The 55,730-nt window shown below is 61.7% G+C and carries 61 protein-coding genes (2 of these 61 cut by a window edge); 48 read left to right on the forward strand and 13 right to left on the reverse strand.

From position 1 onward, the window contains the following. The 4 genes from RIN56_04810 to RIN56_04825 form a co-directional block, all read left to right on the forward strand. Positions 1-653, forward strand: the 3' portion of a protein-coding gene (locus RIN56_04810) for a DUF3794 domain-containing protein (GenBank protein MDR7866116.1). Its footprint begins 25 nt before the window's first position; only the last 653 of its 678 coding nucleotides appear in the window; the start codon falls outside the window, past its left edge; its stop codon occupies positions 651-653. A 35-nt stretch (positions 654-688) separates the two neighbouring features. Beyond that, positions 689-1,609, forward strand: a complete 921-nt coding sequence (locus RIN56_04815; GenBank protein MDR7866117.1) for a DUF3794 domain-containing protein — start codon at positions 689-691, stop codon at positions 1,607-1,609. A 99-nt stretch (positions 1,610-1,708) separates the two neighbouring features. Next, positions 1,709-2,554 (forward strand): ATP-dependent Clp protease proteolytic subunit, encoded by an 846-nt coding sequence (locus tag RIN56_04820; GenBank protein MDR7866118.1) that lies wholly within the window; start codon positions 1,709-1,711, stop codon positions 2,552-2,554. 111 nt (positions 2,555-2,665) lie between these two features. Beyond that, positions 2,666-3,466, forward strand: coding sequence for a hypothetical protein (locus tag RIN56_04825; protein MDR7866119.1), 801 nt, complete (start codon positions 2,666-2,668; stop codon positions 3,464-3,466). Here RIN56_04825 and RIN56_04830 read toward each other — a convergent pair. Next, positions 3,419-4,054, reverse strand: a complete 636-nt coding sequence (locus tag RIN56_04830; protein MDR7866120.1) for a L,D-transpeptidase family protein — start codon at positions 4,052-4,054, stop codon at positions 3,419-3,421. The genes RIN56_04825 and RIN56_04830 overlap by 48 nt on opposite strands. Before the next feature lie 161 nt (positions 4,055-4,215). On the opposite strand from RIN56_04830, the gene RIN56_04835 reads away from it, so the two are divergent. The 23 genes from RIN56_04835 (at position 4,216) to RIN56_04945 (ending at position 26,029) form a co-directional block, all read left to right on the forward strand. Continuing rightward, positions 4,216-5,025: a cyanophycinase gene (locus RIN56_04835; GenBank protein MDR7866121.1), complete on the forward strand. Its 810-nt coding sequence runs from the start codon at positions 4,216-4,218 to the stop codon at positions 5,023-5,025. A gap of 73 nt (positions 5,026-5,098) precedes the next feature. Beyond that, complete coding sequence (cphA, locus tag RIN56_04840; protein MDR7866122.1) at positions 5,099-7,753, forward strand: cyanophycin synthetase; 2,655 nt, start codon at positions 5,099-5,101, stop codon at positions 7,751-7,753. Between the two features lie 97 nt (positions 7,754-7,850). Further along, complete coding sequence (locus tag RIN56_04845; GenBank protein ID MDR7866123.1) at positions 7,851-8,321, forward strand: chemotaxis protein CheW; 471 nt, start codon at positions 7,851-7,853, stop codon at positions 8,319-8,321. Further along, on the forward strand, positions 8,321-9,226 hold the full coding sequence (gene ispE, locus RIN56_04850) for a 4-(cytidine 5'-diphospho)-2-C-methyl-D-erythritol kinase (GenBank protein MDR7866124.1): 906 nt from the start codon (positions 8,321-8,323) through the stop codon (positions 9,224-9,226). Before RIN56_04845 ends, ispE begins: the two co-directional genes overlap by 1 nt. Further along, a complete protein-coding gene (locus tag RIN56_04855; GenBank protein ID MDR7866125.1) occupies positions 9,195-9,881 on the forward strand; it encodes a GntR family transcriptional regulator in 687 nt (228 codons plus the stop codon). The genes ispE and RIN56_04855 overlap by 32 nt, the downstream gene beginning before the upstream one ends. A gap of 25 nt (positions 9,882-9,906) precedes the next feature. Then, positions 9,907-10,665, forward strand: a complete 759-nt coding sequence (locus tag RIN56_04860) for a nucleotidyltransferase family protein (protein ID MDR7866126.1) — start codon at positions 9,907-9,909, stop codon at positions 10,663-10,665. A gap of 155 nt (positions 10,666-10,820) precedes the next feature. Beyond that, on the forward strand, positions 10,821-11,630 hold the full coding sequence (gene purR / locus RIN56_04865) for a pur operon repressor (protein MDR7866127.1): 810 nt from the start codon (positions 10,821-10,823) through the stop codon (positions 11,628-11,630). A 26-nt stretch (positions 11,631-11,656) separates the two neighbouring features. After that, positions 11,657-12,874, forward strand: coding sequence for a threonine ammonia-lyase (gene ilvA / locus RIN56_04870; GenBank protein ID MDR7866128.1), 1,218 nt, complete (start codon positions 11,657-11,659; stop codon positions 12,872-12,874). Between the two features lie 57 nt (positions 12,875-12,931). Then, positions 12,932-14,299 carry a bifunctional UDP-N-acetylglucosamine diphosphorylase/glucosamine-1-phosphate N-acetyltransferase GlmU gene (gene glmU / locus RIN56_04875; protein MDR7866129.1) on the forward strand — a complete coding sequence of 456 codons (1,368 nt, stop codon included), beginning with the start codon at positions 12,932-12,934 and terminating at the stop codon, positions 14,297-14,299. A gap of 15 nt (positions 14,300-14,314) precedes the next feature. After that, entirely contained in the window at positions 14,315-15,268 is a 954-nt protein-coding gene (locus tag RIN56_04880; protein ID MDR7866130.1) for a ribose-phosphate pyrophosphokinase, read from the forward strand. Between the two features lie 6 nt (positions 15,269-15,274). Continuing rightward, positions 15,275-15,919: a GNAT family N-acetyltransferase gene (locus RIN56_04885; GenBank protein MDR7866131.1), complete on the forward strand. Its 645-nt coding sequence runs from the start codon at positions 15,275-15,277 to the stop codon at positions 15,917-15,919. Beyond that, positions 15,912-16,727, forward strand: coding sequence for a polysaccharide deacetylase family protein (locus RIN56_04890; GenBank protein ID MDR7866132.1), 816 nt, complete (start codon positions 15,912-15,914; stop codon positions 16,725-16,727). The genes RIN56_04885 and RIN56_04890 overlap by 8 nt, the downstream gene beginning before the upstream one ends. 1 nt (position 16,728) lies before the next feature. After that, positions 16,729-17,286, forward strand: a complete 558-nt coding sequence (pth, locus tag RIN56_04895) for an aminoacyl-tRNA hydrolase (GenBank protein MDR7866133.1) — start codon at positions 16,729-16,731, stop codon at positions 17,284-17,286. 24 nt (positions 17,287-17,310) lie between these two features. Further along, positions 17,311-18,555: a radical SAM protein gene (locus RIN56_04900; GenBank protein MDR7866134.1), complete on the forward strand. Its 1,245-nt coding sequence runs from the start codon at positions 17,311-17,313 to the stop codon at positions 18,553-18,555. Positions 18,556-18,681: 126 nt separating this feature from the next. Further along, the gene (rpmE, locus tag RIN56_04905) at positions 18,682-18,885 is read left to right on the forward strand and encodes a 50S ribosomal protein L31 (protein ID MDR7866135.1); all 204 of its coding nucleotides are present in this window, start codon (positions 18,682-18,684) and stop codon (positions 18,883-18,885) included. Between the two features lie 269 nt (positions 18,886-19,154). Beyond that, positions 19,155-20,033, forward strand: a complete 879-nt coding sequence (locus RIN56_04910; protein MDR7866136.1) for a DUF1385 domain-containing protein — start codon at positions 19,155-19,157, stop codon at positions 20,031-20,033. Beyond that, the gene (prfA, locus tag RIN56_04915) at positions 20,026-21,093 is read left to right on the forward strand and encodes a peptide chain release factor 1 (protein ID MDR7866137.1); all 1,068 of its coding nucleotides are present in this window, start codon (positions 20,026-20,028) and stop codon (positions 21,091-21,093) included. The genes RIN56_04910 and prfA overlap by 8 nt, the downstream gene beginning before the upstream one ends. A 3-nt stretch (positions 21,094-21,096) precedes the next feature. Then, the gene (gene prmC / locus RIN56_04920; protein MDR7866138.1) at positions 21,097-21,960 is read left to right on the forward strand and encodes a peptide chain release factor N(5)-glutamine methyltransferase; all 864 of its coding nucleotides are present in this window, start codon (positions 21,097-21,099) and stop codon (positions 21,958-21,960) included. Further along, entirely contained in the window at positions 21,960-23,006 is a 1,047-nt protein-coding gene (locus tag RIN56_04925) for an L-threonylcarbamoyladenylate synthase (GenBank protein ID MDR7866139.1), read from the forward strand. Before prmC ends, RIN56_04925 begins: the two co-directional genes overlap by 1 nt. Before the next feature lie 212 nt (positions 23,007-23,218). After that, on the forward strand, positions 23,219-24,022 hold the full coding sequence (locus tag RIN56_04930) for an AraC family transcriptional regulator (GenBank protein MDR7866140.1): 804 nt from the start codon (positions 23,219-23,221) through the stop codon (positions 24,020-24,022). Between the two features lie 73 nt (positions 24,023-24,095). Further along, positions 24,096-24,503 carry a DUF2000 domain-containing protein gene (locus tag RIN56_04935; GenBank protein ID MDR7866141.1) on the forward strand — a complete coding sequence of 136 codons (408 nt, stop codon included), beginning with the start codon at positions 24,096-24,098 and terminating at the stop codon, positions 24,501-24,503. Positions 24,504-24,536: 33 nt separating this feature from the next. Continuing rightward, positions 24,537-25,382 (forward strand): PHP domain-containing protein, encoded by an 846-nt coding sequence (locus RIN56_04940; GenBank protein ID MDR7866142.1) that lies wholly within the window; start codon positions 24,537-24,539, stop codon positions 25,380-25,382. After that, complete coding sequence (locus tag RIN56_04945; GenBank protein MDR7866143.1) at positions 25,379-26,029, forward strand: dienelactone hydrolase family protein; 651 nt, start codon at positions 25,379-25,381, stop codon at positions 26,027-26,029. The genes RIN56_04940 and RIN56_04945 overlap by 4 nt, the downstream gene beginning before the upstream one ends. A gap of 77 nt (positions 26,030-26,106) precedes the next feature. Here RIN56_04945 and RIN56_04950 read toward each other — a convergent pair whose 3' ends face one another. From RIN56_04950 to RIN56_04980, 7 genes are all read right to left on the reverse strand, one after another. Then, on the reverse strand, positions 26,107-27,225 hold the full coding sequence (locus RIN56_04950; protein MDR7866144.1) for a GGDEF domain-containing protein: 1,119 nt from the start codon (positions 27,223-27,225) through the stop codon (positions 26,107-26,109). A gap of 155 nt (positions 27,226-27,380) precedes the next feature. Further along, a complete protein-coding gene (locus RIN56_04955) occupies positions 27,381-28,484 on the reverse strand; it encodes an amidohydrolase (GenBank protein ID MDR7866145.1) in 1,104 nt (367 codons plus the stop codon). Between the two features lie 29 nt (positions 28,485-28,513). Continuing rightward, complete coding sequence (locus RIN56_04960) at positions 28,514-28,966, reverse strand: YjiG family protein (protein ID MDR7866146.1); 453 nt, start codon at positions 28,964-28,966, stop codon at positions 28,514-28,516. Then, the gene (locus tag RIN56_04965) at positions 28,959-29,630 is read right to left on the reverse strand and encodes a nucleoside recognition domain-containing protein (GenBank protein ID MDR7866147.1); all 672 of its coding nucleotides are present in this window, start codon (positions 29,628-29,630) and stop codon (positions 28,959-28,961) included. Before RIN56_04965 ends, RIN56_04960 begins: the two co-directional genes overlap by 8 nt. A 59-nt stretch (positions 29,631-29,689) precedes the next feature. Beyond that, positions 29,690-30,340, reverse strand: coding sequence for a helix-turn-helix domain-containing protein (locus tag RIN56_04970; GenBank protein MDR7866148.1), 651 nt, complete (start codon positions 30,338-30,340; stop codon positions 29,690-29,692). A gap of 206 nt (positions 30,341-30,546) precedes the next feature. After that, the gene (locus tag RIN56_04975) at positions 30,547-32,541 is read right to left on the reverse strand and encodes a TRAP transporter permease (protein ID MDR7866149.1); all 1,995 of its coding nucleotides are present in this window, start codon (positions 32,539-32,541) and stop codon (positions 30,547-30,549) included. A 98-nt stretch (positions 32,542-32,639) separates the two neighbouring features. After that, positions 32,640-33,680 (reverse strand): TAXI family TRAP transporter solute-binding subunit, encoded by a 1,041-nt coding sequence (locus RIN56_04980; GenBank protein ID MDR7866150.1) that lies wholly within the window; start codon positions 33,678-33,680, stop codon positions 32,640-32,642. A gap of 218 nt (positions 33,681-33,898) precedes the next feature. Here RIN56_04980 and RIN56_04985 point away from each other — a divergent pair, with 218 nt between their 5' ends. From RIN56_04985 to RIN56_05015, 7 genes are all read left to right on the forward strand, one after another. Further along, on the forward strand, positions 33,899-34,249 hold the full coding sequence (locus tag RIN56_04985; GenBank protein ID MDR7866151.1) for an arsenate reductase family protein: 351 nt from the start codon (positions 33,899-33,901) through the stop codon (positions 34,247-34,249). Beyond that, positions 34,246-34,443, forward strand: a complete 198-nt coding sequence (locus RIN56_04990) for a YwbE family protein (GenBank protein ID MDR7866152.1) — start codon at positions 34,246-34,248, stop codon at positions 34,441-34,443. Before RIN56_04985 ends, RIN56_04990 begins: the two co-directional genes overlap by 4 nt. 25 nt (positions 34,444-34,468) lie before the next feature. Next, on the forward strand, positions 34,469-34,834 hold the full coding sequence (locus RIN56_04995; GenBank protein ID MDR7866153.1) for a cupin domain-containing protein: 366 nt from the start codon (positions 34,469-34,471) through the stop codon (positions 34,832-34,834). A gap of 102 nt (positions 34,835-34,936) precedes the next feature. After that, positions 34,937-35,866: a hypothetical protein gene (locus RIN56_05000; protein MDR7866154.1), complete on the forward strand. Its 930-nt coding sequence runs from the start codon at positions 34,937-34,939 to the stop codon at positions 35,864-35,866. 41 nt (positions 35,867-35,907) lie between these two features. Then, entirely contained in the window at positions 35,908-36,099 is a 192-nt protein-coding gene (locus RIN56_05005; GenBank protein MDR7866155.1) for a hypothetical protein, read from the forward strand. 143 nt (positions 36,100-36,242) lie between these two features. Next, positions 36,243-37,562: a lipase family protein gene (locus tag RIN56_05010; GenBank protein MDR7866156.1), complete on the forward strand. Its 1,320-nt coding sequence runs from the start codon at positions 36,243-36,245 to the stop codon at positions 37,560-37,562. Positions 37,563-37,627: 65 nt separating this feature from the next. Next, positions 37,628-38,227, forward strand: a complete 600-nt coding sequence (locus tag RIN56_05015; GenBank protein MDR7866157.1) for a manganese efflux pump — start codon at positions 37,628-37,630, stop codon at positions 38,225-38,227. A 42-nt stretch (positions 38,228-38,269) separates the two neighbouring features. Here RIN56_05015 and RIN56_05020 read toward each other — a convergent pair whose 3' ends face one another. Both RIN56_05020 and RIN56_05025 read right to left on the reverse strand, forming a co-directional pair. Beyond that, on the reverse strand, positions 38,270-38,416 hold the full coding sequence (locus tag RIN56_05020) for a hypothetical protein (GenBank protein MDR7866158.1): 147 nt from the start codon (positions 38,414-38,416) through the stop codon (positions 38,270-38,272). 170 nt (positions 38,417-38,586) lie between these two features. Beyond that, a complete protein-coding gene (locus RIN56_05025; protein ID MDR7866159.1) occupies positions 38,587-38,904 on the reverse strand; it encodes a cupin domain-containing protein in 318 nt (105 codons plus the stop codon). Positions 38,905-39,083: 179 nt separating this feature from the next. Between RIN56_05025 and RIN56_05030 the strand changes: the two genes are divergently transcribed. The 5 genes from RIN56_05030 (at position 39,084) to upp (ending at position 42,798) form a co-directional block, all read left to right on the forward strand. Continuing rightward, positions 39,084-39,554 (forward strand): low molecular weight protein arginine phosphatase, encoded by a 471-nt coding sequence (locus tag RIN56_05030; protein MDR7866160.1) that lies wholly within the window; start codon positions 39,084-39,086, stop codon positions 39,552-39,554. 37 nt (positions 39,555-39,591) lie between these two features. Next, positions 39,592-40,029 carry a ribose 5-phosphate isomerase B gene (gene rpiB / locus RIN56_05035; GenBank protein MDR7866161.1) on the forward strand — a complete coding sequence of 146 codons (438 nt, stop codon included), beginning with the start codon at positions 39,592-39,594 and terminating at the stop codon, positions 40,027-40,029. A gap of 239 nt (positions 40,030-40,268) precedes the next feature. Continuing rightward, entirely contained in the window at positions 40,269-40,832 is a 564-nt protein-coding gene (locus RIN56_05040; GenBank protein MDR7866162.1) for a TIGR01440 family protein, read from the forward strand. A gap of 51 nt (positions 40,833-40,883) precedes the next feature. Further along, a complete protein-coding gene (gene glyA, locus RIN56_05045; protein MDR7866163.1) occupies positions 40,884-42,128 on the forward strand; it encodes a serine hydroxymethyltransferase in 1,245 nt (414 codons plus the stop codon). A 43-nt stretch (positions 42,129-42,171) separates the two neighbouring features. Beyond that, positions 42,172-42,798, forward strand: a complete 627-nt coding sequence (gene upp, locus RIN56_05050; GenBank protein MDR7866164.1) for a uracil phosphoribosyltransferase — start codon at positions 42,172-42,174, stop codon at positions 42,796-42,798. Positions 42,799-42,851: 53 nt separating this feature from the next. Here upp and RIN56_05055 read toward each other — a convergent pair whose 3' ends face one another. Then, positions 42,852-44,030, reverse strand: a complete 1,179-nt coding sequence (locus RIN56_05055; protein MDR7866165.1) for an aminotransferase class I/II-fold pyridoxal phosphate-dependent enzyme — start codon at positions 44,028-44,030, stop codon at positions 42,852-42,854. A 225-nt stretch (positions 44,031-44,255) separates the two neighbouring features. On the opposite strand from RIN56_05055, the gene RIN56_05060 reads away from it, so the two are divergent. The 3 genes from RIN56_05060 (at position 44,256) to RIN56_05070 (ending at position 46,114) form a co-directional block, all read left to right on the forward strand. Beyond that, the gene (locus RIN56_05060; GenBank protein ID MDR7866166.1) at positions 44,256-44,729 is read left to right on the forward strand and encodes a YhcH/YjgK/YiaL family protein; all 474 of its coding nucleotides are present in this window, start codon (positions 44,256-44,258) and stop codon (positions 44,727-44,729) included. Between the two features lie 111 nt (positions 44,730-44,840). Continuing rightward, a complete protein-coding gene (locus RIN56_05065; GenBank protein ID MDR7866167.1) occupies positions 44,841-45,617 on the forward strand; it encodes an NAD-dependent deacylase in 777 nt (258 codons plus the stop codon). Positions 45,618-45,661: 44 nt separating this feature from the next. After that, positions 45,662-46,114, forward strand: a complete 453-nt coding sequence (locus tag RIN56_05070) for a cytidine/deoxycytidylate deaminase family protein (GenBank protein ID MDR7866168.1) — start codon at positions 45,662-45,664, stop codon at positions 46,112-46,114. 43 nt (positions 46,115-46,157) lie between these two features. Here the strand turns inward: RIN56_05070 and RIN56_05075 are convergent, their stop codons facing one another. Together RIN56_05075 and RIN56_05080 are read right to left on the reverse strand one after the other, a co-directional pair. Beyond that, entirely contained in the window at positions 46,158-46,919 is a 762-nt protein-coding gene (locus tag RIN56_05075; protein ID MDR7866169.1) for a serine hydrolase, read from the reverse strand. 86 nt (positions 46,920-47,005) lie between these two features. Next, positions 47,006-48,868 carry a sigma 54-interacting transcriptional regulator gene (locus RIN56_05080; GenBank protein ID MDR7866170.1) on the reverse strand — a complete coding sequence of 621 codons (1,863 nt, stop codon included), beginning with the start codon at positions 48,866-48,868 and terminating at the stop codon, positions 47,006-47,008. Positions 48,869-49,044: 176 nt separating this feature from the next. Between RIN56_05080 and RIN56_05085 the strand changes: the two genes are divergently transcribed. From RIN56_05085 to wecB, 6 genes are all read left to right on the forward strand, one after another. Continuing rightward, entirely contained in the window at positions 49,045-50,448 is a 1,404-nt protein-coding gene (locus RIN56_05085; protein ID MDR7866171.1) for an anion permease, read from the forward strand. A gap of 31 nt (positions 50,449-50,479) precedes the next feature. Further along, positions 50,480-51,742 carry a nickel-dependent lactate racemase gene (gene larA / locus RIN56_05090; protein MDR7866172.1) on the forward strand — a complete coding sequence of 421 codons (1,263 nt, stop codon included), beginning with the start codon at positions 50,480-50,482 and terminating at the stop codon, positions 51,740-51,742. A gap of 14 nt (positions 51,743-51,756) precedes the next feature. Beyond that, complete coding sequence (locus RIN56_05095) at positions 51,757-53,010, forward strand: 3-isopropylmalate dehydratase large subunit (protein MDR7866173.1); 1,254 nt, start codon at positions 51,757-51,759, stop codon at positions 53,008-53,010. Positions 53,011-53,021: 11 nt separating this feature from the next. Beyond that, a complete protein-coding gene (locus tag RIN56_05100) occupies positions 53,022-53,522 on the forward strand; it encodes a 3-isopropylmalate dehydratase small subunit (GenBank protein MDR7866174.1) in 501 nt (166 codons plus the stop codon). Between the two features lie 455 nt (positions 53,523-53,977). Next, on the forward strand, positions 53,978-55,006 hold the full coding sequence (locus tag RIN56_05105; protein MDR7866175.1) for an MraY family glycosyltransferase: 1,029 nt from the start codon (positions 53,978-53,980) through the stop codon (positions 55,004-55,006). Between the two features lie 90 nt (positions 55,007-55,096). Further along, a protein-coding gene (gene wecB, locus RIN56_05110; protein MDR7866176.1) for a UDP-N-acetylglucosamine 2-epimerase (non-hydrolyzing) crosses the window boundary here: on the forward strand, positions 55,097-55,730 show its 5' portion. Its footprint extends 527 nt past the window's final position; 634 of the gene's 1,161 nt are visible here — the first part of the coding sequence; it begins with the start codon at positions 55,097-55,099; its stop codon lies beyond the right edge, outside the window.

Raw genomic sequence — 55,730 nt, forward strand, 5'->3', positions numbered from 1 at the left:
CGGTTAGTGCCTCGTCCGTAGGTACGACCATGGCGGTACCGGCTGGCAAGTGCACGCTGGGCGTTCAGGCGGGACCGATAATTGTGCGGCAGGTTATCGGCGAGGTTGAAAAGCAGAAGGTTCTCGATATCAATGTGGTAGTTCCGCCCGAAAAACCGGCCATCGAGCAGATAATCGACGTTTTCGTGAAAGATGTGGATGTCAACAGCGTCGACGTTATTACCGACAAGGTCATCGTTCGCGGCGATCTTGAGGTCAAGGCCATCTATGTAGCCGATCAGCCCGATCAGGCGGTGCATGCTGTCGAGATCAAGCACATCAAGTGGACACAGGATATTGAGATTGTCGGCGCCCGCAAGGGGATGGACGCCGAGGCCAGTGTCGTGGTGGAATTCGTCGATTACGATGTCGAAGAACACTCCCACGCCCACCGCGCGAAGTACGGCAATATGAAGAAGTGGCATGACGACGATGAGTGCGACGACGATGACGATCACGACAACGACAATTGCGACGACGAGTGCGATCACCACCACCACTGTCGCGATCTGCGCGACTTCGACGTGTCTGTGGTGCTGAAGATTACCGCCAAGGTGCTTACCGACCGCGAGGTGCAGATCGGAGCGGCGATGCCGACGACACCCAAGGGCTAAAAGGGTTCCATACTCCAGGAGAAGGGGGGAAGACAATGGCTGACAAGAAAAGACAGAGCTCCAACTCGACCTCCGCGACGTCGGAAACCGTCATGGTGACTACTGGCAACACGACGGTGGAAAGCGCCGAGCTGGTGTGCGGCTGCCCTGAGCCCGGTCCGGCAACGATCCAGGTGGAACAGGTTTTGGGCGCCAATATGGAGCAACGGGTCGTGGAATTCGATATGGTCGTTCCAGATCCGAAACCCAGTATCGAGCAGGTAATAGACGTATTCGTCAAGGATGTCTGCATCAAGAGTGTCGATGTTATTCCAAACAAGATTATCGTCCGCGGCAAACTGGAAGTCAAGGTGCTGTATGTAGCCGATCTGCCCAGCCAGCCGGTTCACGCCTTCGAGCGGGAGCAGCGCTGGACGAGGGATATTGTAGTTGAAGGCGCCATGCCGGATATGAAGGCGACCGCCGACGTACTGGTGGAGTATGTAGACTATGACTTCCACCGGCGCCATAACGACCGGAAGGTACACATAACCATCGTACTTAAAGTGTGGACCAGGGTGGTAACGACCACTGAGATGGATGTTTACGCTCTTTCGCCGATCGATGAGGTCGGGGTGGTGGAGGTGACTTCGGCCAGCGCGGCCGATGCGTTGGCTTCCGGGAGTGTGACGTCGACGGGCAACGTTTTCGTCACCGGCCCGGGTGTAGAGCCGACGGCGGGGGTGAGCATGGGGGTCAGCGGCACGGCGACAGTTACGGGAACTAAGGTCAATGTCCGCACAGGCCCCGGCACGAATTTCCCGGTCGTCACCCAGGTAAATACCAACGACGTGGTGACGCTGAAGGATCAGGCGTTCGGCTGGTACCGGGTGGTGCTGAGCGACGGTTCGACCACGGGCTGGATCGCCGGGTGGCTTCTGAGCGTGGGCGCGGCCGCAGGGACGCCGAAGGGTTAACAAGAACGGGCCACGGTTATTGCCGTGGTCTTTTATTTTGGCTCAGAGCGCCAAAGGAGGATATTTTGCCGCCGCCGGGGAAATTTGCTAAAAACACACATGGGAGGCATCGATATGGATTTCGGCCAGTTTTTCTGGATTATTTTCATCGTCTTTACGGTGTGGCCTATGTTGCGGCAGCAGGGGATCGCGCGGGCCCGCCTCAAGCTGATAAGGGCGATCGAGGAGCGCCGCCAGTCGCGCCTCATCACGATGATTCACCGCCAGGAGGCCATCAGTATTCTCGGCTTGCCGATCAGCCGCTATATTAATATCGAGGATTCGGAACAGGTGCTGCGGGCTATCCATCTTACGCCTTCCGACATGCCCATCGATATTGTCCTGCATACCCCCGGCGGGCTGGTGCTGGCATCGGAGCAGATTTCGCACGCTCTGATGCGTCATAAGGCCAAAGTGACGGTTTTCGTGCCTCACTACGCCATGAGCGGAGGAACGATGATCGCCCTGGCCGCCGACGAGATCGTGATGGATTGCAACGCGGTGCTGGGGCCGGTCGATCCTCAGCTCGGCCAGTATCCGGCGGCGTCGATTTTAAAGGCGGTGGCGCAGAAGAATATCAACAGGGTGGACGATAATACGCTCATTCTCGCCGATATGGCGGGCAAAGCGATGCGCCAGGTGGAAGAGTTCCTGGCAAAGCTGTTGTCCGACAAGCTTTCGCCGGAGGCGGCCCAGACCCTTGCCCATACTTTGAGCGAGGGCCGCTGGACCCACGATTATCCGATTACCTGCGATCAATTGCAGGAGATGGGGCTGCCGGTCGTGCGCGAGCTGCCGGCGGAGGTTTACGATCTGATGGAGCTTTATCCCCAGCCAGCCCAGCGACGTCCGTCGGTGCAATATATCCCGGTGCCTTACGGGCGGGATACTTTCAAGAAACCGTAGAATACAAGCGAGCAGAATGAATCCCGGACAGGCGTCCGGGATTTTTCTTTTCCGGCAATTTGCCTCGGCCGTTTTCATATATTATAGCGTTGAAACGGGGAGGGGATAGCGATGCTGATCGCTCTCGAGCATTTGGGCGCCACGGCGCGGGGCGTGACGTCGCCTCAGCTTTTTCGGGCGGACGACGGCCGGGTGTATGTGGTCAAGCTGCAGAACAACCGGCTGGGCCCGAAGGTGCTGGCCAACGAGTTTATCGGCGCCCGGCTGGGGGAGGCGCTGGGGCTGTGTTTTCCGCCGAGCGGGGTGATAAAGCTGGAGGAAACTCTGCTGAAGCGGAGCCGGCGGCTGGCGGCGTCCGGTGTGGCGCCGGGGCGGCATTTCGCCTGCCGGTTTTTGAGCGGGACGGAGTACCTGGGCAGCCGCAATGTCGCGCGGGCGATCAACCGCCCGGAGATGGCGGGGGTGATGCTGCTCGACCACCTGGCCCACAATATGGACCGAACGCTCAACCGGCGCAACCTCCTGCTGCGGCGTGAGGCGCACGGCTGGCGGATTTACGCGATCGATAATTCCCACTTTTTCCGCCGCGCTCTGTGGACAGAGGAGACGCTGCGGCGGCTGGCGCCACGGGTGAGGGTCAACAGGCACGGTGTTTACGGTACGCTGCTGCGCCATTATCTGCGGCCGGAGGATTTCGCTCGGTATCTGACCAAGGTGCAGGGCTGGAGCGATGCGTTTTTTGCCGAGTTGGTTGCAGGGGTGCCGGTCGAGTGGCTGCCCCACGAGAGCGAACGGCAGGCGGTGGTTGCTTTCCTGGCGGCGCGGCGCGATATGGCGGCCGATATCGTTACCTGCCTGGCGGCGCTAATTCCTGATAAGCACCGGGCAGCCGACGGCGATAAGGTGGAATAGTTCCTCGACGTTGGCGTTGTGCATGCGTATGCAGCCGTTGGAGACCATCTGGCCGATTTTCCACGGGGCGTTGGTGCCGTGGATGCCGTAGGCGTCGAAGTTGAGACCCATCCAGCGACTGCCGAGGACGCCGCCGGGGTTGAGGATCTTGGTGGCGATGGCGTAGTTGCCTTCCGGGGTGGGGGTGGACGGTTTGCCGATTGCAACGGGGTATTGCCTGAGGGCGGTATTGCCGTCGAAGAGGGTAAGGCGGCGAACCGATTTGACGATTTGGATTTTGGCGCGGGGCAAAAAGGCGACGGCACGCTCGCCGGCGGCGACGGGGCTGATATCGGCGGTGGTGGCGGGCGCGAGTAGCTGGCAGTAGGTGACGGGGTCGAGTTGCCCGGTGGGGTGCAGGCCGCGCAGTTCCTGAAAGCGCCTGACGGCATCGGCGGTGACGGCGTCGAAGCAGCCGTGGGGTTCACCTGCGTACAGGCCGTACCCGGCCAGGATTTTCTGAACTTCGGCGATAATGGGGCGGCTGTCGCCTTCCTTCAGCCAGGCCTCAATGGGGCGGTGGGGCGGGTAGAAGAACCGGAGTTGCATTTTTTCAACCTCCTCGGGTGCGGGACCAATCTCCCTGACTAAATCATTATATGTCGGCGGGAACGGCAGTGTTTTCCGGAAATTTTTGTATAGACGGGGGCGGGGCAGGGCAAAAATAGCAGTGAATGGTATCCGTATGCCGGGATTGGTCGGGAGGCGGGATGATCGGAGAGAAGACAGGCAATTTGCTTGTTATCGGCGGCAACGAGGACAAGCGGGGAGATTGCGTTATTCTGCGCAAGTTCGTGGCGATGGCCGGCGGACGCGAGGCGATGATCGCGGTGGTTACTACGGCCACCGAGCACCCCGACGAGACGGGGGAAGAGTACCGTGCCATCCTGACCGAGCTGGGCGCAGCCGGTGTCGGCATCGTGTCGGTGACGAGCCGGCAGGCGGCCAACGCCAGGCATAATGACGGCGAGCTGGATAGTTGCACAGGGATTTTTTTTACCGGCGGCGATCAGCTCCGGCTGACGAGTATTCTCGGCGGGTCGGAGGTGGACGCGGCAATTCGCCGCGCTTACCGGCGCGGGGTGGTGATTGCCGGGACGAGCGCCGGCGCGTCGGTGATGAGCGATACGATGATTGTCGACGGCAGTTCGAGCGAAACGCCGAAGAAGGCGGCGCTGAGTATGGCCCACGGGATGGGGCTGCTGGCGGAAGTGGTTATCGACCAGCATTTCGCCCAGCGGGGCCGCATCAACCGCTTGCTGGCGGCGGTTGCCCAGAACCCCCATATTCTAGGCGTAGGTATCGACGAGGATACGGCGCTGGTGGTTTCGCCCCAGCGCAATTTCGAGGTTATCGGGTCGCAGACGGTGACGGTGATCGATGGCCAGCGGGTGGTGCACTCGAATATTTCCGAGTCGAAGCGGTACGATCCGTTGGCGCTTACTAACGTTATTCTGCATATCTTGCCCAGCGGATATGGGTACGACTTGAAACGGCGCTTGCCACACGAACGCGGCTAAGGGTAAGCCGCGGCGTTTTTGCGTCCTGCCGGGAACGGCTTGCCGGCGGAGAAGGCACTAGGAGGACTAGGAGATGCGGATACTTTCGGTACATACACTGCCGGGGGCCAATATTTACAGTCACCGCCCCGTGCTGCGGGTGAGGCTGGAGCTGAGCGAGGGCGAGGAGGTCCCCACGAACGAGCTGGGGGATTTTTCACTCCGCTTGCTGGCTTCGCTGCCGGGGCTGGCGGAGCACGGCTGCAGCCGGGGATATCCGGGCGGGTTCGCGGAACGGTTGGCGGAGGGGACTTATCTGCCCCATGTATTCGAGCATGTGGTGATCGAGCTGCAATGCCGGGCAGGGTATGAGGTGAGTTTCGGCAAGGCGCGGCAAACGGACCGGGCGGGCATATACGACATTGTGGTCGGGTACCGGGTAGCGCAGGCGGCATCAGCGGCGGTCGAAGCGACCGGGGAGCTCCTGGCGACTTTGCTCGCGGGCGGCGCTTACGACGCGGCGGCGGCGGTCGTCCGCATCCGCGCGGCCGGAGAGGCCGGCGGCTTAGGGCCGAGCACGGCCGCGATCGCTGAGGCGGCCGAGCGGAGGGGTATCCCGGTCACGCGGGTTGCTGGCGAGGATTTGTTGATTCTGGGCTACGGGTGCCGGCAGCAGCGGGTCTGGGCCACGGTGACCGGTAAGACGGGAGCGGTGGCCGTGGATCTGGCGTGCGATAAGTCGCTTACCAAGCTGGTGCTGGCCGGGGGCGGAGTGCCTGTCCCTGACGGCCTGGTGGCCGAGTCGGCGGCGGATGCGGTGCGGGCGGCCGAGTATTTGGGCCGGCCGGTGGCGGTAAAGCCGGCCGGCGGCAACCAGGGCAAGGGCGTTACGCTCAATATCAAGACCCCGGCCGAGGTGGAGCGGGCGTTTGTCATCGCCGCTGCTTTCGACCGGCGGGTGCTTGTGGAGGAGTTCATCCCCGGCCGGCAGTACCGGCTGTGCATAGTGGGCGGCAAGATGGCGGCGGCGGCTGAGCGCATCCCGGCGTACGTGATGGGCGATGGCGTCCACAGCGTGATTGAGCTGGTGGAGATAGTCAATTGCGACCCGCTGCGGGGCGAAGGGCATGAGCGGCCGCTGACCAGGATCAAGATCGACCCGGTGGCGATCACGGTGCTTGCCAGGCAGGCGCTGACCCCGCAGGCTGTGCCGGAGGCCGGGCAGGTCGTTTATATCCGCGAAAACGCCAACCTGAGCACCGGCGGGACGGCAGTGGATGTGACCGACGCCGTCCATCCCGATAACGTGCTGCTTGCAGAACGGGCGGCGGCGCTGCTGGGACTCGACGTCGCCGGGGTTGATATGGTTGCCGAGAATATCGGTCGGCCGATCGGCGGCGGGCATGGGGTGGTTATCGAGGTGAATGCCGCGCCGGGCATCCGCATGCATCATTATCCGTCGGCCGGGAAACCGCGCGACGTGGCCGCCCGGGTTATAGAGCATCTTTTCCCCCGCGGCGACGGCCGCATCCCGGTTATCGCCATAACCGGCACGAACGGCAAGACGACGGTGAGCAGGATGATCGGGCATATCTGGCAGCACGCCGGGTACCGCGCCGGAATGACCACTACCGACGGCATTTTTATCGGCAACCGCCGCATCGTGGATGGGGATACGACCGGCCCGGTCAGCGCCCGGACGGTGCTCACCGATCCGGCGGTGGAGGTGGCGGTATTGGAGACGGCCCGCGGCGGCATGCAGCGCAGCGGACTGGGTTTCGACACCTGCGATGTAGCTGTCGTCACCAATATCAGCGAGGATCATCTGGGCCAGGACGGCATTGAGGATATCGACGACCTTGTTTTTATCAAGTCGCTGTTGGTCGAGGTCGTGCGGCCCGGCGGACATACGCTGCTTAACGCCGACGATCCTTACGTAACCGCGCTGAGGGGGCGGGCCAAGGGTGAAATCGCCTATTTCAGCACCGAGCCGGACAATCTGCTTATCCGCCGTCACCTAAGCGTCGGCGGCAAGGCGTTTTTTGTGCAGGATGGCATAATCTACGCCGCCTGCGGTCGCCTTGGACGACCGATCGTCAAAGTGGAGGATGTGCCGGTGACGCTGGGGGGGGCAGCCCTCCACAATGTGCAGAACGCCGTTATTGCCGCGGCGGCGTGCTATTGCATGAGGGTACCGGTCAGTTACATCCGCGGCGGGCTGTCGAGCTTTGACCAGAACCCCGGGCGCCTGAATATGATGAAGATCGATGATTTCCGGGTGTGTGTCGATTACGGCCACAATCCGGCCGGCTACCAAGCGCTGCTGAATACGGCCAAGCGCCTCGGCGCCAACCGGCTTGTGGGGGTTATCGCCGCCCCGGGGGACCGGCGGGACGACGTAATCAGGAACGTCGGCCGGGTGGCCGGCTGTGGGTTCGATTACCTGTTCGTCAAGGAAGATACCGACCTGCGCGGCCGCCGTCCTGGCGAGACTGCGGAGCTTTTGCGCCGGGGCGCTTTGGACGCCGGGATTCCCGCTGACCGGATCACGACGATTTTCGCCGAGGAAGCCGCGGTGTTGGCTGCGCTTTCCACCGCCATGCCGGGCGACCTGATCGTGGTGTTTTACGAGAAGTACGATAAGGTGCTGGCGGTTATCGAGTCATTCCGGCAGAGTCGGCCGGAGAGGACGGAGGTTTACGCCGCAGGGTATACGCCGGGGATGGTGGTAAGCGCCAATTCGCTCTAGCACGGGGCGGGGCAGAAAATAATCCCTTGGCATTTGCAGGCAAATACCCTTATGTGTAGAATATCAAAAACAATATACTACGGATGGGGGTTTTACGATGGACGACGTCACAGCTAATGAAGAGCTGCAGTTGGTCATTTTTCGCCTCGCCAAGGAAGAATACGGTTTGCCGATAACCAAGGTGCAGGAAATCAACCGTCTTGTGCCGATCACTAAATTGCCGCAGACGCCTTCTTTCATGGAAGGGATAATAAATCTGCGCGGCCGGATAATCCCGGTAATCGATCTGAGGAAACGGTTCCAACTGGCCGCCGCTGAGCAGAGCGAGGATAACCGCATTATCATCGTCGAGGTCAGCGGTCAGACGATCGGCATAATCGTCGACGCGGTGACCGAGGTCGTTCGCCTGCCCGGCTCGAGCGTCGAGCCGCCGCCGCCGACCTTCATTCTCGACGCCCAGTATATCCACGGGGTCGGCAAGCTTGAGGAGCGCCTGCTGATCATGCTTGATATCGATAAGATACTGACCAGTCAGGAAGAAATTATGCTCAAACAGATCAAACAATAATGAACGGTGACCGACTGATTCTCGCCGCGAGAGCCAAGATCAACCTGGCGCTCGATGTGCTGTTCAGACGGCCGGACGGCTACCACGAAGTGGCGATGGTGATGCAGGCCGTTGCGCTTGCCGACAGGGTCACGCTCGTGGACGACGATGCAATAAGTGTCGTTTCCTCGGCGGCGGAGCTGGACTGTGGGCCGTCCAACCTGGCTTACCGGGCCGCTGCCTTGCTCAGGGAACGGTGCGGGGTCGACCGTGGGGCCCGTGTCACGCTGGAGAAAAATATTCCGCTGGCGGCGGGACTGGCCGGCGGCAGCGCCGATGCTGCCGCCGTCTTGCGCGGTCTGAACAGGCTGTGGGGCCTTGGCCTCGCGCTTGCTGAGCTGGAGGAGATCGGCGCCGCCTTGGGGTCGGATGTTCCTTTTTGCCTGCGCGGCGGCACGTCGCTGGCCACGGGCAGGGGAGAAAAGCTCGGCAAGCTCGCGGCCCTGCCTCACGCCTGGGTGGTGCTGGCCAAACCGCCGGTTGCCGTTTCTACCGCCTGGGTATACGGTCATTACCGCGGCGAGCTGGTGAAGTCGCGTCCCGATATCGCCGGTATGACCGCCTGCCTGGCCGCGGGCGACCTGCCCGGAGTCGCTGGCCGCTTGGCCAACGTTTTGGAGACTGTTACCGTGCCGGCCCATCCCGAGATAGCGGCGCTGAAAGCCGCGATGCGGGACCAGGGCGCAATGGCCAGCCTGATGTCAGGCAGCGGGCCGACCGTTTTCGGCCTTGTAGATAATCTTCGCCAGGCAGAGCAGATCGCTGCCGCGCTCAGAAGCTCGACTGACGCCTGGGTGACGGTGACGGAGACGGCTGGTGAATTGGAGGGAGAAGATGGAACGACGGTTGCCGCCGATCAAGCTTGACAGCTACCGGCCTTTGCGCGAAGTTGTCGGCGAGGCGCTACGCGAAGCTATTACGACCGGCATCCTCAAACCCGGGGAGCGTTTGATGGAGATCCAGATGGCGGAAGAGCTGGGGGTAAGCCGCACGCCCGTGCGGGAGGCGATCCGGCGGCTCGAGCTGGAGGGTTTCCTGGTGATGGTGCCGCGCCGCGGCACATATGTGTCAGATCTGTCGATCAAAGACATCAACGAGGTATTCGAGATCCGCACCGCGCTGGACGTTTTGGCGGCTGGCCTGGCGGCCGAACGGATCACCGAGGAAGAGCTCGAGCAGATGGAGCGTCTGCTGGTCGAGATCGGCGAATATATTGATAGCGGCGAAGCGGACAAAATCGTCGACGTCGACAGCCAGTTTCACGATTTTCTGTACCAGGCTAGCCGCAACGACCGCCTAGTGGGGATCATCAATAATCTGCGCGAGCAGTTTACCCGTTTCCGGTCGATATCGATGGCGTATCCCGGGCGGGTAAAAAACACGCTTGAAGAGCACCGGCGGCTGGTCGAGGCCATCGCCCAGCGCAATCCCGACCTCGCCCAGCAGTATGCCCGCGAGCATATGGAGAACGCCGAGCAGACGCTGCTGAACGATCTCAGCGAACGCCGGCAGAAACGCTAGTATATTCAGGGAGGGAAGCGCCTCGATGTACGACGCCATAATACTGGCGGGTGGTGAAAACAGCAAAGAGATGTGCCAGCATACGCCGCAATCTTACGAAGCACTTATCGACATCGCCGGAAAGCCGATGGTGACTTTTGTCGCCGATGCGCTGGCCAGGTCCCGTCAGGTAGACCGCATCTTTGTACTCGGCCCGGTGGCCGAACTGGCGAACTGCGATTTTCCTCCCGGGACGCAGCTTGTGGCGAACGGACCCACAATCATCGAGACTATCCGCCTCGGAATGCGCGCCCTCGGCCATGACCGCTCCGTGCTTGTGGCGACGGCCGATATCCCTCTCCTCACCGCGGAGGCGGTGAACGATTTTCTCGCCCAGTGCGGGAAGGTGGAGGCCGACCTCTATTATCCCATCGTGCCCAAAGAGGTAAACGAACTCAACTTTCCGGGCAACAAACGCACCTATGTCCGCCTGCGCGAAGGCGTTTTCACCGGCGGCAACCTTTTCCTGGTCAGGCCGGGGATCGTCGAGCAGTGCGCCCTGGTGGCGGAAAAGTTTATCGCCGAGCGCAAGCACCCGCTGGTGCTGTGCAGGATGCTGGGCTGGTCGTTCGTGATCCGCTTTCTGCTGGGGGTGCTTTGCCTGGCGGATGTGCAGCAGCGGGTGGCGGAGCTTCTCGGCGTGCGGGGGGCTGTCGTCAAGTCGCCTTTCGCCGAGCTGGGCATCGATGTCGACAAGCCGAGCGATCTCGAACTTGTGAGGGCGACATTTTCCCTGCGGGGTTAAAAAAGGCAGCTATTTAAAGCGCGATATTGGGTCGCGCTTTTTGACTTTTTCTCTTCTTTCGGTCAAGCAGCAGGAATTGCCGCGCCGGCGGGAGAAAGTGAATAAAAATGTTTTTTGACGGGGGAACGTTCGCTTTTCCCTGCTGCGGAGGGCTAATGGACAAGACTAACCGGCAGGCGCGCAGGATCGCCTTGACCAAGATGCTGGCCGATCATCCTGGCCAACTGTTTTCCCTGAATCATTTCAGCACCCTGTTTGGGGTTGCCAAATCGACGCTTTCGGAAGACCTGGAGGCTGTGAGGCAGGCTTTGGCAGGCTTCGACCTCGGCCGGCTGGAAACGGTGTCCGGTGCGGCCGGCGGCGTGAGGCTGGTGCCGCTGAAGACGGACGAGGCCGCCCACAGATTGCTGACCACCCTGGCGGAGAAGATGTCGGCGCCCGACCGGATAATCCCCGGCGGGTTCCTTTACATGTCGGACATTCTTTTCTCCCCCCAACTGATGGCTCAGGTTGGCGAGGTTTTCCTGACCCGGTTCGCGGCCGCCGCTCCCGACCATATCATGACTGTGGAGACGAAAGGTATCCCGCTGGCGTTCGCGACCGCCCGGGCGTTCAACCTGCCGCTGGTGACGGTGAGGCGGGGCAGCCGGGTGACGGAGGGGACGGCGGTAAGCATTAACTATGTGACCGGGTCTTCGCGCCGCATCCAGACGATGTCGCTGCCCAAGAGGGCCGTGCCGCCGGGCGCGAGGGTGCTGATCATCGACGATTTCATGAAGGCCGGCGGCACGGCCTGCGGCATGCTCGACCTGGCCACGGAGGTGGGGGCTTCGGTTGTCGGCATCGGTGTGCTTGTGGCCACCGCCGAACCGGCGGACAAGCTTGTCGACAGCTTCTTGCCGCTCCTCATCCTTCGCGGGGTTGATGAGCATAATAAGAAAACGGATATCCGACCGGCCTTGTGACCCTGGCCGGGAACGGGGGGACAGCGATGGATAAATCGATTGGCGTGAGGCTGGCGGACATTCAGGAGGCCCTGGCGGCTATGGGGCGAGTGGCTCACGCCACGCCGCTCGACCGCAGCCGGACGTTCAGCGAGATGGCTGGTTGCGAAGCTTATCTCAAACTGGAAAATATGCAGAAGACGGGGTCGTTTAAGATCCGCGGCGCGTACAATAAGATCCGCACCCTGAGCGCGGAGGAGCGGGCCCGCGGGGTGATCGCCGCCTCCGCCGGCAACCATGCTCAGGGCGTCGCTTCGGCGGCCTGCGTCGCCGGTACGAAGGCCACGATCGTGATGCCCGAAGTGGCGCCGCTGGCAAAAATCATCGCCACCCGCGGCTACGGGGCGGAGGTGGTGCTGAGCGGCACGGTTTACGACGAGGCCTACGAGCGGGCGCTCGAGTTGCAGCAGGCCTGCGGACAGACGTTCATCCACGCTTTCAACGACAATGCCGTTATCGCCGGCCAAGGCACGGTGGGCCTGGAAATCCTCCGCGACCTGGAGGACGTTTCCAGCATTGTCGTGCCGGTGGGCGGCGGCGGGCTTGTCGCCGGCATCGCGCTGGCGGTAAAGGAGACGGCGCCGCACGTTAAAGTTTACGGCGTGCAGGCCCAAGGAGCGCCGGCGATGTATATGTCCAAACGCTCCCACGCTCTCAAGACCGTCCCCGATGCGGTGACGATGGCCGACGGGATCGCGGTCAAGGTGCCGGGGGACCTGACTTTCGCCATTATCGACAAGTATGTCGACGATATATTCGTCATTGACGACGAGGCCATCGCCAGCACTATCCTGATGCTTTTGGAGAGGGCGAAGCTGATGGTCGAGGGGGCGGGAGCGGTCAGCCTCGCCGCGCTCCTCCACGGCAAGGTTCCCGCTCAGGGCAAGGTCGTGAGCGTCATCTCGGGCGGGAATATCGACGTGAACATGATTTCGCGCATCATCGAGCGCGGTCTGGTCAAGGCCGGCCGGCGGGTGAAGATTTCCACGATGGTAGTGGACCGCCCCGGCGCGCTTCACCGCCTGTTGTCGGTGATTGCCGCGCTCAGGGCCAACGTTATCCATATTTACCACGACCGGGTGGAGCGCAATGTGCCGATCGGCCAGTCAATCGTCGAGATCGGCCTGGAGACCCGCGACACCATGCATACCGAGGAAATTCTCTCGACCCTTCGCAAGGAAGGATATAACGTCGAGGTTTTATAGAGGATTAACGCGACAAGTGTCGAATTTTACTTCCTTTGAGACAAAGGAGGCAGTTATATGGCAGATTTTGTTGCGGTGATTCTTGCCGCCGGCAAGGGGACGCGAATGAAGTCGGCCCTGCCGAAGGTGCTTCACCGGGTAGGCGGGCAGCCGATGCTGGCCCATGTCCTGGAGGCGGCGAAGCAGGCCGGGGCGGCCCGCAGCGTCACCGTGGTGGGCTTCGGCGCCGCCGCTGTCGAGAAAGAGATCGGCGCGGCGAGCGAATTCGTCGTCCAGGCCGAACAGCTGGGTACCGGCCACGCCGTGATGCAGGCTCGCGCGGCCCTCGGAGAATATAACGGCACGGTGATGGTGCTGTGCGGCGATACGCCGCTGCTGACCGCCGAGCTCCTTGGCCGGCTTTACGCCGCCCACCGGGAAGCGAACGCGGCTGCGACCGTACTGACGGCCAGGATGGCCGACCCCGCCGGCTACGGACGGGTGATCCGCGACAGGGCGGGTCAGGTTGCCCGGATCGTGGAACAGAAGGACGCCAGCCCGGAAGAGTTGGCGGTGAACGAGATCAACACAGGGATATACTGCTTCGAGTGCCAGCCGCTGCTGGCGGCTCTCGACGGTTTGACCTGCGACAACAACCAGGGAGAATACTACCTCACTGACGTTATCGGCATCTTCGTGGCCCAGTGGGCAAAGGTGTGGGCGCTCACGGCCGGCGACGACCGCGAGACGCTTGGCATCAATTCCCGCCTGCAACTGGCCGAGGCGGAGAAGATTCTCCGTCGCCGCAAGCTGGAAGAGCTGCTGGCGGGTGGGGTGACGATAATGGATCCCGACTCGACCTTCATCGACGCCACCGTAACCGTCGGCGCCGATACTGTAATCTATCCCTTCACCTGGCTGGAGGGGGCGACCCGTATCGGCAGCGGCTGCGCCGTCGGCCCGAACACCAGGCTGGCCGATACGGTGGTGGGCGACAACGCCACCATCCACTTTTCGTACGCCCACGAGTGCGAGGTCGGCAGCGGCGCGAATGTCGGGCCTTACGTCCATCTGCGGCCGGCGACCGTGCTGGCTGACGGCGTGAAGGTCGGCAACTTCGTGGAGATCAAAAACAGCAAGGTCGGTCTGGGCAGCAAGGTGCCCCATCTCAGCTATATCGGCGACACCGATATGGGCGCGGGGGTCAACATCGGCTCCGGGACGATTACCGTCAACTATGACGGCCGGAAAAAATACCGCACGGTTATCGAGGACAACGCCTTTATCGGCTGCAACACCAACCTGGTGGCGCCGGTTACCGTCGGCAGCGGCGCATATGTCGGCGCCGGCTCGACAATCACGAAGGATGTTCCGCCCGAGGCCCTGGGCGTGGCGCGTGCGCGCCAGGCCAATATCGAGGGCTGGGTAAAAAAGCATAAAGGCTGATTTGGGGGAGTAGAAATGGTATTGGATAACGGCAAACGGCTGCGGATCTTTTCCGGTAACTCGAACCGTCATCTGGCGGAGGAGATCGCGGCTTATCTCGGGCTGGCGCTGGGGGATGCCTTCGTCGGCCGCTTCAACAACGGCGAGACTCAGGTCATGATCGAGGAAAGCGTGCGCGGCGCGGACGTTTTTATCGTCCAGCCCACTTGCGAACCGGTGAACGATACCATTATGGAACTGCTGTTCATGGTCGACGCCGTGAAAAGGGCCTCGGCCGCCAACATCACGGCGGTCATACCCTATTACGGCTATGCCCGCCAGGACCGCAAGACGAGGGGCCGCGAGCCGATTTCCGCCAAGCTCGTCGCCAATCTCCTCACCACAACAGGCGTAACCAGGGTTGTTACCATGGACCTTCACGCCGGGCAGATCCAGGGCTTTTTCGACATCCCGGTGGACCACCTGCTCGGGGTGCCCATCCTGGCCGACTACTTCGTTTCCAAGGGCCTTGAGGATTTGGTGGTCGTCTCGCCCGATCTCGGCGGAGTGACACGGGCCAGACAGCTGGCCGACCGGCTCCACTGCCCGATCGCGATCATCGAGAAACGGCGGCCGGCGCCGGGCGTGGCCGAGGTCATGAACCTTATCGGCAGTGTCAACGGTAAGACTGCGGTCGTTGTTGACGACATCGTCGACACGGCCGGGTCGCTGACCGAGGGCGCCAAGGCGCTGACGAATTACGGGGCGAGAGAGGTCTACGCCTGCTGCACCCACGCGGTGCTCAGCCCGCCGGCGGTGGAGCGGGTGGCGAACTCCAACATCAAGGAGCTGATCGTCACCAACACCATTCCGGTACCGGAGGAAAAGTGCGTCGATAAGATCAAGGTCCTGTCGGTGGCGCCGATCTTCGGCGAGGCCATTATCCGCATTTTCGGCGATTTGTCGGTAAGCAAACTTTTCGACGACTGATATACGATGGACGGGGGCTTCATTGTCGGGCGCGCGCACGTCGCCGACGTTCCGGCCATCGCCGCGCTGTTTACCGAGAGTTTCCGCGAGAGCGTCCTGCATCACTGCGGCCGGCTGCCCGCGCCGCAGGCGATGGAGGACGTGTTCGCCCTGGTGTACGAGGCCGAACCGGACGCGGCGCTGGTGGCCCGCACCGAGAGCGGCGCGGTCGTAGGCTACTGCTTTGCCCCTACCGCGCTGCCGCGTCTGTGGCTGCGGGCGGTGACGGGCGGCCATCTTTTCAAATGGGCGTGGCGGTGGCTGACCGGACAGTATGGCTTCGGCTTCTACCCGGTGCAGGTGATCGTGCTCAACAAGCTGGCCTTTCTGCGCTCGGCGGCGGCGCCGGCCAAGGCGGCCTCGGCCCGCATCCTGTCGATCGCGGTGGCGCCGTCCTGGCGCGGCCGGGGTCTGGCGCGGGCGATGATGGCGGCTGCGCTCGTTTACTTCCGCTCCCGCAATACGGCAAGGGTGCGCCTGGAGGTGCGCCCTGATAACGCGCCGGCGATAAAGGTTTACGAGGACTGCGGCTTCGTGGCCGCGGGGGTTACATATGATTCCCAGGGTCCGTGGCTGATAATGATGAAAGAGATGGAGCAGGGCGATGTTTGACATAAAGATGCCCCTCATCAGCATCCTGGCGGTGCTGACGGTGGTTGTGCTGATAAGCCTGGTGCTCGACTACCTGCGCCTGCTGCGGCGGCCGGCCCGGCTGGGCCTGTGGCTGGCCATGCTCGGCATTATCGCCGGCTTCGTCTTTACCCTTCACGCCGTGCTGCCGGGCAACCGCTTCTACGGCCCTACATTTTCCGAGGTCAAGACAAGCCAGAAGATCGTCGCCCTGACCTTCGACGACGGACCGTACCCGCCTTACACCGGCCAGGTGCTCGACATCCTCCGCGAGGAAGGGGTGCCGGCCACCTTTTTCGTTATCGGCAGGAACGCTGAAAAATACCCCGATCTGATGCGGCGCATGGTCGCCGAGGGGCATCAGGTCGGCAACCATACCTATAACCATGTCGACCTCTTAAAGGCCGACCGGGCGACAATCGCCGACGAGGTCGACCGCACCAGCAGGGCGATCGCGGCGATAACCGGCGCTCCGGCCAAAGTTGTCCGCCCCCCTCACGGCTTCCGCGACGCGGTGGTTCTGGAGGTGATGGCCGAGCGCGGTCTCAAGGTGGTCGAGTGGTCGGTGCTGAGCCGCGACTGGACTAACCCCGGCGTGGCGACAATCGCCCAGCGGACGCTCGACAAGGTGAAGAGCGGCGCGGTCATTCTCCTCCACGACGGCGACGGCGTGGCGGCGACGGCCCCCCGCGCCCAGACGGTAGAGGCGGCGCGGCAGATCATTCGCGACCTGAAGACGCGGGGTTTTAAATTCGTTACCGTGGACGAGATTCTCAAGACGGAGGAATGACGTGAAAATCGTTGTCGGCCTGGGCAACCCCGGGCGGGAGTATAGCGCCACCCGCCACAACGTGGGCTTCATGGCGGTGGACGAGCTGGCTGCGCGCTGGGGCGCGGCGAACTGGCGCGAGAAATTCGGCGCCCTTGTCGCCGAGCACCGCGGCGAAGAGACCGTCCTGCTGGTGAAGCCGCAGACGTACATGAATCTGAGCGGTCAGGCGGTGTCGGCCCTTGTCCGCTGGCACAAGCTGGACGCGGCCGATATCGTCGTGGTCTACGATGATATCGACCTGCCGCCTGGCCGGCTGCGGCTGCGCCCTGCCGGCGGCGCCGGCGGCCATCGCGGCATCGAGTCACTGCTGGCCCATCTGGGTAAGGACACCTTTGCGCGCGTTCGCATCGGCGTCGGCCGTCCACCGGAATACATGGAGACGGCCGATTACGTGCTGGGGCGTTTCTCGGCTGAGGAGCAGCCGCTGATGGCGGACACCGTGAAACGGGCGGCGGCCGCGGTCGAGGCGGTGCTCAAGGACGGCCTGGCCAAGGCGGCTACCGAATACAACAAGTAGGGTTTCCGGGTTAGGGAGAACATTATGTTTTCAGCAGTATACGCCGATGAGAAGGGTAACATCTACGACGCGCCGGGGTACGCCGCGGTTGGCCGCAGCGGGCGGCACGACACGGTGCTGGCCGACGACGACCTTATCCCCTTGCCGCCGGGGGCCGACCTGATGTTTTTGCCCGGACGCAGCGCGCTGGCCGCCCGCGACGGCGCAATCGGGCCGATCGCCGCCCCGTTGGCGGCGGTGGCGGCAATGCTGCCGGCCGGCTACACCCGCACCCACCTGCCGGCCTACCTAGCCGGGGATGGCGCCCCGCCGCTGCCGCTTTACGGCTATACGGCGGTGGCCATGCGGCGGGGCCGTTTTTACGCGGCCGCGGTGAAAAGCGACGACAACGCCAAATGGGACCCTCGCCGCTTCAACACCGCCGATCTTGCCGGCCGCATCGACGCGGTGAGGCGGGAACTGCCGGGCAACCGCCTGGTGGAGCATCTGGCCCGCTGTTCGCTGGAATGGCACTGCTGCACCGCCCAAAACCTCTTCTACCGCCGCTGGGAGGCGGGCATCCCAGTGTCCCCGGCCTGCAACGCCGACTGCCTGGGCTGCATATCCCGCCAGCCGGCGGAGTGCTGCCCGGCGCCGCAGAGCCGCATCGGCTTCGTGCCGGAAGTGGACGAGGTGACGGCGGTGGGTGTATATCACCTTGCCAAAGCGCCGGAGGCAATCGTCAGCTTCGGCCAGGGGTGCGAGGGCGAGCCGTCGCTGGAGGCGGGCACGATCGCTGCCGCCGTTAAGGCCATGCGGGCGAAGACAGCGCGGGGGATGGTGAACATCAACACCAACGCCGGCTTCACGGCCGGCATAGAAAAGATCGCCGCCGCCGGCCTCGACAGCATGCGGGTCAGCGTTATCAGCGCCAGGCCCGAGGGGCACAAGGCCTACTACCGCAGCGGCTACACGCTGGACGATGTGCGCGCCTCGATAGCGGCTGCCAAGGCCCGCGGGGTGCACGTTTCTCTCAACATGCTGCTGCTGCCCGGCTTCAACGACCGGCCGGAGGAGGCCGCGGCCTGGGAGGAGTTCGTGGCCGCGACCGGAATCGACATGATCCAGCTCCGCAACCTCAACATTGATCCGGAGGCGGTGTGGCCCGTGCTGCCGTCCCAGGGCGGCGAGCCCATGGGAGTGAAGAAGTTCCTCGTACGGCTGGCGGTGCGGTTCCCGGCGGTGCGGATCGGCAGCTTCAGCAGATATATCGGCGGGGAAAAGCGCTAGAGGTATTGATTATAGCGGCGTCAGCCTTCGGCGGGACATTTTTCAGGAAAGATTTGCGCCACCGGGGCGGTTGTGCTATAATAATTTAGCGTGACAACGACTGTAGTAAAGTGAGGTGCAAGATACATGAAAGAGAAGATCCACCCCAAATACGGCGAATCCACCGTGGTTTGCGCCTGCGGCAACACCTTCAACACCGGCTCCGTGAAAAAGGAACTGAAAGTTGACGTGTGCTCCAAGTGCCACCCGTTCTTCACCGGTCAGCAGCGTTCTCTGGCCGCCCGTGGACGCATCGAGAAGTTCAACAAGCGTTACGGACAAGAAGGCTAAGATGGGGCAGAGCGGAATATGCTCTGCCTTCTTTTCAAATTCGGCCGCCCAGAAGCACCCATCTGCGTTGTTGCTCCTTGGAGCGCTTGCTCCGGTGCGCCTCGCACATTGCAACGTGAGATTTAACGCCTACAGCGTTGAACGCTGATAAGGCCGGGGTAATCAGAACGTGCATCTGGGCACTTCTGAACGGCCTTATAGCGGCCGTTTTGCTTTAGGCGGCCTAGTTACAGAAATATAAGCTGTTTACTTCAGAGAGGAGAAAAACCGTGCAAGCCAAGACGAATATCGGCGGGCAGGCGGTTATCGAGGGCGTGATGATGCGCGGGCCGGGACACATCGCTACGGCGGTGCGGGAGCCCTCCGGCAACATCACGATCAAGAAGGAGCCGCTTGTTTCGATTACCGAGCGATATCCGATTCTGAAGAAACCGATGCTGCGCGGCGTGGTCGCCCTGGCCGAAGCGCTGGTGTACGGTCTCAAGGCGCTGTCTTTCTCCGCCCAGGCTTCCGGCGAGGAGGAGGAACAGCTGACGACGAAGGAGCTCCTCCTGACGATGGCGTTCGCTTTCGTCCTGGCGGTGGTGCTGTTCGTCATTATCCCTACCTGGGCCGCCAAGTTCATTCATACCCTTGCTGACGACCCGATGGTCCTCAATCTGTTTGAGGGAGTGTTGCGGCTGGTGATTTTTTTCGCCTATGTTGTGGCAATCTCAGTGATGAAGGATATCAGGCGGGTGTTCATGTATCACGGCGCCGAGCATAAGGCCATCCATGCTTACGAGGCCGGGGTGCCCCTCGACGTCGAACACGTGCGCCCTTTCAGCACGCTTCATCCCCGCTGCGGGACCAACTTCCTGCTCATCGTAATGCTGGTGAGCGTACTCGTGTTTGCGTTCCTCGGCTGGCCCGACCTGTGGCTGCGTATCGCGTCGCGCGTGGCGCTGCTGCCGCTCATCGCCGGCATAGGTTACGAGATAATCCGCTACGCCGGCCGCAGCGATAAACGCTGGGTGGCGGTGGCGATAACCCCGGGGCTGTGGCTGCAGAAGCTTACGACCCGTGAGCCGAGCGACGATATGATCGAGGTGGCGATCTGCGCCCTCGAGGCGGTAAAGCCCGACGGCGAGGTGAAAGCGAATGCTTGATAAACTGCAGGCGATCGAAGATAGATACGACGAACTCGAACAGCTGATCAGCGACCCGGCCGTGATGGCCGACATGGCCACGTGGCAGAAGCATACCAAGGCCCACGCCAAGCTGACCGCGCTCGTGACCAGATTTCGCGAGTATAAGGAGGCCCTCAAAGGGGCCGGCGACGCCCGGATGATGCTCAAAGACAAGCTCGACGACGATTTCCGCGAAATGGTGGAACTTGAGTTGGCCGAGCTGACCGGCAAAGCGGAGAAGCTGGCCGAGGAGCTGCGGGTCATGCTGCTGCCCCGCGACCCCAACGACGACAAGAATGTCATCATCGAGATCCGCGGCGGGGCGGGAGGCGACGAGGCGGCGCTGTTCGCCGGCGACCTGTTCCGCATGTACAGCCGCTACGCCGAAGGGCGGGGCTGGAAGACCGAGGTGTTGGACGCCAACCCTACCGATCTTGGCGGCTTCAAGGAAGTCGTTTTTGCCGTTTCGGGCGACGGCGCGTATTCGCGTTTCAAATTCGAGAGCGGCGTGCACCGCGTGCAGCGGGTGCCCGACACCGAGGCCAGCGGCCGCATCCACACCTCGACGGTGACGGTGGCTGTGCTTCCCGAGGCGGAGGATGTCGACGTCGAAGTCAACCAGAACGACCTGCGCATCGACACCTATTGCGCCAGCGGCGCCGGCGGCCAGCATGTCAACAAGACGGAGTCGGCGGTGCGGATTACCCACCTGCCCTCCGGCGTCGTGGTGCAGTGCCAGGACGAGAAGTCCCAGCTCAAAAACCGCGACAAAGCGATGCGGGTGCTTCGGGCCAAGCTGCTCGAGCTTGCCCAGGAATCGCAGCGGGCCGAAGTGGCCGAGACGCGCAAGAGCCAGGTGGGTACGGGGGATCGCAGCGAACGGATCCGCACCTACAACTTCCCCCAGGGGCGGGTGACCGATCACCGCATCGGCCTTACGCTTCATAAACTCGATTTTATTTTGAACGGCGATCTCGACGAACTGGTCGACGCCCTAATCACCGCCGACCAGAGCGAGCGTCTGAAACGGGTCGATTGAACGATGGGCGAACCGATGTGGACAATAGGCTCGATTTTAACATGGACCAAGCAGTACTTTGCCGACAAGGGCGTGGCCAGTCCGCGCCTTGACGCCGAAGTACTGCTTTCCCACGTTCTGGGCAAGGACCGGATGTACCTGTACGTGAACTTCGAGCAGCCGCTGGAGCCGGCAGAGCTGGCCGCTTTCCGCGAGGCGGTGAAAAAGCGCGCCATGCGGGTGCCAGTGGCCTACATTACCGGACGCAGGGAGTTCTTCGGCCTGCCGTTCACGGTAACGCCGGCGGTGCTCATCCCGCGCCCTGACACCGAGGTACTGGTGGAGGCGACGCTGAGCCGCCTGCAGGATATGGACAGCCCGTTGGTGCTGGATGTAGGCACCGGCAGCGGGGCGATTATCGTCAGCCTGCTCTGCAAGCTGACGGCGGCGAGCGGCGTGGCGACCGATATCTCCGCCGAGGCGCTGGAAGTCGCGGCCGGTAACGCTGCTAAAATGGGTGTAGCCGACCGCCTGGAGCTTTGCCGCGGCGATCTTTTGACCCCGGCGGCGGGACGGGCCTTCGACGCGATTGTCAGCAACCCCCCCTATATATCGGCCAAGGATATGGCTGCCCTGGAGCCCGAGCTGGGTTACGAGCCGCGGGGCGCTCTGGCCGGTGGCGCCGATGGGTTGGATTTTTACCGCCGCCTTACAGCCGGCTCTGCGGCGCTTTTAAGGCCGGGGGGCTTCCTGGCCGTCGAGGTGGGGGCCGGGCAGGCGCGGCAGGTGGCCGCGCTGGCGACCGGGGCCACGGGTCTGGCGGCAGCGGAGATAATCAAGGATTACGCCGGCGTCGAGCGGGTGGTCGTGCTGGAACGGAGGCAGTGATGGACACCAGACACTATGTTGTCGACAGGGATAAACCGGATTTCCGCATTCTCAACCAAGCGGCGGCCGTACTCCGCCAGGGCGGGCTCGTGGCCTTCCCGACCGAGACGGTCTACGGGCTGGGGGCCAACGGCCTCGATCCGCGGGCGGTGGCGAGGATTTTTGCCGCCAAGGGACGGCCGGCGGACAACCCGCTTATCTTACATATAGCAGACTTGCACGAGGTAAACAAGCTGGCTGCGCGGGTGCCGGCCAACGCCGCCGCCCTGATGGCGAAGTTCTGGCCGGGACCGCTGACGGTGGTGCTGGCGAGAACCCGCCTGGTGCCAGACGCCGTTACGGGCGGGCTCGATACCGTGGCGGTCCGCCTGCCGGACTCGACGGTGGCGCGGGAACTCATCCGCCTGGCAGGTGTGCCGGTGGCGGCGCCCAGCGCCAACACTTCGGGGCGGCCCAGTCCGACGACCGCCGGTGACGTGCTGGCCGACCTGGCCGGCCGCATCGAGCTGGTCATCGACGCCGGCCCGTGCGGCATCGGCGTGGAATCGACGGTGGTGGACTGCACCACCCCGGTGCCGACGTTGCTCAGACCGGGAGGCGTGACGCTGGAGATGCTGATCGAGACGCTGGGCGAGGTCGAGGTCGACCCTGCTCTGGGCGGCGACGATCTTGCGCCGCGGGCGCCGGGGATGAAGTATACCCACTATGCGCCGACGGCGCCGATGACCCTTTACGAAGGCGAAGCCGCGGCAGTTTCGGCCGCCATCGCCGGCGAGGCGGAGCGCCAGACGGCGACCGGCAAACGGATCGGGGCGGTCGTGTCGGCGGAGACGGCACAGCTGCTGCCGGCTACGGCGGTGACGGCTGTTTACGGGGTGCGGGGCGACCTGGACGCTGCGGCCGCCGGGCTGTACAGCGCGCTCAGACTGTTCGACGCCGAGCCGGTGGATGTCATCCTCGCCGAGGGCGTGGCCGAGACGGGGCTGGGGCTGGCGGTGATGAACCGGCTGCGTAAGGCCGCAGGGTATCGGATTGTGCACTGTTAAGGGGAAGCGGCCTATAAGGTCCACCTGCTTCGTACCCGCAAGGGGCATGCCGCAGTTCTAGGCGCTAAAGCGCCAAGAACTTGCGCACTTGTTCCTCAGAGCGCTTGCTAGCGTACGCAGCCAAGTACGCGTCGCGGCGCGCTATTTCGGTACGCCTCGCATCTGGAGCCATCTAGACCGCTTCCGGTAAACCAATGTTTGGGGAGAGGCCTATGTCAGGAATCACTTATTACCGCGACGCCGATGTGCCGTTTTTCGAGCTGAAGGCTGGCAGCACGGACCATCTGTCGTACAAAAAGCATTATCACGAGGATTTTTCCGTGGGGCTGGTGGAGAAGGGGGCCAGCAGATTTTGGCACGAGGGCCGGCAGGTCGAGATCCTCCCCGACAGCCTCGTACTTATTCCGCCCGGCGTTTTTCATGCCTGCAACCCCCGCGACAGGGCCCGCTGGCAGTTTAAGATGCTGTTTGTTTCCCCGGAGTGGCTACAAGGCGTCTTGCCCGGCGAGCGGCCCCCGGCCTGGCGGCAAGAGGTGCGGTGTTTGCACGGCCGGACGTACGAGGCGCTGATGGCCAAAACGGCCGACTGCCTTATGGGCGCCGCTTCGCCGCTGGCCAAGGAGAGCAGTGTGCTGGAGCTGTTCGCAGCCCTTTGCGGCACAGGCGCCAAGAGCCGCCGGCCGGACGGAGGCGGCGGGGAGCGCGCCGGGCTGCGGCAGGTGCGGGAGTACCTCCAGGCCCGCTTCCTCGACCGGGTCACGCTGGCGGCGCTGGAGGCGGTATCCGGCCTGAGCAAATACTACATCGTAAAGCTGTTCAAAAAGGAATACGGCGTGCCGCCCCACGTGTACCAGACGATGCTGCGGGTCAACTTCGCCGAGAAGGAGCTCCGCCGGCGACGGGACCTGGCGGCGGTCGCCCAGGATGCCGGCTTTTACGACCAGAGCCATTTCACCAAGACCTTCCGCAGCCATGTAGGCGTGACGCCAGAGGTATATCAGAAGGCCCATTCGTAGCAGTGGACAACTTTTTACAATACGCCTGCGCCGGACACCGCTATCATGGAGGGAAATGGCGGGAGGCGAATGTATGAAAGTTGTGATGATTATCGACAAGGAACTGCCGGTGGGCCTGATCGCCAACACGGCTGCGGTGCTCGGGGCAAGCCTGGGCAGAATGGTCGACGGCCTGGTGGGCGACGACCTGCGCGATGCCGACGGCAATGTCCACCGGGGAATAACGACCCGGAACATCCCCATCCTCGGGGGGACGAAGGAACAGATCAGAGCCCTCCGTGCCCGGCTGTACGACGAAGAGTTCGCCGCCGTGGCGACGGTGGACTTCAACAATATCGCCCAGCGGTCGCTCGATTACGGCGACTACGGGAGCGTGCTGGCCAACGCGGGCGGCGACGAGCTCGCTTATCTGGGCATCTGTCTTTACGGCCCGCAAAAAAAGGTCAACAGTTTGACCGGCAATATCGGACTGCTGAGATGACAGAATACGCCTCGGGAACGGAGACTATGACGGATGGACGACAGCATCAGGGTTGATCTGCATATCCACACCATCGCCTCGGACGGGACGTGGACGCCGGCCGAGACGATCGCGGCGGTGCGCGCGGCCGGCGTCGGCCTGTTTGCCGTCACCGACCACGACACGGCGGCAAGCGTCGCCTTGACCGGCAAGCTGGCCGCGGAGGCGGGGCTGGGGTTTCTGCCGGGGGTAGAGATATCGGTGACGCTGGGGGGCCATCTTTTCCATATTCTCGGCTACGGAATCGACCCGGAGGGCGCGGCGCTGCTGAGCATCCTTGCCGCAAACACCGCATTGATGGAGGAGGTCGACCACGAGAGCATCAGGAAGCTTGTCGCCGCCGGGTTCCCCGTCGACTACGGCGAGTTCTGCGCCTATGATCACGACCCCGGACGGGGCGGCTGGAAGTCGCTGAGTTATCTCATCGACAAGGGCCTGTGCACCGGGGTTGGGGACTTTTTTGCCGAGCTGTTCAACGCCAAGCGGGGTATCGTTTTTCCCGACTTCCCGCACCCGGCGGAGGCCATTGCCGCCATCAAGGAGGCGGGCGGCGTGCCGGTGCTGGCCCATCCCGGCAGCGATTTCCATGGCCCGGCTATTGAAGAGACGCTCGATATGTTCGCCGCCGAAGCCATCGAGGGAGTGGAGTGCTTCCATCTCTGCCACGACGCAGCCACCACCCGGCGGGCGGTCGAATGGTGCGATCGCCACAATCTGCTGATTACCGGCGGCTCGGACTGTCACGGCGGCTTTGTTCCGGCCCGCCGCCTGGGGGTGCCGGAGATCCGCCTCAGGCAGTTGCGTCTGGGCGAGCTGGCGGTTGTCCGGGGGGCCGAATGAGCGGCGGTCTTGGACCTGTTGCTTGGGAAAAGACGGACGGCGTCTACCAAATAGGCAGCGGAGCAGAGGATGCGGTTATCCTGTTGCACGAGATTTACGGAGTCAACGGCCATATGTGCGACGCGGCCGCCTGGCTGGCGGCCCAGGGCCTGGCCGTCTACTGCCCCGATCTCCTCGGGACGGTGTACGGCTACGACCAGGAGGCGGCGGCATATGAGCACTATATGAAGGTGGGCTTCGCCGCGGCTGCCGGGGAGGCGACTGCGCTCGCCGGGCGGATAGCCGGCGGCCACCGTAGGATATTTCTGGTGGGGTACAGCGCCGGGGCGACGGTGGCCTGGCTGCTGAGCGGCCGGGACGGGTTCGCCGGCGCGGTCGGCTACTACGGGTCGCGTATCCGCGACTTTCCCGACCTCACGCCGGCCTGTCCGGTGCTGCTCTTATTCCCTCACCGCGAGGAAGCTTTTTCGGTCCCTGCCCTGGCGGCAATGCTGGCGGCCAAGGACGGGGTGACCGTCAGCGCCCTGCCGGGCCGGCACGGCTTCGCCGACCGCCGGTCGCCCCGCTTCGAGGCTGCGGCCGCGCAGGCGGCTGATGCCATGGCGGCGGCGTTCCTCCGGGACGAAGGCATATCCGCAAATCTATAACTGCAGACAAGAAGAACAGCCTGACTCTACGGAGTCAGGCTGTGTGCGTTTAACCGGGCGCCGGTGCCGCGGACGGCCTACATCGTTTCCACCCGGTTGCGGCCCTTGCGCTTGGCGCTGTAGAGGGCCTTGTCCGCCCTGGTGAACACGTGGTCGATGGACCGGTCCTTTTCCTGGCCGGCGGTGACGCCGCAACTGATGGTGAAGGAGAGTTCCTGCCCCTGCCAGAGGACGGGTTCGCTGAGATCAAGGCATAGGCGCTCGGCGACGGCTGCCGCCTGCTCGACGGGCGTATCGGGCAGAATGAGGACGAATTCGTCGCCGCCCAGCCGTCCCCAGATGTCTTCACGGCGAAGGCTCTTGGCGACATAGGCGGTGAAGCTTGTCAGGATGAGGTCTCCGGCTTCGTGCCCGTAAGTATCGTTCAGCTTCTTGAAGCGGTCGACATCGATCATTACGACCGACAACGGACGTCGCTCGCGCAGAAACCGCTCATATTCCCACGTGGCGAGTTCCATGATTTTCCGCCGGTTGAGAGCGCCGGTAAGGTCATCGGTGGCGGCCAGCCGGCTCAGTTCTTCCTTGACCTTGTTTTCCTCCTGACGCGCCTTGAATTCGACGAGGCGGTAATTTTGTAGCCACGTTGAGAAAACGATGCCGAGGATGTTAGCCGTGATCAGCGTCGCCAGCAAGGCGAACAGGGCTTGCGGGCTGATCGGTTCGACGATCAACCACTGCAGGCAGAAGTTGGCCGCGGACAGGATCAGGGGCGGGGCGAGCCGGACGGCCAGTCTGACGGGGAAGACCATATAAGAGCTGAAGATGACCAGGATGGTGAGGGCGCCGTTGGGGGGTATATGCTGAGCCCAGATATAATTGAAATATGTCACTACAACGATGCCGAAGACGGCCCAGCGGAGAAAAATGGTGTCATAATCGCGGGCCGTGGCGACCTTCGCCAGAGCGCGAATGGTGTAGACGGAGAATGCGCAAAAAATCAGCCTCAGCGCCAGGAGAGCCGCAAACTGTGTGCTGGCGCCGAAGATGATGTAGTCGCCATAGGAAAAAGGCAGGACGGGAAGCATCCAGACGGCAATGGCGATGATGGTCTGGCGGGCATCTTTCGCCAGGTAATGCTCGCGATAACTGGAATCAAGTTCGTGGGCGGCTTCGGGCTGGGGCGTCAGTAAGCGCATGATGTTCTCCCGGAGGATAAAGTCTTACAATTTTCGCTAGGGAGGCTTGATAGTCCTCTTTGTTGGCGGCTTATTTGTTTGTACTCCCAGCCCCCGCAACCATAGAAAACTCCGGGCAGAAGGGGCCCGGAGTTTTCTATGTGCTCTGGGTCGGCTCAGGCCAGTATCCGTTTGACCATTGCCAGCATGATGCGGACACCGGCGGGCAGGGCGGCAACGTCGAAGGTCATGGCCGGATGGTGCAGGCCGGGAGTGAGATTGCAGCCGAGGCCGACGTACGCCGGTTTGAGACCGGGGATTTTTTTGACAAAGTAGTGGAAGTCTTCGCCTCCGGGAGTGACTATCGGCTCGAGGAGGCCGGCGGGTCCGAGGACGGCGGCGATCGCATCGCGGGCAACCGCTACGAGGCCTTGGTCATATTCGGCGGCGGGGACGCCGCCTTTTACCGCCACCGCGGCGGTGGCGCCGACGGCGGCGGCGGCGTTCTCCACCGCCTTGGGCAGTTTCGCCAGCAGTTCGTCCATGACGGCGTTTTTCTGCGCCCGCAGGTCGAAGGCCAGCTCGGCTTTGTCGGGGATAGCGTTGAGGGTTGGGCCTCCGGCCTGGAATTTGGTGGTTTTTACCGACCAGGGTTCCACCGGGTTGAGGTGGATGGCGTTGACCGCTCCCACCGCAGCGGCTGCGGCGTCAATGGCGTTGACTCCGAGGTGGGGGCGGGCGCCATGGGCGGGTGCGCCGGTGACGACGGCTTCGGCGATGTAAGACGCCCCGTGGTAGAGGGCCGGGGTCGCCTGGCCGGCTTTGGCCTCCTGAACGGGCCGCAGATGGATGCCGAGGAGATAGTTCAGGTCGTTGAGCGCGCCGGATTCGATCATGGACACCGCGCCGTCCAATTTTTCCTCCGCAGGCTGGAAAACGATCTTAATCCTTCCTTTGGCGGGCCGGCTCGCGGCCAACGCTTCGGCGGCGGTCAGAACCATGGCCGAGTGAGCGTCGTGACCGCAGGAGTGGATGCATTTTTCCACCCCGTCCACCGTGTGGACCAGGGCGTCCATGTCGGCGCGCAGACCTACGACCGGGCCGTCGCCGGTCAGTTCGCCGATGACGCCGGTACCGCCGATGCCCGTCCTCACGGAGTAGCCGGCCTTTCTGAGACCGTCGGCCAGGAAGGCCGCGGTTTTGTGTTCGCTGAAGCCTACCTCGGGGATGGCGTGGAGGGTTTCGTAGATTTCCCTCACGCGTCTGTCGATGTCGATCATGGCTGTTGCCTCCTTTTAACTGACCGCGGTTACGCGAAGAACCGCATTATAAGCATGGCGATGAGGGCGTTCATTATCGAGATGCCGAACAGCATGGGATAGTAGCGGGTTTGCACCCCGGCGGTGCCAAGCAGGCGGCCCATATACTGGATCTGGGCGCCCATAAGGATGATGGCGGGCAGCACGATGGTGACGTGGGTCATGTTCAGGACCTTAGCCGAGTAGAGCGAGGCGGCCACGCCTACGCCGCCGCCCATCGAAAGCCAGGCGCCCATCAGGACGGTTATGGCTTCGCCCGGTAGACCGAAGACGCCCATGACCGGCCCGAAAAACGTGCCCATCAGCGTCAGCACGCCTGTCACCTTGAGCATCTGGATGAGTACAAAGGCCATGAGGACGTTGGGGAGGATATTGGCCACGCCGAGGTTCCAGCCTTTGCGGGCCCCTTCGACGAAGACGTCGGCAAGCGTTTTCTTATTCATTCTCCGCTTCCCCCTTATTTTCTACCCTGTTAAGGTAGAGACGCATGACATTGGCGCCGAAAAACTTCATGACGACGATTACCGCCAGCGGTATTATTATGGGGACGGTAAGGAAGGAGAAGAGGGCGGCTCCGCTGGAGAGGTAGTTGGTGATCGTGCCGCCGGCCGAGAACTGGAAGGCGCAAAAGACGGTTTTCTCCTTCTCGGTGATGGCATCGGTCTCGCGCAGCATCTTGGTCATACCGGCGCCGGCGTCGGTGCTTTGCAGGCTGGTTACGAGGGCGAGGCCGGCAATGCCGGGGATGCCCAAAAGCGGCCGCAGGATGGGGGTGAGAAGCTTCTGACCGGCTTTCAGGCCGCCAAGATGGTCGACGACTTCGACGACGCCCAGGGCCAGCATTACGGCCGGGACAAGCCCCAGGGCGAACAGGAAGCCGTCGCGGGCTCCGGTGCCTCCCTGCCCCTGGAAAGTGGCTTTGGCGGCGTCCTTCATCACGCCGTACGTGCCGTTGATGGTGTTGAAGTCGAAAACGGCGATCCAGCCCTTGGATTTTGCGAATAGGCCTGAGAAGAAGATGATCGCGAACAGCAGGGCCACATAACCGTACCAGGGAACTTTAAATTCTTCAACTATGGAAGAGTCTTTTTTGGGCTCTGTGGACATTGTTATCCCTCCCGGTTTAAAGATTTCTCGCAAGCAAGGCGCCGAACTTTCCGGCAGAGTCAGTCGGCGACGCGGATGCGGTTTTCCCGTAGATAGGAATAGACCGTGTACTTGGTATTGCCCATTTCTTGCGCGAGGGCTTCGATAGAGCCTTTCAGCAGGAAAAAGCCTTCTTGATCCAACCTTTCGACCAACTGGATCTTCTCAAGCTTGCTGGCGTAAGCGAGGGGTTTGCCAAGGTACTGGCGGGCCCGCCGGAGTCCTTCGCCGATGAGGTCGTCGAGCCGCGATTTTTGTTCGACGGCTGTAAAATCGGCGGCAGGCTTGCCTTCGGTTAACAGGGTAGCCATATTTTTGAGAATCTCCGCCTGGGCAAGGTCGTAATGGATGGCGAGGTAACCGGTGGGTTTTTCGTCGGCGCCGAGCCGCATCAGACAGGAGCGCAGGCGGCGGCCGGCAGCGGAACAGGAAAAATAATTGGCCACATAGCCTGGGCCGTTACGGAGGATTTCGTCGATAGCAGCCCGGTCGGCGGGGATGGGGCGGTTGCCGATGGCGAGGCCGGCCAGCCGGCCGTTGCCAACGGCAAGTACTTGTTCCTGTTGTTCGCCAGCCGCTGAGTACAACACGACGCAATAGTCGGGACCCAGCATGGCTATTAGTCCGTGGAAAACGGCGTAAAAATCTTCGAACCCGACCTGCGACGTCATTTCAGGCGCCTCCCTTCTTCTTAAGTAATGGTAATGCGATAATTATTTCCTGACTATTCCAAATATAACAACATTTTCATTTGTAGTCAAATATATTATATAAAAATATTTATATTACAACAATATTTTGATTAATGTTCCTTTGGATGGGATGATGACGATAAAAGAAAAAGCCCGGTAAATCGGGCTTTTTCAATGTTGCTTGTTCAGTTATCAGCGGCGCCGACCGCCGGCGATTTGGCAGGAGAACGTTTCTGCCAGAGATAGACGGCGGCGACGCCACCGAGGCCGAGGATGTCGGTCCAGAAGCCGGGGATGATGAGTCCCAGGGCCCCGCAGAAGAGAATAAACCGCTCGATAATTGTACACTTGCGCAGCAGCCAGTTCTCCAAGGCGGCGCTGAGGGCGATGATGCCGACAGTGGCGGTTATGATGGCTTCGATCAGCGACACCATGCTGTAGTTGCCCTGGAAGAGCAGCATGGGCGAATAGACGGCTAGGAAGGGTACGAGGAAGCCGGCCACGCCTAGGCGGGAAGAAGTCCAGCCGACCTTGTAGGGGCTGGCGCCGGCGATGCCGGCGGCAGTGAAAGCGGCCAGGCAGACTGGCGGAGTGAGGTTGGAAAGGCAGGCGAAGTAGAAGACGAAGAAGTGGGCGACCAGCGGCAGCACGCCAATTTTGATCAGCGCCGGCGCGGCGATGGTGGCGGCAACGATGTAGCAGGCGGTGGTGGGCAGCCCCATGCCGAGGATGAGGGCGGTGATGGCTGTCAGCACCAGCATCAGCATCAGGTTGTTGCCGGACAGGTCGATGATGTTGGCGCCGAAGGTGAGACCGAGGCTGGTGAGCGAACTAACACCGACAACAAAGCCGACGACGGCGCAGGCCATGGCCACGCCGACGGCCGAACGGGCACCGCCTTCAAGGGCCTTGAGGATGCCGGCAACGCCGATGGCGGTGTCTTTTTTGATATAGCTGACGGCCACGGTGATGAGGATGGTGAAAAAGGCGGCGTAGAGCGGCGTAAGGCCGTAAAGGAGGAGGGCGACGATGGCAATGACGGGGAGGGTGAGGTGGCCGGATTTGCGCATGACCTCGCCGGCTTTGGGGAGTTGGTCCTTGGGCAGTCCTTGCAGGCCAAGTTTGCGGGCCTCAAGGTGGATCATTGTCCAGCAGGCCAAGTAGTACAAGAAAGCAGGGAAAATAGCGGACAACATGATCTGGGTGTAGGTCATGCCGAGAAATTCAACCATGATGAAGGCGGCTGCGCCCATAACGGGCGGCATGATCTGGCCGCCCGTGGATGCCACGGCTTCGACGGCGCCGGCGAAGTGAGGCCGGTAACCGATACTTTTCATCAGCGGGATGGTGAAGGCGCCGGTGGTGGCGACGTTGGCGACGGCGCTGCCGTTGATGGTGCCCAAGAGGCCGCTGGCAAAGATGGCCACTTTGGCCGGGCCGCCCGGCGAGCTGCCGGCAGCGGCCATCGCCAGGGCGTTGAAGAATTTGGCCATGCCGGTTTCGGACAGGAAGGCCCCGAAGAGGATGAACAGGAAGATATAGGTGGACGAGACACCCAGAGCGACACCGTATATGCCTTCGGTTGTAAGGAACATATGCTCGATGATGCGGTCGACGCTGTAGCCGCGGTGGCCGAACTGGCCGGGGATCCAGTCGCCGAACAGGGCGTAGGCGACGAACAGCAGCGCCATTATCGGCAGTTCCTTGCCGGTCGCCCTGCGGGCCGCTTCGAGCACCAGCAGGCACAGGAGGGCGCCGACCCAGATGTCCATGCGGGTGTAAACGCCGCCGGCGTTGGCCAGATCGTCGTAGATGGTGATGAGATACACGCCCACAAATATTGACAGTGCTGCCAGCATGACGTCAAAGGCTGTCACCTTGTTTTTCGGGCTCTTTTTGTTCGCCGGATAGAGCAGGAAGACCAGGACGAGCACGAAGGTGAGGTGGATGCTGCGCTGTTTGATGGCTTCAAGCACGCCGAGGCCGGCGGTATAAAGATGGAACAAGGACATGGCGATGGCGATGATGGCGACGATCTTGGCGAGGCTGCCGGTGAACTTGCGGAACCTGGCTTCGGCCTCGTATTTCCGCAATACCTGTTCGGTGGCTTCCGACGGTTCTTCGTTGATAAACGCTTCAATCTGTTTTTTGTCGATTACCGGTTTCTTATCTTGCTCCAACGCGGTTTCCCCCTAAATAACTAGACTTGCCCAGCAGACGGAGGGGTTTATGGAAATCGCAGACAGGCGGGCTGTCTGCGATTTCCATTTTCCGAGGGTTACTTGATTATTCCCTTTTCCTTGAAGTACTTTTCGGCCCCCGGATGAAGGGGCACTGTCATGCCCTTGGTGGCGTCCGGCAGCTTCATGTCTTTGGCCGCGGAGTGGGCGGCGACAAGGTCTTTCTGGCCGTCATAGAGAGTTTTGGTGATGTTGTAGACAAGATCGGTGGACAGGTCATCGCGGCAGATGAGGATATTGGCGACCGCCACGGTGGTGATGTCTTCGGTCTGGCCTATGTAGGTTCCTTTGGGAATCTTGATCTCATAGTACCAGGGCATTTCCTTGACGAGTTTCGTCATCATATCGGGCTCAATGGACAGAATGCGGATTTTGACCGACGAGGCGGCGTCGAGAACGGCGGCGGTAGGCAGGCCGCCGGCGATCAGGATGCCGTCGACCCGGCCGTCCTTGAGGGCTTCGGCCGCTTCCGTGTAGCCGAGGTAGTCGGCCTTCACGTTCTTCTTGTCTTTGTAGTCGAGACCGAAGAGGCCGAGGATTTCCTTGGAGTTGATTTCGGTGGCGCTGCCGACGGCGCCGGGAACGAATCTCTTGCCGGCAAAGTCTTTGACCGATTTGATTTCAGAGTCGGCTTTGACGACGATGTGCATGACGTTGGGATAGAGGTGGGTGATGCCGCGCAGCATTTTTACGGGTTTGCCGTCGAACATCGCCTTGCCCTGGTAGGCGTAAAAGGCTACGCCGTTCTGAGCGAAGGCAATTTCGGCCTCTTTCTTCTGCATCAGAAGAACGTTCTGCGGAGTGCCGGCCGTTGCCTGGGCCGAGGCTTTAATGTTGGGGATCTGTTTGCTGAACATCTGGGCCATGGCGTTGCCCATCGGATAGTAGACGCCGCCGGTAGTTGCGGTCGCGATGTTGATGTTCTGGACCTTCTGGGCGCCGCCGCTGCCGCCGCCGCACCCGGCTATGATGAGTGCCAGGATCACGAGACCGGACAGAACGAAGATGGCTTGTTTCCTCACTTGTTTCTCCCCTTCCGGTGTTTTGTGGGTACCTAAGCTGGTTTCACCATTATTCATTATACTTCAAATATTCCGCCAAAGGAAGAAATTGGCCTCCGACTTTCATAAAATAGTGCCTGAATGCATGAAATTCGTTACTAAAAGGAACATGCGCTCCCCGAGAAGCGCAAAACTGTATCTTCCGACAGTACAAGCAGGGTGAATAAGGAGAACGGCGAAACAGTGATAATATAACCACACATCCCCGATGAAGCCATACGGGGAGGGAGGACAAGATGGGCGTACAGATTTTCGGCACAAAGAAGTGCCAGGATACTCGCAAAGCCGAGCGCTACTTCAAAGAGCGGGGCATACCGTACCAGTTCGTCGACCTGATGGTCCGCGGACTCAGCAAGGGGGAGCTCGATAGGGTCAAGGCGGCTGTGGGCCTCGACAGCCTCATCGACCGGGAGGGCAAGGAATACGCCCGGCGAAACCTCAAATACCTTGTTCACGATGTCGAGGAGGTGCTGCTGGCTACGCCGCTTCTACTGAGAACGCCGGTCGTGCGGGACGGCCCGAAGGCCACGGTGGGTTACTGTCCCGAGGTCTGGGGAGTGTGGCTTGAGAAGGGGGCGGCAAGATGAACGGCACTGAGCGTAAGAACATCAGGCCGGGGCTGCTGGTGAGGGTGGTGCAGAAACAGCACCAGCGCAGCGGCGAACTGACCGAGGGCGTCGTCCGGGATATCCTGACGAACAGCGCCGTCCATCCGCATGGCATAAAAGTGCGGCTTGAAGGGGGCGTCGTCGGCCGGGTAAAGAAGATAATAGGCGACTGAGGCGCCGACAGGCTGGTAAGGAGTGATGAAAATGGTTGTCGTCAATATGTTGGCGGAGATGGCTAAGACGCCCGTCGACCCGGCTGTGGGCATCGCGGTCGTTTCCGGGGTGGCCGAGCCGGGGGTGAGCATCGGGCTGGCGGTTGTGGAAAAGAGTATCCGGCCGCATTATCAGAAGGTGAGCGACGAAATTTACTACGTCCTGCGCGGGCAGGGGACGATCACCGTCGACGGGGAAAAGCGCGACCTGAAGGAGGGGGACGTCATTGCCATTCCCAAGGGCAAGGTTCACGGCTTTGAGAATACCGGCGACGAGCCGTGCCTAATCCTGTTCGCCAGCGGGCCGAAGTTCGAGCCCGACAAGGACCGGTTCTTCCCGGACGGCGGGTGATCGAACCGAGGCATCATGTGGGAAACCCGTTACTTTCCGGGTGTGGAGGCGTTTAATAGTATGGTAACGCCGAAGAAGGCTCCCGGAAGGAGACGCAATAAGATGGATAAAAAACAAGTTTCCGCAGTGCTGTTTATCGGCCTGGTCGCTCTGTCGGTGGCCGGCTGTTCGGGCGCGGACGCAGAGCGGACAGCTGCGCCGGCGTCTCAGCCTGCGGCGCGGGCGGAGGACGGCAAGGGAGCGGCGGCAATGGCCGCGTTCAATGCGTTGGCAGGCAAGAAAGGGGTAAGAGCCGCCGAACTTATTGCCGCGCTGGATGGCAGCATCCGTTCCGTGTCTCTCAACGAGGCGACGGCGATGGTCGTCGCGGCCGAGGCCGCGCAGAAGCGCGATCTGCCACGCATGGAGGAAATGCTTTCACCCGACGGGCTGCAGAGGAAACTCGACGGATTGTACCGGACCGGTAGTGACCTTGGCAAGGCCGGGGAAATCGGTGACGCCGAGCTGCGCGCAGCCATGTTGGCGGTGCGGGACGGCGGTTACCGGGTCGAAACGGCCGAAGGCATGTACTTCCCGGTGATCGACTATGGCCGCTACCGACAATACCGGGAAATCGTCACCGCCGATCTGGCGGCCTATATCGAGTTGATGGCTGTCGAATCTGACCGTGCGCCCGCCAAGGACGCCGCTCTGGTCATCGGCTGGGACGACATCGTCCGCCGGGCGTTCGCTCAGGAAAACTTCCTCAGGACCTACGAGGATTCGCCCCGGACGAGGGACGTCAGAAACCTCTATGGCCGCTACCTCGGTTTTATTTTCTACGGCGCCAACAACACCCCCCTGTTTGCCTACGACAGCCTGACCATGAACACTGAAGCCAAGGCGGCCTATGCCGCGGCGGCCTCCGGCGGCGATAGCCGCCTGGCGGCGCGGCTACGGGAATACATGGACTTGCTGGCCAAGAAAGACTACCGCGTGGATGCCGAAGTGGAGGAATACCGCAAACAGGCTGTCCGGGAACTTGGGGAGTAATTGTCCTGCATTCCGGCCACACTACTGCCGGAGGTGATATCGTGAAGGACAACTACGGCAAACCCGTTCACGAGATTTGCGTCGATAAAACCAGCTGCCGGCACGAGACGACGCTGGATAAGGCGGGCGGAACAAGGCCGAAGGCTACCTTCGAGCCCACCGGCCACCTGACCAAGGACGCTGTACGCAAAACTTACCAGGACAAGCAAAAAAACACCGGCAACCAGTCCTGAAACGCATGAGCCGCCGCTCCCGCAAGGGGCGGCGGCTTTTCCGCGCGCCGGGACGACCGCGAGCGCGTCTCGTCGGCGCGGGAGGGACGGTGGCGGTTGCGGCGAATATACATATGTTGATATTATTTGCCGGGAGATCACGGATGAAAAGATTGATACTGCTGCTGATTATCGCGATAATGACGGCCGGTCTGGCGCCGGCGGCCCATGCCGGCGCCGCCGAGGACTTCGAGGACGCGTACGAGCTTCGTCTGGCGGCGGCGGCCTGCCTGGCGGCGTACAGCGATCGGATGGGGCTGCTGGCGCGCGATTACCTCCGCCAGGACGGCTGGGAGATAATCCCCTTCAGGAAGAGCGCCGAGGAAGCCGATGCCCGCTTCCTGCTGGCGAGAAACCTGACGCAGACGGGGCGGAGCCGCTACGTGCTGGCGGTGGTCGGTACGGAAACCTTCAAGGACTTCAAGGTCGATCTGCGGACAGAAAAGGTTTATTTCGCCGGCCGCACGCCGGATGAGTTTGCGGAAAGTGCGAAGATACAGGGAGTAGAAGACACGGAGCCCAAGGTTCACCGCGGCTTTCACGAGTATGTGCAGGTCGCGCTCACGGCCAGGACCGCCGGTGAGGGCCAGGCCAACGATCGGCTGGTGAGAGAACTGCTGACCGACCCGGCTGGCGAGATGCTGATTGTCGGCCATAGCCTGGGCGGCGCGGCCGCCACCATCGCCGGGGCGAGGCTGCTGTCGATGGGGGTCAGGCCGGAGCAGATCGGCGTAATCACCTTTGGCGCGCCGGCAGTGGGCAACGAGGCGTTCAGCCGCCAGTTTGCGCCGAGACTCGACTTGACCAGGGTGGTCATCGCCGGCGATCCCGTTACCGGCATCCTTCAGAAGATGGTGGGCGGGTACCGCCAGTTCGGTCGCGAGTTGGTGTGGCAGCGGTCGGCGCTGTTCGAGAAAGGCCCTCACGCCATGGCGGAATATCTTGACCTGGCGGTGAAGAATTATTATGACCGGCGGTCGGCGGCGGTGAAGGCGGGTTTTCATACTCTGCCGCAGGCCGGCCCGTCGGCGGCCGGGCTGCGGATTTATGTAGCTCCGCCGCATGAATACCTGCCGGACGGCCTGAAGGTCGAATACCGTTATATGGAACAGGCTCTCGTCGACCAGTACCGCCGCTTGTTGCCGGGATATGTACTGGGCGAGGCGGGGGTTGACCCCGCCAAGGGAGCAACCGCGGCCGGCGCCAGATATTACGTTGTAGCCGAAATCAGCGGCCTGAAGATGAAAAACGAGCATAACCAGTATTTCGTCACCTTGCAGCATACGGTGTACGATGCAGCCGGCAAGGTCGTGTATATCAACTCCTACGCGTCCGTAACCGCCAACATGACGCCGCTTGAGGCCCTGGCCCACGACTCTGCCGGCGCGGTCGCCGATCTTGCCGGCTGGCTGGCCGCCCGTTAGGCGGGAAATTATTCTCCTAAGCTCCGCCGCCTTCTCATATACATTAGCAGGCGGAGGTGAGCGGATTGAGTGTCCTCGAATTGTTCGTGCTCAGTACAGCGCTGGGCACGGATTTGTTTTCGGTAGCGATTCCCATCGGCATGAACAGAGTGAGACTGCGGGTCATATTCCGGTCGGCGGTGGTATTTGCCCTCTTTCACATCGGGATGATTCTCACCGGCTACTATGTCGGTCACTGGCTAGGCGCGATGGTCGAACACGTGGGCACCTACCATATCGACTGGCCGGCGGCGGCGGTGCAGGACTGGGCCAGCGCCATCGGCGCGCTTGTGCTGGCCGGCCTCGGCGTGCACATGATCCGGGAAAATGCCGCCGGTACCGGCCGGCCGGCGACGGGGCACCCGCTCCAGGGGCTGTCGCTGGTTGGGCTGGCGGTAAGTGTCAGCCTGGACGCGCTGGCCGCGGGGTTCAGCCTGGGAATGATGGACGTTGATCTGGTAAAGCTGAGCATTATCCTCGGGGTGGTGATATTCGCGGTGGGGATCGTCGGCCTGGGGCTGGGCAGGCGCCTGGGGCGTATTATCGGCGGGCGGGCCGAGCTGGTGGGAGGGTTGGTGCTTATGATGCTCGGCGTCCATGTTTTCTGGACCGCGGTAATGAACTAGAAAAAGGACTTGGCCTGCGCCAAGTCCTTTTTCGGGTCGACATCATTTTTTGGTTGCAACGGGTTGCCGGCTGGGCAGTTTCTCCTGCTCGCTCTCCTGCCGGCCGGGCGTCGTGTCTTTTAAACCGCGCACGTCTTTGGCTCTGGCCCGCCGGAGGCTGGTGAACTGGTCGAATGTCCTGCCACCCATGATATCACCTCACATTTCTGCTCATTGCGGCAGCCGAGGGGTCGAGGGCACGAAGGACGCAAGCCCGCATCACGTCTAGCTGTCCGAGAATCTGGCATTATTGTCTGTAAAAGCCGCCTGGGCGATACCTTGCAGATTAATCCAAGATCGGGCGCCTGTCCGCCCGCCGCTTAACTGAGCTTGCCGTGGACAGCCAGCCAGATGCAGGGCGGCGCGGACGAGGTGAAATCGACCCGGTGTTTTTCGTGGGCCGCCAGGAACAGTGCATCGCCTTGCGCGAGAGCGACCTGCCGTCCGTCTGCGAAGGAGATTTCTGCGCGGCCCTGGAGGAGGACAACCCATTCGTCCCGATCCTGGTCGTACCAGAATCCGGGGGGCGAGGCTTGCCCGCAGGAGACTATCCGTTCGATGAGAATGCCGCCTCCCTCGTGGCAAGCCTCGGAAAGCTCGTCGGCCGGCAAAGGCTGGGGGATATCGAAGATGTTCATGGCAACCTCCGCAAGAATTGTTGCTGTTATTATTTGCCTCGTTTCCGCCGATTCCTGCCGGAGGCGGCTCGGTCGCCGGAAAACCCGTTTATTTATTGCCGCAGCCGATTTCATCTGCCGCCGCATTTATGGTAAAATAGTGCCATGCACGGATATAATAAGAGGAGGCTGGGCCGTCGATGGTGCGTGTTTTGCTCGTTTGTACCGGCAATACCTGTCGCAGTCCGATGGCCGAGGCGATGCTGCGGGGCAGGGTCCGGGCCGGCGGCTTCGAGGATAAGGTTTTGGTGCTGTCGGCGGGGCTGGCGGCTGCCGGCGAATTTCCGTCTTCGCCCCATGCTGTCGCCGCCATGGACCGACGCGGGCTTGACCTGTCGGGCCACCGCTCGCGCCAGCTGCTACCCGAGCTCGTCAAGGCGGCCGACATCATCCTGACGATGACGGCGGCCCATAGGCGGGCGATCGCCGCCGCCGCTCCCGAAGCGGCCGGCAAGGTGCATACTCTGGCGGAATACGCCGGGGAAGAGGGGGATGTGGCCGATCCCTTCGGCGGCAGCGGGGAACTCTATGAGGCGTGCGCGGCCGAAATGGAGCGCCTTACCGAGAAAATATGGCAAAGAATTGCGCAATTAGCAGGAAAAAGCGATTAAATGTAGAAAACTTCCCGAAATGCGAGGAGGGGATAAGATGCTTGTTGGTATCGGCAGCGATCACGGCGGTTTCCGCCTGAAAGAAGATATCAAGCAGTATCTGACGGAGAAGGGGGTTGAGTTCCGCGATTTCGGCACCCACTCCACCGATTCCGTCGATTACCCCGACATTTCCCGCGCGGTGGCCGAAGCGGTGGCCGGCGCGAAGTGTGACCGGGGCATTATTATATGTGGGACAGGCATCGGCGTATGCATCGCCGCCAACAAGGTAAAGGGCATCAGGGCGGCGTTGTGCCACGATACATATTCGGCCCAGATGTCGCGCGAGCACAACAACGCCAACGTCCTGACGATGGGCGAACGGGTCATCGGCAGCGGCCTGGCCCGGGCGATCGTCGAGAAGTGGCTGGCGACCGAGTTCGCCGGCGGACGGCATGCGAAGCGGGTGTGCAAGATCGCCGACCTCGAAGTCTAGAAACAAAAATACGGCGATTGAGGCTAAGGGCCCATCTGCGTTGCACCCGCTGCGGGGTAGGCCGCAGTTCTAAGCGCTAAAGCGCTAAGAACTTGCGCTCTTGGCCCTGCGGGCGCTTGCTAGCGTACGTCTGTGTACGCGTCGCGGCGCGTCCTCGGTCCGCCTAGCATCTAGGCCCTTTTCCTCAATCGCTACGCAACGTTAGGGCTTGTTAGTCCTTTTTTCAGGGGGTTTCCGGGATGTTTTGCGACAATGCCGAAATCAAGCGGCAGACGGCGGCGGCGGCCGATGAACTGCTCAGCGCGGCCGCTCTAAAGCCTGGTCAGATACTGGTGGTCGGCTGCAGCACCAGCGAGGTGCGGGGCGCGAGGATCGGTTCGTCGGGCTCCGAAGAGGTGGCGGCGGTTATTCTCGCCGCTCTCCGGGGGAGCTGCCGGGCCAAGGACGTGTATCTCGCCGTCCAGTGCTGCGAGCATCTCAACCGGGCGCTGGTCGTCGAACGGCCGGTGGCCGAACGCTATGGCCTGGAGGAGGTCGGCGTCGTACCTGTGCCTAAAGCGGGCGGGGCGCTTGCAGCCCGGGCGATGCGCGAATTTACCGCGCCGGTGGTCGTGGAAACCATCGAGGCTCACGCCGGACTCGATATCGGCGCGACGCTGATCGGCATGCACATCAAAAGGGTGGCGGTGCCGGTTCGCCTGGAGCAGAAGGTTATCGGCCAGGCGACGGTGACGGCGGCCCGCTACCGGCCCAAGCTCATCGGCGGCGTGCGAGCGGTTTACGAGTTGCCGCCCTGTTACTGAAGATGACCTGCTTTTCGCAGCATTAATGATAGTATTTTTAGGAGGGAACCCATGAATATTCTTGCCAGAATCGATCCGGAATTGGCGCGGGCCATCGACCTTGAGCGTAAGCGCCAGCAGAGCAAAATCGAGCTGATCGCATCGGAGAACTTCGTTTCCAAAGCGGTGCTGCAGGCTCAGGGCTCGGTGCTGACCAACAAGTACGCCGAGGGGTATCCGGGACACCGCTATTACGGCGGGTGCGAGTTCGTGGATATCGCCGAGAATCTCGCCATCGAACGGGCCAAGGCGCTTTTCGGGGCGGAGCACGCCAACGTCCAGCCGCATTCCGGCGCGCAGGCCAATACGGCGGTGTATTTTGCCTTTCTGCAGCCCGGCGACACCATCCTGGGCATGAACCTGGCCCACGGCGGGCATCTGACCCACGGCAGCCCGGTCAATATTTCCGGCAAGTATTTCAAGATCGTTCCCTACGGGGTAGACGAAGTCAGTCACCGCATAAACTACGACGAGGTGCGGCGTCTGGCGATGGAGCACCGGCCGAAGATGCTGGTGGCCGGCGCGAGCGCCTATTCGCGGATCATCGATTTCGAGCGCATGGGAGCCATCGCCCGCGAGTGCGGGGCGATGTTCATGGTCGATATGGCCCATATCGCCGGCCTGGTCGCGGCCGGACTGCACCCCACCCCCGTTCCCCACGCCGACATCGTCACGACGACTACCCATAAAACGCTGCGCGGGCCGCGGGGCGGCCTTATCCTCTGCAAGGCCGAATATGCCAAGGCGATCGACAAGGCCGTATTCCCCGGCATACAGGGCGGACCGCTGATGCACGTTGTCGCCGCCAAGGCCGTGGCGCTTAAAGAGGCGATGGGTGAGGAGTTTCAGGCGTACCAGGCCCAGATTATCAAGAACGCCAAGGTGCTGGCCGAAAAACTGGTGGCTGAAGGCTTCGCCATTGTGTCGGGCGGGACTGACAACCACCTGATGCTCGTCGACGTGAGAAACCAGCGTCTGACCGGCAAGGTGGCCGAAAAGCTGCTCGACGAGATCGGGGTAACGGTGAACAAGAACGCCATCCCCTTCGATCCTGAAAGCCCGTTCGTCACGAGCGGCATCCGCATCGGCACGCCGGCGGTAACGTCGCGCGGCATGCAGGAGGACGCCATGCTTGTTATCGGCGAGATTATCGCCATGGTTCTTAATAATCCGGAAGACTCGATGGTGAAGACCAGGGCGGCCGGCATGGTCGCCAAGCTGACCAAGAATTATCCCTTGTACGCCGACCTGGGCTAGGGGAAAGGCCTGGGAGGAAATACAACGACGGGAGAGTGTGGACATGCAGGTTCGAATCATCGATCATCCCCTTATTCAGCACAAACTTACGCTGATCCGCGACATAAGAACCGGCCCGAAGGAGTTTCGCGAGCTTCTCGAGGAGATCGCCATGCTGATGGCCTACGAAATCACCCGCAACCTGCCGCTGGAGGAAACGGTCATCGAGACGCCGGTTGCGCAGTGCCGCTGCAAGGTGCTGTGCGGCAAGAAGCTCGGCGTCGTGCCTATCCTGCGGGCGGGGCTCGGCATGGTGAGCGGCGTCGTCCGCCTCATCCCGGCGGCGAAGGTCGGCCATATCGGCGTTTACCGCGACCCCGCGACCCTGAAGCCTGTAGAATACTACTGCAAGCTGCCTACCGACGTGGAAGACCGGGAGATCGTCGTCATCGACCCGATGCTGGCGACGGGCGGTTCGGCGGCCGCGGCCATCGACATGATCAAGAAGCGGGGCGCCCGGAGCATCAAGCTGATGTGTCTCGTGGCAGCTCCCGAGGGTGTGCTGCACGTGAACGAACAGCATCCGGACGTGGAGATATACACCGCGTCGGTGGACGAGCGGCTCAACGACCATGGCTATATCGTGCCCGGCCTCGGCGACGCCGGCGACCGGATTTTCGGAACGAAATAAGGATATGAAAAGGCCCCGGGCGACTGCGCCCGGGGCTTTATCGTCTCGGTTTGCTAGGCAAATTTGACGGCGCGTTTGTTGCCGCCCAGTGCCTTGTTCATCGCGTCGCAGGCGGCGACGATCGTCTCCTCGCTACGCAGGTAGCACAGGCGGACGTGGCCTTCGCCCCGTTTGCCGAAGAAAGCGCCGGGGGTCAAAGCGACGCCGGCCCGCTCGAGCACGAAGCGCGCAAACTCTTTGCTGGTCATGCCGGTGCCGCTGATGTCGGGGAAGGCGTAGATCGCGCCGGCGGGGGTGGCGCAGGCAACGCCGGGGATGTCGTTCAGCTTGCCGACCATCAGGTCGCGCAGGGAGCGGTAGTAAGCCTGCCGTTCGTCCATGAGGCGGCGCTCGGTGGCGAGGGCGGCGATGCCGGCGTGCTGGATGAAGGGCGGCAGGCAGGTGTAGACGGTGTTGAACATCAGGCCCATCTTGGCGATCAGTTCGGCCGGGCCGATCGCGTAGCCCAGCCGCCAGCCTGACATGGAGTGGCCCTTGGAGAAGCCGCTGAGGATAATGGTCCGCTCGCGGCACTGGTCGGCGAAGCTCGGCGAGAAGTGGCGGCCTTCGTAGATGTTTTCGGCGTAGATCTCGTCGCTCAGGAGATAGAGGTCGTGCTTGGCGGCCACGGCGGCCACGTCGCGGATTTCCGCCTCGCTCATGACGGCGCCGGTCGGATTGCCGGGGGTATTGATGATTATCAGGCGGGTTTTGGGGGTTATGCGGGCCTCGAGGTCGCCGGCGTCGAGGCGGAAGCCCTCGCGGAGCGGCACGGTCACCTGCTTGACGCCAGTGTAGCTTGTGACGGCCTCGTAGGTCGGGAAATAAGGGTCGGGGGTTATGATCTCGTCGCCGGGGTTGGCGACGCAGCGGATGACGAAGTCGATAATGCTGTTGGCCGGCATGGTTACTATCTGGTTGAGATCGGGAGCGAAGCCAAGCTTGCCGGCGGTGTACTCGCGGATGGCCTGACGCAGCGGCTCGATGCCGCTGGAGGCGACATATTTTGTATGGCCCTGGTCGAGGGCCTGCTTGGTCGCTGCGATGACGTGGGGGTAGGCGTCGAAATCGGAGTCGCCCACTTCGAAGCGGTGGATTGTTCGGCCGGTGGCGGCGAGCGCGTTGGCGATCTCAAGGATTTCGAGCATCGGTTGGCCGACGAGGCCGGCGGTGAGGTCGGATAGACGTTTCATGATTGGCACCATCCTCTGTGTAAATACAATCGGACTATACAGAAAGACATTATACCCCACTTTGCCCGTTGGCGCAACCCCCGAGGGGGATTATTATCGATTTAACCAGTGTAACCACGATCATAGCTTGTTCCATCATATGAATAGTGTCGGCGGGCGTGTTTATCCGCCGGCGCGGGTATTGTATAATTATTTTGCAGGAAAGATATCTTAGGAGGCGAGCGCATGATTCTCGGGCATATCGGCAAACTGGAAATGGAAAAAGGCTTGTTCCCGGCGGCCCTGAGGAAGGGCCTGGAGTATCTGGCCGCGACCGATTTCAGTAAAGTGGCGGCCGGCAAGTACGAGATCGCCGGCAGCGACATTTACGCGTCGGTGTCGGAGTACACCACCGACCTTAAGGAAAACAAGAAACTTGAGGCCCATGTCAAGTATATCGACATCCAATACATCGTCAGCGGCGCTGAGAACATCGGGTTCGACGTCCTGACGGACGCCCTGGCGGTCAAGGAAGACAAGCTGGCCGAGAAGGACGTTATCTTTTACGAAGCTGTCCCGAACGAGACGGAACTGAAGCTGACAGAAGGCATGTACGCCATCTTCTTCCCGTGGGACGTCCATCGGCCGGGCTGCGCGGCCGGCGCCCCTGGCCCGGTGCGCAAGGTAGTCGTGAAGGTCAGGTTGAACGCGCTCAAGTAGCAGAGCCAAAAGCGTCGGGTGGTTGCCTGGCGCTTTTTCTTGTCGCCAGGGAAGGGTATACCGGCTCGTCGGCATAATATATAAATATCGACGCGGACGGAGGCGATATTGATGGCGGGAAGTCTGGATGAGGTCGCGGCGGCGTGGCGAAGCGCAAAGTTCCCGGTGGTTTTCACTGGGGCGGGGATGAGCACCGAATCGGGGCTGCCCGACTTTCGCTCTGCCAAGGGGCTGTGGAAGCTGCGGCCGGAGAGCCTGGCGACGATGGCGGCGCTCAGTCGCGAACCGGGCGAGTTTTATTTCTTCTACCAGTGGCGTATCGCCCGACTGTGGGAGGCGGCGCCCAATACCGGCCACGAGGCGCTGGCCGCACTGGCGGCCGCTGGTTTCGTAAAACGGCTGATAACCCAGAACGTCGACGGCCTTCATCAACGAGCCGGCAGCGAAGCGGTCGAGCTGCACGGCACGCTGCGGACGGTCAGCTGCCTGCGGTGCGGGGCAGGATACGACAGCCGGGCGTTGCTGCCGGCGACGCTCGGCTGGGAGGAAGACTACCGGGCCGGACGGTACCGTCCGGGCGGGGAATGCGCCTGCACCGCCTGTGGCGGCGGCCTGCGGCCCGATGTTGTGCTGTTCGGTGAGTCATTGCCCGCCGATGCCTGGGGGGCTGCTGAGCGCGCCAGCCGGGCGGCCGATTTTTACGTGGTCGTCGGCTCGTCACTGGCGGTGGGGCCGGCCAACCTGTGTCCCGAGTTCGCGCTGGCGAGCGGGGCACGGCTGATCATCATAAACCAGGAGGCCACGCATCTCGACAGCCGGGCGGAGTGGGTCTTCCGCAACACGGCCGCCGGGGTTTTGGCGGCGCTGCGGGAAAGGATTATCGGCTGACACGTGGAAATAGTGAAGAGAAGCGATAAGATGGGGGTGCGCGGATGACGCGGCCGATGTGGGACGAGTATTTCATGGATATCACCAGGGTGGTGGCGACCAGATCCACCTGCCTCAGGCGTCAGGTTGGGGCGGTGATCGTCAAGGGCAAGCGCCTGCTGACCAGCGGCTACAACGGCGCGCCGCAGGGGCTGCCCCACTGCAGCGAGGCTGGTTGCCTGCGCGCCGCCAGGGCGATACCGTCCGGCGAGCGCCACGAGCTGTGCCGCGGCACTCATGCCGAGCAGAACGCCATCGTTCAGGCCGCCCTCTATGGCGTGGCCATTGAGGGGGCGACGCTCTACTGCACCCATCAGCCGTGCTCGGGCTGTACCAAGATGATCATTAACGCCGGTATCAGACGGATTGTTTACCTTTTGCCGTACCCGGACGAACTGGCGATGGAGCTGCTGGCCGGCACGGATATAGAGTGTATTTGTTTTAAGGACGACAAATGAAAAAGGCGCTGCCCTTGGGCAGCGCCTTTTCTAATGAAATGCTCTATTTGCGCCGCAAAGCGTTATAAGCCTTCGCCGCCGTTCTGGCGATATAATCGCTGGCGTAAGCTTCGGGGCGGTCGGTCAAGGTGTAGACGCTGATGAGGATTTGGTCGCGGCCGTCGTCGACGATGCCGACGTCGCAGAGGAGGTTGTCGAGGGCGCCGACTTTGTGCATCACCGGGGTTTCCATGAAACGGGGAATCTCGTCGCGGAAGATGGTGTTGGCGAGCTTGTATTTCAGTTCGGCCGACTTCTGCCTGCCGAGGTAGCGGTCGCGGTAGATGTTCTCGAATACCAGCGCCATCTCGTACGGCGTGGTGACGCTGTGGTATTTGTAGCGTTTATAGGCGTCGTCGCTATGCACCTGCGTTTGGCGCAGACGGAGATCGCGCGTCACTTTCCTGAGAGCGTCGGGGCGGAGGGCGTCAATCTCGTCGAGCATCGCGCGGTAAGAGTCGTTGCCGCTGACGACGATCATGTCGTCGACATTCTCGTCATACAGCTCTTTTTTTGCCGGGCTGGCGGCGGGATATATGTACTTGTAGAGCGCCATCGCTACCACCAGCTTTGCGGTCGAGGCGGCGGGAAAAACGGCGTCCTGGTTGTAAGAGAGGGCCTTGCCGGTTTTGAGGTTTTTGGCGTAAACGCCGACCCGGCCGTCGAATTTCTTGGCGTCGCCGACGATTTCCTTGTAGGAATTTGCCGAGGCGACAGCGGTGACAAGGAGGAGAGCGGCAAGGAGAAGGGCGACTTTTCTGATCAATCCTACCACCTCTTGTTCGCGGGTTTGGTTCAATTATAACCGACGCTGACTGGTCAGTCCATAGGTGTAAAGGACTAATTATGTCGCTATTTGCCGCTGAACTTCTTGAGCTTGCGCCACAGCGTCGACCGGCTCATCCCCAGCATCTTAGCCGCTTCGCCATATTTTCCGCGGGTGGCGGCGAGGGCTTTTTTTATCTCCTCGTGCTCGCTTTCCTGCACAAAAATCTGGATGCCGGATTCCTGTTCGTCGGCGAGCATTTCGGCCACCGCGCCGGCCGTGATCTTGCCCCCGCGGCAGACGACGGCTACGCGTTCGACGGTGTTCTCCAGTTCGCGGATGTTCCCGGGCCATGGGTAGCCGGCCAGAAAGGCCAACGCGTCGTCGGCGAAGGCAAGACTGCGACCGGCGGCCGCGGCATAGCGGGACAGGAAATGGCGGGCGTATAGTGGTATGTCGGCGACCCGTTCGCGCAGCGGCGGGATGCGCAGGCGAAGGACATTGAGGCGGTAGTAGAGATCGGCGCGGAAGTCATTCTGGGCAACCATCTGTTTAAGGGTGCGGTTAGTGGCGGCGATGACGCGCACATCCACGGGGATGACCTTGTCGCTGCCCAGCCGCATCACTTTTTTCTCCTGGAGGACGCGCAGCAGCTTGCCCTGGGTGGCAATGTCCATCTCGGCGATTTCGTCAAGGAAGATGGTGCCACGATGGGCGACTTCGAACAGCCCAGGACGACCTCCCTTGACGGCGCCGGTGAAAGCGCCGCCGACATAGCCGAACAGCTCGCTTTCCAGTATCTGGCTGGGGAGGGCGGCGCAGTTGACAGCCACGAAGGGCCCGCCGGCCCGCGGACTGTAATTGTGGATGCTCTGGGCAAAGACTTCTTTGCCGGTGCCGGTTTCGCCGAGGATGAGGACGGCGGACTGGGTCGCGGCAAAGTCCTGGGCCATGCGTACTGTGTTTTCGATTACGGGCGTATTGCCGAGGACATCGTCGAAGGCGAAAGCGGCGACGTGCCCGGAGGCGTATATTTCGCGGCGGATGCGTTCTTCCATCTGCTGGATTTTGCTGACATCCTGGAAGTTGGCCACTGCCCCGGCAGCCTGGCCACTCACCATAATGGGGATTTTGTTGCAAAGAATGCGCTTGTCCTTGACGCGTAGCAGTTGGCCGAGGTCGTCGCGGCCGGTTCTGAGGACGTCGGCGAGTCTGAGTTGCGGCCAGATTTCGGCGATGGGGCGGCCGACGGCCCTTGCTTCGTCGATGCCGGTAGTGCGCTGGGCGACCGGGTTGAAGACGGTCACGCGACCGTCATGGTCGACCGATATGACGCCCTCGTAGGCGTTGTCGAGCACCGTCTTGAACAGGCCGGCCTTGACCTTTTCGAGTTTGCGGGCGTGGGCAAGGCGCTTGGCTTCCTGGGCGGCCTGGATTATCCCTTCGGCGCCGCTTTCGATGAAAACGGCCGGGAGGCTGTGACAGGCAGCGATTTTTGCAGTGATGACGCCGCCGACAACGACGTCGGCGCCGTCGGCGAAGGCACGTTGCACGTTAGCCTCGGCCTCGAATTCGCTGCTGATGATATAATTGCGGAGGTCGACGCCGAGGATGGGCCCTAAGCAGCCGATGCCGATGACCATGGAAGGGAAGGCGACGACGGCGATCCTGCCGCCGTAGGCACGGGCTTTCTCGACGGCGCGGATGAGGTCGAAACCGGTTATCGGCACCTCGACAATGCTCACCGCGAGGCCGGCGTCGCGGATAGCCGCCGCGGTGCCGCCGCGGGTGATGATGATCTCCGCGCCGTCGGCGACCAGTTCCGTGGCGACGGTAACACCGGCGCTCAGCAGGCCGAGGCGGACGGCGACGTCGCCGTGGTCGGGGGCGAGAACCGCCCGGGCGGTGGCGAGCATGCTTTCGTCGGGAGCGAGAAAGGCGATTTTCACGGCGTCACTTCCCTGCAACAATATAAGACGTTATAAAACAATATTAAGACATTGTCGCACTGTTTGCAACGCTTGTTTCTGCGGAGCCTTTAACTAGGCCTGCCCGCTCCTGGCACGACACTTGCATTGTATAGTGTCATTAACCTAATAATATAGAGATAATGAGGAGGGACATGATGAACAAGAACCTACGCAACGGATTGATCGCGGTAGCCGTCGGGGTGATTATCTGGTTTCTGCCCGTCCCAGCCGGCTTAAAACTGCCGGCCTGGCATCTGTTCGCCATCTTTGTCGCCACTATCATCGGTTTCATTCTTCAGCCCCTGCCGATCGGGGCCGTCGCCTTCATAAGCCTCGGTCTCGCCGGCCTGCTTGGCGTATTGAAGCCGGCCGAAATCCTCACCGGCTTCGGCAACACCACAATGTGGTTGATTGTCTCTGCGTTCCTGTTTGCCAAAGGATTTGTTAAAACCGGTCTCGGCCGCCGCATCGCCTATAAGATCATGGCCGCCATCGGCGACAGCTCGCTGAAGCTGGCCTACGCCATGGCGCTCAGCGACCTCGTCGTTTCGCCGGCCACACCTTCGAACACCGCTCGCGGCGGCGGCATCCTCTATCCCATCGTCCGCAGCCTGTCCTCGGCCTTCGGCTCGGAGCCGGGGGAAACCTCCCGCAAGATCGGCGCTTATCTGATGAAGAGCACCTTCCAGTGCAATACCATCACCTCGGCGATGTTCCTGACCTCGGTCGCCCCCAACTCGCTGGTCGCGGCGCTCGCCCTGCAGACTTCGAAGGTTTCGATCAGCTGGGGCACATGGGCGCTCGCCGGCGTGCTCCCCGGACTGATCGCGCTCGCTATCGCCCCCTATGTCATCTATAAACTCTACCCGCCGGAAATCACCAAGACACCGGAAGCCAAAGTCATCGCCAACCAGGAACTCGAGAAGATGGGTCCGACGACCTGGGGTGAAAAGGTGGTTGCCGGGACATTCATCCTCGCCCTCCTGCTCTGGAGCACCTCGTCCTTCACGAAGATCGACGCCACCGTCTCCGCGATTGTCTGTGTCGGCATCATGCTGCTTGGCCAGGCGATTGAATGGAAGGACGTCCTTGAAGAGAAAGGCGCCTGGGACACCCTCGTGTGGATGGGCGGCCTGATCAGTCTGGCCGGCGCTCTCGACAAAGTTGGCTTCATCGGCTGGTTTGCCAAGCTGATCGGCGGCTCGCTGACCGGGTTCTCCTGGGAGGCGGCTCTCGGCATCCTGCTGCTTGTTTATATGTACTCCCACTACGCTTTCGCGAGCTTGTCGGCCCACGTCACCGCGATGTACGCCGCTTTCCTGGCCGTGGCCGTCGCCGCCGGCGCGCCGCCTTTCCTGGCAGCTATGAGCCTGGGCGTCATCTCCGCTCTGTTTGGCGGCCTGACCCACTACGCCACCGGCCCGGCGCCGATCTTCTTCGGTGCGGGCTATATTTCCCAGGGCGACTGGTGGAAGATCGGTTTCATCGTGTCGGTCATCAACCTCATCATCTTCATCGGCTTCGGCAGCATGTGGTGGAAAATCGCCGGCCTCTGGTAACAAACGTTTGAATGAGGAGTGATATTCCGGTATGGCAACGAAAGAATACAGCCTGAAGTACGGCAAGGGGTATGTGAAGTTCTCCCTCGACCCTTCGCTCGTCGCAGGTGAACTGAAAATCAGGGAGGCCCCTGTCCTGCCAGACCCCGCGGCCGCCATCCGCAAGGCTATCCGCACCCCGATCGCCTCTCCGCCGCTGCGCGAGGTCGCCAACTCTGGCGAAACGGTGTGTTTCATCGTCAACGACCCCACCCGCGTAGCCAACAGCGACGTCTTCATGCCCATCCTGCTCGACGAGCTAAACGCCGCCGGCGTGCCTGACAAGGACATGTTTATCGTCTTTGCCCTCGGCACCCACCGCGACATGACCGCCGAGGAGATGGAAGAGGCCGTGGGCCCGGAAGTGGCCAAGCGGGTGAGGATGTACAACAGCAACGCCAAGAAGGACGAATTCGTCTCCTTCGGCACCACCTCCCGCGGCACGCCGGTTTCGTTCAACAAGCTGGTCGCCGACGCCGATCGCATAATCTGCACTGGCAGCGTCGTCCATCATTTCTTTTCCGGTTTCGGCGGCGGCCGTAAGGCGATGCTCCCCGGAGTGGCCAAACACGAGACAATCCGCAAGAATCATAGCATGATGTTCGACGAGAACGCCGTAATCGGTAGATTGGAGGGCAACCCCGTCTATCACGACCAGGTCGAAGGGGCGGAGATGTGCCGGCCGGACTTCCTCATCAACGTCGTCCTCAACGAGAAGTTCGAATTCCTGGGTGTGTTCGCCGGCGACTACGTCAAGGCTCACCTGGACGCGTGCGAGTTCGTCGACAGCGTGTACGGCACGCCCGTATCCGCGCCGGCCGACCTCGTCATCGCGACCTGCGGCGGCTATCCCAAGGACATCAATGTTTACCAGCTCCAGAAGACGATGGACAACGCCTGGGGGGCGGTGCGCCAGGGCGGGATCGTCATCATCCTCGGCGAGTGCATCGAAGGCTCGGGTTCGGCGATATACGAAGAAACGATGCGCAAATTCAGAACGCCCGACGAAGTGGAGGCGGAGCTGAGGGCCAACTTCGAGATTGGCGCTCACAAGGCGTACGCCGTCACCAGGCTGATGAAGAAAGCCGAATTCATCCTCGTCTCCGGCCTGAAGCCGGATCTCGCCAAGACACTGCTATTCACCCCGGCGGCCGATATCGAAGCAGCTCTCAAGATGGCGTTTGCCAAGCTGGGGCCGGCGCCGCGGATAATTCTCATGCCGCAGGGCAGCATCACAGTACCGATCAACAGGTAAGAGGGGAGCACGCCATGCACGCAATCGAAAAAATTCTCGCCAAGGCGGCCGGCAAAGCCGCGGTGGCGACCGGAGAAATTATCAACTGCAGGGTGGACCTTGCCGGTATCAACGACCTCTACCTGCAGACCATCCGTTCATTTTACGAGATGGGCGGCAAGAGGGTTCACGACCCGAAAAAGGTGGTCGTATTCCTCGATCACTACGCCCCTGCCTCGACAATCACCCAGGCCGACAACCAGAAACAGTTCCGCGAGTTTTGCTGGGACCAGGGCATCGACCTCTTGATGGACGTCGACACCGGCGTCTGCCACCAGGTGCTGGCCGACAACGGCCTTGTATATCCCGGCATGGTGCTGGTTGTGACCGACTCCCACACCACCACCCACGGCGCGTTCGGCGCGTTCGGCACCGGCGTGGGCGCGACCGACCTGGCGATCATTATGATGACCGGCCAGCTGTGGTTTCGGGTGCCGGAAGTTATCCGCATCAACCTCGAAGGCAAGCTGCCCAGGGGCGTGTTCGCCAAGGACGTCATTCTCAAGGTCATCGGCAGCCTGGGCGCCGACTACGGCGTCTACCGGGCGGTGGAATTCACCGGGCCGGTGCTGAAGGAGTTCAGCGTCTCCGAGCGCATGGCGCTGTGTAATATGACAACCGAGATGGGCGCCAAGACGGCCTACATCCAGCCGGACGAGATCACCATGGCTTTTCTCAAGGGCAAAGCCAAACAGGACTACGAGATATTCGCCACCGATCCCGGCTACAAGTACGCGGCCGAGCATACCTTTGACGTCTCGGACCTCAAGCCGCAGGTGGCCGCTCCCCACAGCGTCGACAACGTCTCCGACATCACCGAGTATGTCGGCAAGCCCGTCAACCAGGCTTTCCTCGGCACCTGCACCGGCGGCCGGGTCGAAGATCTGGCGGTCGCGGCCGGCATCCTCAAGGGCAAGCGCATAAACCCCAGAACTCGTTTCCTGGTAGTGCCGGCGTCGAAGGGGGTTTTTCTCGAGGCGATGGCCAAGGGGTATATTCAGACCCTCGTCGAAGCCGGGGCGACCTTCGTGACGCCGGGCTGCGCCGCATGTTTAGGCACCCACCAGGGGATGCTGGCTTCCGGCGAGACGTGTATTACGGCGTCGAGCCGCAACTTCCCCGGCCGCATGGGCCACAGCAAGGCGGAGATCTTCGTCGGCTCGCCGGCCGCCGTCGCCGCCGCCGCCCTGGAGGGCAAAATCGTCAATCCGGCAGACTACCTGGATTAGGGGGGAGAGCAATGAAAAACGTCATCAGCGGCAAGTGCTTCGTCTACGGGGCCAACATCGACACCGACCAGATTTACCCCGGACGGTTCCTCGACCTCACCGACCCAGACAAGGTGGCGGAGCACGCCATGGAAGGGGCCGACCCCTCATTCGTCAAGGAAGTAAAGCCGGGCGACATTATCGTCGCCGCCGCCAATTTCGGCTGCGGCTCAAGCCGCGAGCACGCGGCCGTAACCCTTAAGACGGCGGGGGTGGGAGCCATCCTGGCCGATTCCTTCGGGAGGATATTCTACCGCAACGCCATCAACCTCGGCGTGCCCCTGCTGGTCTGCCCCGGCATCGCCGGCATGGTAAAGCGCGGCGACATGCTGAGCGTCGACCTGGCGACCGGCGAGGTGACCAACGGGACGACCGGTGCGACTTCCCAGGCCCAGCCGCTCTCGGGGTATGTGATGGACATTCTGGCCAGCGGCGGGATTAAGCCGATGATAAAAGAAAAGTACGGACAATAGCGGTTATTCGATACCGGCCGGCGTGGCAGCGCCGGCCGGTTTTCTTGCGGCGATTGACTGTGTACCGCCGGCAGTTTTTGGCAACATCCACCGGCAGGGATTTTTGGTAGACATAAAAGGAAATTGACCGGGCGGGGCGAATGATATATAATGTTTGCAACCCGACAGCTGCCGGGGACAGCCTGGCCGGGCGGCGCGCGGCGGATATAAGGACGCCGGCGGGCATATGGCGAACTCCGCAGCAAGGGCTTGTATGCCTGAGGGTTCGCGTGAGCTTGACATATTGTTGTAATCAGTGCATATCCTGTGTGATGTGGAAAATACTAAAGATAGCACGGGTTTTGGCCGTTTCTCGCGTTTGACAAGTTTTGTCTGCTGAGATAAAATAGCTAGTGACGTTTGCGTATTGATATCAATTAATAAAACGTCTCCCGCGGAAATGAGGTGATCTTAGCGTGCAAGTATATGTTTTTGCCTTTACTGTAGCCTTGATCGTGGCTTATTTCCTCACGCCGCATGTCAAGGATTTCGCGATAAAAGCAGGAGCGCTGGATGCGCCCGACGCCCGCAAGGTCCACACCAGCCCTATCCCCCGGATGGGCGGTCTGGCGATTTACTTCGGTTTCGTCCTGGCAGTGCTGGCCAGTCTCCATATCAATCACGAGATCGCCGGGCTGCTCGTCGGCGGCACGGTAATCCTGATCGTCGGCATAATCGACGATCTCAAGCATCTTTCGGCAAAAACCAAGCTGCTCGGCCAGATAGCCGCTGCGCTTGTGCTGGTAATGTTCAACGTGCGCATCGAATGGCTCACCAACCCGTTCGGGGAAATGATCTATCTCAACTACCTCTCCATCCCCCTTACTGTATTGTGGGTTGTGGGCCTTACCAATACCGTCAACCTGATCGACGGGCTCGACGGTCTGGCGGCGGGGGTTTCCACCATCGCTTCCATCACCATCCTGCTCGTGGCTTTGCAGCAAAACTTCTGGACGGTGGCCATCCTTACCGCGGCCCTGGCCGGCAGCGCACTCGGCTTTTTGCAGCATAACTTCAATCCGGCGAAGATCTTCATGGGCGACACAGGCAGCATGTTCCTGGGCTATATGCTTGCTGCCGTCTCCATCCTCGGCACGGTGAAAAGCGCGGCGACCATCGCCCTTGTGGTGCCGATCGTGGCCCTCGGCCTGCCGATCATGGACACCGCTTTCGCGATTATCCGCCGCTACACCAACGGCCGGCCGATCTTTAAGCCCGACAAGGGGCACCTCCATCACCGGCTGCTGGAGATGGGCCTGACCCAGAAACAGGCGGTGCTGCTGATGTACGTGATCAGCGGCTGCCTGGGACTGAGCGCCATTGCTCTGACTGAGGTCAACAAAGGCTATGGGGCGCTGATAATTTTACTTCTGCTGGGACTAGCTTTCTTCGGGGCCAGGAAGGTCGGCGTTCTCAAGGACACCGGTTCGGTGGAAAGCAACTAAGGGGATATGGGCAGGCCGGAGGGCCTGCCCTCTGATTATTCTTAGGTTGCTTTATAATTTTTATAAACCGACCCTCAGGAGGATTTTTGCATGGCGGCTCCCATCAAAGTCATGACCGTGTTCGGCACGCGTCCCGAGGCAATCAAAATGGCGCCGGTGGTCCTGGAGCTGGCGAAATACCCGGCTCTTATAACACCGGTGGTTGCCGTCACTGCCCAGCACCGTGAGATGCTGGACCAAGTGCTGCAGCTTTTTCGCATCGTGCCCGACCACGATCTCGATATCATGTCTCAGGGGCAGACGTTGTTCGACATTACCTGCCGCTCGCTACAGGGCCTGAACGATGTGCTAACGAGGGAAAGGCCTGACGTCGTCCTCGTCCACGGCGACACAACGACGACCTTCGCCGGCTCGCTGGCGGCCTTCTATCACCAGATTGCCGTCGGCCACGTCGAAGCCGGCCTCAGGACGAGGAACAAGTTTTCGCCCTTTCCCGAAGAGATGAATCGCAAGCTTACCGGCTCGTTGACCGACCTGCACTTCGCGCCCACCGCCACCGCCCGCGACAACCTGCTCGCTGAAGCGATCGAACCGGCGGCCGTGTTCGTCACCGGCAACACCGTTATCGACGCCCTGCTTGCCACCGTCGACGACAGGTACGAATTCACCGAGCCGCTGCTGGCCGGTATCGACTACTGCTCCCGGCGGGTTATTCTGGTGACGA

This window comes from Sporomusaceae bacterium (genome assembly GCA_031460455.1).
Taxonomy (GTDB): Bacteria; Bacillota; Negativicutes; order Sporomusales; family UBA7701; genus Anaeroselena.

Coding starts and splice junctions, on each gene's coding strand:
- RIN56_04815 (MDR7866117.1), top strand. CDS start 689: ATGGCTGACAAGAAAAGACAGAGCTCCAACTCGACCTCCGCGACGTCG.
- RIN56_04820 (MDR7866118.1), top strand. CDS start 1,709: ATGGGAGGCATCGATATGGATTTCGGCCAGTTTTTCTGGATTATTTTC.
- RIN56_04825 (MDR7866119.1), top strand. CDS start 2,666: ATGCTGATCGCTCTCGAGCATTTGGGCGCCACGGCGCGGGGCGTGACG.
- RIN56_04830 (MDR7866120.1), bottom strand. CDS start 4,054: ATGCAACTCCGGTTCTTCTACCCGCCCCACCGCCCCATTGAGGCCTGG.
- RIN56_04835 (MDR7866121.1), top strand. CDS start 4,216: ATGATCGGAGAGAAGACAGGCAATTTGCTTGTTATCGGCGGCAACGAG.
- cphA (MDR7866122.1), top strand. CDS start 5,099: ATGCGGATACTTTCGGTACATACACTGCCGGGGGCCAATATTTACAGT.
- RIN56_04845 (MDR7866123.1), top strand. CDS start 7,851: ATGGACGACGTCACAGCTAATGAAGAGCTGCAGTTGGTCATTTTTCGC.
- ispE (MDR7866124.1), top strand. CDS start 8,321: ATGAACGGTGACCGACTGATTCTCGCCGCGAGAGCCAAGATCAACCTG.
- RIN56_04855 (MDR7866125.1), top strand. CDS start 9,195: ATGGAACGACGGTTGCCGCCGATCAAGCTTGACAGCTACCGGCCTTTG.
- RIN56_04860 (MDR7866126.1), top strand. CDS start 9,907: ATGTACGACGCCATAATACTGGCGGGTGGTGAAAACAGCAAAGAGATG.
- purR (MDR7866127.1), top strand. CDS start 10,821: ATGGACAAGACTAACCGGCAGGCGCGCAGGATCGCCTTGACCAAGATG.
- ilvA (MDR7866128.1), top strand. CDS start 11,657: ATGGATAAATCGATTGGCGTGAGGCTGGCGGACATTCAGGAGGCCCTG.
- glmU (MDR7866129.1), top strand. CDS start 12,932: ATGGCAGATTTTGTTGCGGTGATTCTTGCCGCCGGCAAGGGGACGCGA.
- RIN56_04880 (MDR7866130.1), top strand. CDS start 14,315: ATGGTATTGGATAACGGCAAACGGCTGCGGATCTTTTCCGGTAACTCG.
- RIN56_04885 (MDR7866131.1), top strand. CDS start 15,275: ATGGACGGGGGCTTCATTGTCGGGCGCGCGCACGTCGCCGACGTTCCG.
- RIN56_04890 (MDR7866132.1), top strand. CDS start 15,912: ATGTTTGACATAAAGATGCCCCTCATCAGCATCCTGGCGGTGCTGACG.
- RIN56_04900 (MDR7866134.1), top strand. CDS start 17,311: ATGTTTTCAGCAGTATACGCCGATGAGAAGGGTAACATCTACGACGCG.
- rpmE (MDR7866135.1), top strand. CDS start 18,682: ATGAAAGAGAAGATCCACCCCAAATACGGCGAATCCACCGTGGTTTGC.
- prfA (MDR7866137.1), top strand. CDS start 20,026: ATGCTTGATAAACTGCAGGCGATCGAAGATAGATACGACGAACTCGAA.
- prmC (MDR7866138.1), top strand. CDS start 21,097: ATGGGCGAACCGATGTGGACAATAGGCTCGATTTTAACATGGACCAAG.
- RIN56_04925 (MDR7866139.1), top strand. CDS start 21,960: ATGGACACCAGACACTATGTTGTCGACAGGGATAAACCGGATTTCCGC.
- RIN56_04930 (MDR7866140.1), top strand. CDS start 23,219: ATGTCAGGAATCACTTATTACCGCGACGCCGATGTGCCGTTTTTCGAG.
- RIN56_04935 (MDR7866141.1), top strand. CDS start 24,096: ATGAAAGTTGTGATGATTATCGACAAGGAACTGCCGGTGGGCCTGATC.
- RIN56_04940 (MDR7866142.1), top strand. CDS start 24,537: ATGGACGACAGCATCAGGGTTGATCTGCATATCCACACCATCGCCTCG.
- RIN56_04945 (MDR7866143.1), top strand. CDS start 25,379: ATGAGCGGCGGTCTTGGACCTGTTGCTTGGGAAAAGACGGACGGCGTC.
- RIN56_04950 (MDR7866144.1), bottom strand. CDS start 27,225: ATGCGCTTACTGACGCCCCAGCCCGAAGCCGCCCACGAACTTGATTCC.
- RIN56_04955 (MDR7866145.1), bottom strand. CDS start 28,484: ATGATCGACATCGACAGACGCGTGAGGGAAATCTACGAAACCCTCCAC.
- RIN56_04960 (MDR7866146.1), bottom strand. CDS start 28,966: ATGAATAAGAAAACGCTTGCCGACGTCTTCGTCGAAGGGGCCCGCAAA.
- RIN56_04965 (MDR7866147.1), bottom strand. CDS start 29,630: ATGTCCACAGAGCCCAAAAAAGACTCTTCCATAGTTGAAGAATTTAAA.
- RIN56_04970 (MDR7866148.1), bottom strand. CDS start 30,340: ATGACGTCGCAGGTCGGGTTCGAAGATTTTTACGCCGTTTTCCACGGA.
- RIN56_04980 (MDR7866150.1), bottom strand. CDS start 33,680: ATGAATAATGGTGAAACCAGCTTAGGTACCCACAAAACACCGGAAGGG.
- RIN56_04985 (MDR7866151.1), top strand. CDS start 33,899: ATGGGCGTACAGATTTTCGGCACAAAGAAGTGCCAGGATACTCGCAAA.
- RIN56_04990 (MDR7866152.1), top strand. CDS start 34,246: ATGAACGGCACTGAGCGTAAGAACATCAGGCCGGGGCTGCTGGTGAGG.
- RIN56_04995 (MDR7866153.1), top strand. CDS start 34,469: ATGAAAATGGTTGTCGTCAATATGTTGGCGGAGATGGCTAAGACGCCC.
- RIN56_05000 (MDR7866154.1), top strand. CDS start 34,937: ATGGATAAAAAACAAGTTTCCGCAGTGCTGTTTATCGGCCTGGTCGCT.
- RIN56_05010 (MDR7866156.1), top strand. CDS start 36,243: ATGAAAAGATTGATACTGCTGCTGATTATCGCGATAATGACGGCCGGT.
- RIN56_05020 (MDR7866158.1), bottom strand. CDS start 38,416: ATGGGTGGCAGGACATTCGACCAGTTCACCAGCCTCCGGCGGGCCAGA.
- RIN56_05025 (MDR7866159.1), bottom strand. CDS start 38,904: ATGAACATCTTCGATATCCCCCAGCCTTTGCCGGCCGACGAGCTTTCC.
- RIN56_05030 (MDR7866160.1), top strand. CDS start 39,084: ATGGTGCGTGTTTTGCTCGTTTGTACCGGCAATACCTGTCGCAGTCCG.
- rpiB (MDR7866161.1), top strand. CDS start 39,592: ATGCTTGTTGGTATCGGCAGCGATCACGGCGGTTTCCGCCTGAAAGAA.
- RIN56_05040 (MDR7866162.1), top strand. CDS start 40,269: ATGTTTTGCGACAATGCCGAAATCAAGCGGCAGACGGCGGCGGCGGCC.
- glyA (MDR7866163.1), top strand. CDS start 40,884: ATGAATATTCTTGCCAGAATCGATCCGGAATTGGCGCGGGCCATCGAC.
- upp (MDR7866164.1), top strand. CDS start 42,172: ATGCAGGTTCGAATCATCGATCATCCCCTTATTCAGCACAAACTTACG.
- RIN56_05055 (MDR7866165.1), bottom strand. CDS start 44,030: ATGAAACGTCTATCCGACCTCACCGCCGGCCTCGTCGGCCAACCGATG.
- RIN56_05060 (MDR7866166.1), top strand. CDS start 44,256: ATGATTCTCGGGCATATCGGCAAACTGGAAATGGAAAAAGGCTTGTTC.
- RIN56_05065 (MDR7866167.1), top strand. CDS start 44,841: ATGGCGGGAAGTCTGGATGAGGTCGCGGCGGCGTGGCGAAGCGCAAAG.
- RIN56_05070 (MDR7866168.1), top strand. CDS start 45,662: ATGACGCGGCCGATGTGGGACGAGTATTTCATGGATATCACCAGGGTG.
- RIN56_05085 (MDR7866171.1), top strand. CDS start 49,045: ATGAACAAGAACCTACGCAACGGATTGATCGCGGTAGCCGTCGGGGTG.
- larA (MDR7866172.1), top strand. CDS start 50,480: ATGGCAACGAAAGAATACAGCCTGAAGTACGGCAAGGGGTATGTGAAG.
- RIN56_05095 (MDR7866173.1), top strand. CDS start 51,757: ATGCACGCAATCGAAAAAATTCTCGCCAAGGCGGCCGGCAAAGCCGCG.
- RIN56_05100 (MDR7866174.1), top strand. CDS start 53,022: ATGAAAAACGTCATCAGCGGCAAGTGCTTCGTCTACGGGGCCAACATC.